The sequence below is a fragment of the Blautia segnis genome (genome assembly GCF_014287535.1).
Classification (GTDB): Bacteria; Bacillota; Clostridia; order Lachnospirales; family Lachnospiraceae; genus Blautia_A; species Blautia_A acetigignens.
In genome coordinates, this window is the sequence record NZ_JACOOT010000020.1 from 1 (window position 1) to 57,671 (window position 57,671).

Consider the following 57,671-nt stretch of genomic DNA (forward strand, 5'->3'; position numbering starts at 1 on the left):
TCACATCCTGATGTTACAGCATCTGGATGCATGGGATCTGCCATCTGAATCTCCCCTGAGAAAGTTGATTTTGGATGTAGCATAATCCTATTGACTATCATACCACGCTTAGAGCCATAGTGAAAGCTATGTTTATTTCTCATGCCGTTTTTTTGTTCCAGAAACAATATCTACTTTTCAAAGTTCACTGCCAGAGTTTCGCTGGCATGATCAATCAGAATTCCGAGAGATCATTATATTGTACCAAAAAACAATCGCAATTTCTATTCATTTACTATAAATTACATTCTTTCCCAAAACGGAAACAAGAGTGGGTATTGTTTTTGAATAAAAAAATCGCATTACCTACAACGAACTTTGCAGAAAATACAGCAAGGCGAATTGTTTAATTATATGACGGAGCGAGGGCTCAAAGGTTTTCAGAGTGGCAAATACGGAAGTACCGCATTGCATTTGACTTCCCTACAATATCAAATTAAGCAAGACTGCCCAGACCTTTTTATTGGTGTTGATCTTGCTATAATTCATAAACGAAGTATAGCATGAAAAAGTGGTTTTTTGTATTGGATTTCCATCATATAAAAAACTGCTAAATTGTATCTAAAAGATCACAATCTAACAGTTTTCCATTATATGGTACAATTTACAAAAATACCAATTTATTATGATTAATACGTTGGAAGAAGGCCTCCATTGCCTGTCATGCAGACAATGGAACAAGCCTTAGGGAAATAAAATACTTTTATTTACAAGAATAAAGTATATACTTTTCTTTTAAATAAGTACATGGATAAAATTACATAAAACATGCACAAAATACAATAGTTAGTCAAATGAATACCAGAGATTGATACAATTAATTTTCCAAAAATACCTTATTCAAATATTTTTTTTGCCTTCTCCAGATTCATTTTTCCATTCACTTTCAAATAAATTTTTGTAATTTTAAGCGGCTCACCTATCTCACTGCAAAGCTCCTGCGCCTGTGATAAAGGAATATATATATCTTCATTTTCCGTTACGGCAGTTACTTTACATGGAAGATAAACAGTTTGCTGTTCATTTTCTTCGTGTCCAGTTAAGGATACCGGATAATCTGCCGCGCCAGAAAGCTCTTTTGTATTTTCAGAAAGTGCATAAGAAATGGTTAGATTTTCTCCCATTTGCAGGAATTTTTCCTGTTGTTTTTTTGAAATGGAATGATTATTTGAGTCTTTCATGTTTTGCAATGATTTACTTCCAAGCAACAACACCGGTGTATTTCCTAAATCATTCTGCTCTGGATTTTCTCCAAACGCATTCAGATCGATTCCTAAAAAGGTGGCTGTTTCCGTATAATCTTCAATCTTGATGGTTACTGGAATTTCCACAACAGGCCATATCTCTTTTATCCCTTCTATTTTTTTTGCCTTTTTCAAAAAATCATCATCATAAGTAAGATCTCCAAGGGAAACCAGTGCTGAGTATTGTTTTTTCCCGTCCTGTATTCCTAAAAAAAGCTTTATAGAGAAAAATAATGCCAATATCAGAAGAAAACCTACAAAACAGGTAAAACTGTCTATTCTATTCTTTTTCAATGGGCATCCACCTTTCTGGTTTCTTCCAGAAGTATGTTTTTCTTATGAAGCTTGCCCAAAAGAAGTAGAATCACAGAAACAAGCAGTACTGCAATAACTACAATAACGGAATACCACCAGCTGTTTGTTTCTTCCTGGTCATCCTCTATTTTTAAAGACTGGATTTTAGCTTCTTTAATCTCAGACTCAAACTCTGTACTTTCCTCATAGGAATTGCCGGCTGCATCCTCATAAGTAAGAATCAGTTTTCCGGTAATCCTGCCAGGAAAAGAACCGTCATCTTCTTCTGATTTTCCTTTTACATATACACGGAGACTTCCTTGTACTGCTGTTCCAGCTTCTACTGTTCCTAAAAAAGCGGACTCTTTTGGATTCAATCCGTCTGCTTCCAGCCGGACACTTGCATTATATATCTTATCCCTTCCAAGATTCATTGCTTTCACCGGAATTTCTACCGTATCCATGGTATATAAAACGGAAGGAATATCAGAAGCTTCCAGTTTTGCACGCGCCGGCTGAGTGATCTGAAAGGACAGCGTTTCTGTACCTGCCGCTCCCGTCGCTTTTGAATCTTCGTAATCCAGAGAAAAAGAAACTGTTGCCTGACCTGGGGCACATTCCTCTGCTATAGTGACCTTTTGCTTCAGGGTAATTGCTTCTCCTGGAGTCAGTCTCTGAACATAAAAAGAGTTTCTCTCAAATTCAATTCCCTTTGTATCCGCAGAAATAGAAATCTTTAGACCAAATACATTCTGGCTACGGCTTTTATTCCGGAATGTCAGTGACATTTCTGTGACAGTGCCTGCTTTTAGATTTTGTCCGGAAAGATTGTTATCCTCTAAAAGGACCTGCGGTTTATGCAGTATTTTCTCACCAGACGAGCTGGCAGAAGAACCGCCTCCACTATACCCTCCAGCAGAATAATCCCCACTATCTATAACAGGATCTGTGATCTGTATTCCATTATCTGTATCAGTATTTCCATTTTCTATTATGACATGGATTGTCTTCTTTTCGTCCTCAGCAGAAGCGTCTTCTGATATAAATCCATCCAGGTCAGAATTTTGATTTTCCGAATCCGTTTTTTCAGGAGTCTGTTCCTCAGTTTCCGGAATCTTCTCATCTGTAGGATTGTTTTTTTCCTCTTCAAAAGGCAATGTACTGTCTGCATCACTATAAGAAGCTGACTGATCTGCTTCCAGAACAGACTCTCCCACAAAAGCAGCTTCCATATTCCCTGCATCTTCTGCAAAAACAGATGTCGGCAGAAGCATCATGAAACTTAATATTGCGAATGTGGTTTTCACAAATTTTTTTCCCATTTTCAGGCTGTCCTTTCTCTTAAAACTCCGCCATCCATCTCATATACGTGATCACATAAAATCCGGATATCCTCATCATTATGGCTTGCCAATAAAATGGTTTTTCCAGCTGCCTTTAAATCAAGCAAAAGTTCCCTGATCTCTGCCACGCCGTGTTTATCCAGACCGTTAAATGGTTCATCCAGAATCAGGAAGCGAGGATCTTCCATAATGGCCTGTGCAATTCCAAGGCGTTGCCGCATTCCAAGAGAGTACTTTCCAACCGGCTTTTTCATATCCGGATCCAGTCCTACTTTTTTTAGGATCAGGCGGATATCTGCCTTTGAAATCATTCTTTTCATATCTGCCAGTATTTCCAGGTTCTTTACACCGGTATACTGGGTAAGAAAGCCAGGCGTCTCAATGATGACACCAAGGCTTTCTGGAAAATCTACATCACGACCAATTTCTTTTCCGAAAACACGGATGGTGCCTGTGGTAACAGGAAGGAATCCGCAGATACATTTCATAAGTACTGTTTTGCCAGAGCCATTATTTCCTACAACGCCGTAAACCTGTCCCACCTTTAAGGTAAGATTTACTTCTTTTAATACCGGATCTTCCCCGAACCTTTTGGTTACGTGTTCTATTTTCACACAGGTATTTTGAAATTCAGATTTCTTCCACTTTTCCATTTAAAACACCTCCAAAAATTCCCATTAACACCAATAAAAATAATAGCAGAAATAACCACAATCCCGCTTTATCCGTTCCCCAGTTTCCATCTGCCAGAATCCATTCCACTGGGTAAAACCAGATCTGGTCTTTGAAATAGCGGTCATGAAGTATAATTCCAAAATAATAGCTGACAAAAGGAATCCCATATGCCATATAAGCTGAATTCCATAAGGTACCACAGATTCCACCAAAAGTGCTTAGAATACTTCCGATCAGTCCCATCCTAAGAGCTTTCATAAGCAGCTCCAGAAACTGTTCCTTTGGAAAGCTGCCTTTTATTTCCATAGGATAAAATATAACAAAATTAACAAGAAGTATGGTGCTTATAGCAAATATCCAGACTAAAAATCCAGATGCCATAACAGAAAAGACTTTTCCTTCCACATATAGCCTGCGGTTTGTCCTGGGAAATGCAGCTTTTAAAAATCCACTTTTATACTCCTGTAAAAAAGAATCACTCCACGGCAGTACCGCAGCTACAGGGATGGCAAAAGATACCATCTGACTTTTCAATGAACCATCCAGCAGGCTGATAAAAGTTCCACATGTTAATGCTTTTTTCAAACTTGGATAAGTCTGACCTGCTGCGATAGAAAAGCAGGCAATCAGCCATGCCGCCAGGAAACTCCTGCCAAGAAGCATACGTTTTGTTTCTACCCGCATAGATATTTCCCCTTCTGATTATGTTTTTTCTCCCAGAAATTCAAAGGGATATTTTTTCATCCTGCGAAGTGCCAGAACCATAAGAACAAATAAAATACCTGCGAAGAACATACAGGACTGCCAGATGGTCGGAAGTAATGGATCATAGCCAAAGTTATGTTTTCCATATACAGCCTGGTTCAAAGGACTGATCCAGCAGATCAGTACATTCACCTGATACATTTCATATTTTTCCTTATGCAAAATTGCGGCTACCACACTGGGTTCCAGTAAAAATCCAAATACACTATAAAGTAGTCCAAACACCATGCCTTTTGTTTTTCCTTTATAAAGATTTCCAACAAGGATCACAAAACCAAGTGTCAGGGAATAGCAGAATAACAGGAGAAAAACCTGCAGCATACAGCCATACGGAGAGATACTCTCCATGACTCTTACTGTAGAGGGGACCTGCAAGTTTTTCCCCAGTTCAGAATATCCGAGCATGGCAGCAGTCTCGCTCCACAGGTTGCCCGGATAACTGTCCTTCATACACAGTACAGATGTAAATAGCAGCATCAATACTGTATAAAGAGCAGTCACAAGAATAATATAAATAAACTGTCCCAAAAGCCATTTTTTCTTTGTTGTTCGAATTAACTGATATGGAGTAACTGGTGTCATCTTTGGCAGGTCTGAGAACAGCAGAAGCAACAGAAGAGAACTGAGCAGTACTGCTGTTCCATCCCCAAAGGTCCAAAGAAATGGCTCTACGGCCTGTACCGGTGTATCATAGTTTTCCATAACAACCATGATTCTTCCAGTGAGAAGAAAGCTAAGTACAAATTCCAGAAGGAAGGTAAAAATGACTTTTGGATTTCGAAAATAGCCAAAGAAATTGTAATGTACAATTCCAAGTACCTGCTTCATATCAGTAGCCCAGATCCCTGTCTATAATACTGCCATCCACGGCGTTAATGGTAAGGAAGCTCCAGCTTGGATAGTCTGTGATGTCCGAGTAACTATTCCCATCATAGTCACCTTCCACTTTTCTGCTTCCAAAGAAATCCCAAACGGGAACCAGAAGACCTGTATGCGGATCTGTGGATGGTTCATAAATTCTGGCATAGCCCAGAACAATCCGGTCAATGTCATAAACTCTTGATTTTTCATATTCCATATTATCTGCATTGGTTACTACCATCATTTTTTCATATGTTTTCATAATCTCAGAAAATGGAAGAAAGTTTAAATTTTCTGTTTTTGTCTCTCCTATGGTATAAGGGTTTGAATAAGACATGCTTTCAATTCCATCTTTATCGACAAAGAAATAAAGACTTTCATAAGACCAGGTTTCCATAGTGCTGTCCATATCTTCCAAAGCACCGCCATCTGCCATTGTCTGAGTAATCGGAACACCGTTTATAGTACGTGTGTAATAAATCGCATATCCGCTTCCAAGATTACTTAAACTATTATCCTCTTCAAGATTATTGCACAATGCATAACTCCAGTCTGAAAACTGCAGATCTGTAATCCCCATTTCATCTACTTTTTCCTGTACCATTTTTTTTGCTTCATCTAATGAAACCCCAATGGACTCCTCAGTAGGTTTTTCTCCTTCACTGGAAGAAGTATACTCAGACCAGGTCGTGTCCACAGGCAGCTTTTCCCCGCCAGATTTTGCCGTTTTTCGGATTTTGACAGATAAGGTATCGGATCCGTAGGAAGATGTCTTGTAAAAATATTCCGTTCCATCCGGCATCTGTGCAACACCGGAGAATTCATTTTCCGCAGTACCATTTTCTGTCTCCTGGGAGCCTGCAACAGGTCTTCCTTCTACCAGAGTCTTCGTTTCCGGAGCAGACTCATATTCCTGCTCATACATCTCAATTTCTCCATAAATGTCATAAATATAATTTCCATCTTCATCTGTTCCATAGTTATAGGGATCCAGATTTCCGTTTGCTACATCTTCTTTTAGTTCATCCAACGTTTTTTTGATTTCATCCTTTGTCTGGGTATAATAGCTATCCGATGTATACAGCTTTGCCTCTGAGAAAAAGGCATCTGTAATACGGTCAAGAAGATCCTGTGTAACTTCTGCAGGCGTGACAGAAATTGCGGATATCTTTTCTACATCCGGTATTTCTACGGTGGCATCCGTGTTCACTACAAGTTTTGCACTGTCATCTGTAGTCTGACTTTTATAAGTTTCCGGAGCATTGAGCAGGTCTCGAATAGTTGTTCTTACCGCTGTGTTCTTATCCTTTGTATTTTCAGAAGAGTCCTCCTTCACCATATCTACGCCTTCAGCTTCTGTATAAGCATCTTCTGCCTTGCTTCCTTTTGGTTTTACAAGGGAAGATTCCGGGGTCTGGGCACATCCAGTGAGCATTCCTATACAAAGTGTTAATCCTACAATTTTATTTATGTTTTTTCTCATGTTGGATAAATTCTCCTTCCTGTTTATGTCCACAAGTATAGCATCTTTCATTACACCAAATCTTCCGCAAGTTGTAACTGTTCTGTAAATTCCAATTATTTACCATAAAACAGATATGATCGTTCCTTTTCCCAGATGACTTGTAATTTCCAGCTGAAATCCATGTATATCTGCAATTTTCTGGCATAGCGCAAGACCAAGCCCAACACTTCCCTTTACTCTGGAACGTGATTTATCGACCATATAAAAAGCTTCTGTTACTCTTTTCAGATCCTCCTCTGGAATTCCCTTCCCATAATCCTGAACGGATAAATGATTTTGGGTTGCCTCCAGTACGATTTTTGAATTCTCATCGGAAGCCTTGACTGCATTATCAATAAAATTTGTTACTGCACTCATCATAAGGTCCGGATCAAATGTTTTTCTAAGATTCTCTGGATTACAATGAATCTCAAGACAAATATTTCTCTCCTGAAGCCTGTAAATAACAAGTTTTTTTACATCTTCCAGAAATTGATTCATCTGAACTTCCACTGGAACAAATTCTGCTTCACCTGTTTCATATAATCCGGTAAGTTCCAGCATTTTCACTGAAAGCCTGGAAAGCCTTCGGCATTCATTTCTAATATAATCAAGCGCTATCTCCTGCCTCTTGGGAGATAGGCGTACCGTTAGAAGTGTATCTGCATATCCTATGATTGCGGTCATTGGGGTCTTTAATTCATGGGCCAAACTTCCAAGCAGCTGTCTCTGTGCCTGGTTTACGGAAGAAAGCTTTTCAATCTGCTCCCTTACTTTACCTGTCATAAGATTAAAGCTTTTCCCAACCTGTGCCAGTTCCGTTTTTCCCTCTGCTGGCACTTTTATCTCATAATTTCCATTTGCCACAGAAACAGCCGCTTCCTTTAGCCTTGTGAGCGGTTCCATAATTTTCCGCAAAGTCAAAAACAGGAAAAAGCCAACAAACAGAACCAGAAACAGGGTAAACCCTCCTGCCTGATAAAACAGTGTCTGACTCTGTTTTTGTACACTGGTAATATCTTTGTAGGTGACAATCTGATAGTTCATGTCTGTAGAACTGTAGCTGGAAAAATAAAAGAGCAAAAATACGTTGCCATTTGTTTTGCTGATCAGTGGTTTATCACAATAGCTGTCATTTTCGAATCCATCGTGTTTGTTTTTTGTTAGGTTTCTGATATTTTGCAGATCAAACTCATATTTTGTCCCATTATATTGTTCTTTTCCATCCTGATATAAAACGGCACTGTCGTGGAATACCTGACGAAAAGTATAAATAATCATTTTTTCCCGGATTTTATCATCAGAGTCCTGTGTTTTACTTTTAATCCGCATTAGCATGTTTTCAAACTTAGAAATATTTGTTTGAAACCTGCTATTTTCATAACTGTTGATATTCTGTATGCTCTGATTTTTCCACCTGTAAGTTGTATAGAAAAAAATTCCAGATGACAGCAGAAGCACCATGCAGATTACCTGTAAAAAAATTTTTGTAAATAGCTTCATAAATCCACCTCAAGTCGATAACCAATTCTGGGAATGGTTTTGATTTTATCCTGCCAGCTTAGTTTTTTTCTGATGCGTCCAACGTGTGCATCCACAGTTCTTGTTTCTCCGCAGAATTCCTCCTTCCACAGTTCCTGCAAGATCTGGCTTCTGGTAAGTGCTTTATTTTGGTTTTTTACGAACACCATAAGGCAGTTATATTCCATAGGTTTTAAATATATTTCTTCTCCATTTTTCGTAACTATGTGACTTACGGTATCAATTATGACATCGTCTATCTGAATCTGTTTCGGTGCCGTTCCATAACGATCTAATACTTTTTCCAAACGCACCATTACCTCCAGCATTTCAAAAGGTTTTACTATGTAATCCTCGGCTCCGTCTTTTAACCCTTTTACTTTACTTGTAACATCAGCCTTTGCCGTAAGAAATATAACCGGAATACCAAACTTTTTTAATTCCGGTAAAAGGGTATAACCATCCTTTCCCGGAAGCATAATATCCACAAGTGCGCACTGAAATTCATGGCCCTGTGCGACGCCTTCACTTGCATCATTTCCATCCAGATAACCTACTGTTTCATAACCAGCAGCTTCCAGATTCATACAAAGCAGATCATTGATTGCCATTTCATCTTCTATCACCAGTATTCTTGCTTTCATAATAATGTTCCTTTCATTTTACACAAACCCGATTATTTCTTTATTGTGCGTGATTTTTACTATTACAATTATACACTAATTTCAGTACTGCGAACGTAACCGATTTGTAAAGAAAAAGGAATCAAGAACGATCCATCTGGAAGTCGTTTTGATTCCTCAAATCCCACTACATTTTTGATTTCATTTTGTTAATTGTGTTTATATGAGTCACACCCTCCCTCTCTTAGAACTGTCTATTTCCCGACAGACAATCATGAGAAAATCTCACCACAATAAATGAAAACTGGATACTAGCTATACGTTATGTAGTGGTATACTTAAGGTGCCGAATAAGATCGGAAGGGGATTGGTGCTTACAAGCCCGTCCGACAGACTGATTTTCAGCTCCTTAGGTGTACCACTTTTTGTTTCCATCGGTTTTTGATGAGGACGCAGGACAGCCAACAATTAAGCAAGGAGCTGCATCGGCTTATGCGAAGGAGGTTTGCTTTATGGAAGTATTGTATAAGCGGTGTTGTGGGATTGACATTCATAAAAATATGATGGTAGCCTGTATTTTTACGAGTGTCAGAAAAAAAGAAATCCGTCAGTTTTCAACAATAACGGAAGATATTCTCCAATTAGTTTCGTGGCTGAAAGAAACAGATTGTGAGATGGCTGCCATGGAAAGTACGGGCTCTTATTGGAAACCTGTATATAATATATTGGAAGAAGAACAGATACCGATCATGGTTGTGAATGCGCAGCATATCAAAGGAGTTCCCGGACGTAAGACGGATGTAAAAGATGCAGAGTGGATTGCCGATCTGGTACGCCATGGATTAGTAAAAGCAAGTTACATACCAAATAGGGATCAAAGAGAACTGCGAGAAATAACCCGTTACCGCCAGGAGGTAATTGAAGAACGTGCTCGTGAATTAAATCGAATCCAGGCTGTGTTAGAAGGCTGCAATGTTAAATTGAGCAGTGTAATTACCGATATCAGCGGAAAAAGCGGTATGACAATTTTAAAGGCAATTGTATCTGGAGAAACAGATCCGGTTGTTTTAAGTGAACTTGCCGAAGGAAGAGCCAGAGATAAAATTCCAGAAATGCAGAAATCCCTACAAGGACGGATATCAGAACATCAGCAAAAAATGTTGAAACATCAACTTGGGCATATTGAAAGCCTGACCGCTTTAATTATGGATTTAGATGCAGATATTAAAAAAAACAGAATCCATAAATTGGGCAATCGAAGCTTTGGATGATATGCCTGGGATTGGAAGAAAAAGTGCAGAACAAATTTTAGCGGAAACTGGTGTGGAAATGGAGCACTTTCAAAATGAATCCCGTTTCAGCTCATGGGCGGGGCTTGTGCCTGAGTGTAAGGAAAGCGCCGGAAAAAAGATGAGTACACGAATACGGAAAGGAAATAAATATTTGAAAGCAACGTTGGTGGAATGTGCTCGTGCTGGAATACGAAACAAGCAAAGTTATCTCTACTCCCGTTATCAAAGAATTGCCGCGCGCAGAGGTGGGAAAAGGGCTTTAATTGCAGTAGCCCATACCATGTTAATCGCGATTTATCATATACTAAAAGAGAAAGTTCCTTATCATGACCTTGGAGCGGACTACTACTCCGTTATCAATCAAGAAAAGATAATCAATAGGAATATTCGTACATTAGAAAAGTTAGGGGTAAATGTAATGATTCAGCCGAAATGAATCTCTTTAACTGTATAATTAAGAGAAGGAAATAAGCCCGCCAAAAGGCGAGCTTATTTAGAATGCTTGTTTATAGGTTATCGCTGAACTACGTTTTCAGGACAGCCCCTTCCTATAAAATCATATGTTACACAAGTGTCTGTCCCATTGCCGATGCAATTTCCTTTAACTTGTCGATAGCATAGCCTGTATATTTTGAAATCTTATCGACAGGTTCCTTTTCCTTGATCATCATTTGGGCCAGGGACATTTTTTCTTTTTCAACTCCCTGTTTCATTCCTTGTTCAATTCCCTGGTCTACAAGAGCTCTACTTAGATTACACATGTCTCTCACCTCACTCTCAAATTCTTCTGTCATGGCAATATCAAAATCTTCATGTAACCGCTTCTTTTTTTCTTCTGGCGTGGCGCCCATATATTATTTTCCCTAGCGGTAATTAACATTTCAAGTAATCCCTTTGGCTTGTTGTGTCCACCTTATAGGGTACATTATAAAAATCTTCATATTGTGAAAGATTAATAAGTTCTTTGAAAAATGGGCAAGCCCAAAACAGACCTGCCCATCAACAATATTATCCTACTTATTTCATTGCACACAAATTCTCATCAATCCATTTCTGGACATCTTTTTCGCTTACCTTAACCAGACGGGCGATCTTTTGGATATTCATGCCTTCTTCTGCCATAGAAAGAGCGGTTTCTTTTTTTGCCTTTAGCTCGCCACGTTTCTCTCCGCTTTCCATTCCTTCACTATAGATTTTCTCCATTTCATGGCACATAAGCTCAACCCCTTTCTGTGTCTCTTTCAATTCATACATTCGTTTTGCAAGAATCGGACTGTGCATCTCATCTGCCTTTTTACAGTGTAGATCATGCATCAGTCTTCCCAGTTCTGTGTCATCCTGTTTCCGGGAATTTACATATATGATATGTGCTTCATCTTGAAAAGCTTCGTTCAGTTCTTTGATCTGCCGGTCAATGTGGTAAATGGGAAGTCCATATCCAAGAATATCGTCCCTGGTAATAAAAATTACATAGCTTTCCGGCAGTTTCTCAAAATCCTGTCCGGGATTTAAGGTATTCATATCCATCAGTCCACTATGGTACCGGGCTCTTTTGGGGGAAGCTCCTTCATTATCCTGCTGGATTTCCACATCAAATTGTTTGCCTGTGGAATCCCTGGCAACGCAGTCCATTACTGCGGAGCGTCCCTGCAAATTTTTATAATCTTTTTGGATTATCTGATCAATCACGTGTAAATCTTTTTTCTTCATAATGACCTGCAAAACATATTCCAGACATTCTCTTTTCTTGAACACGTTTCGCATAAATATATCACTCATGAGTGTAAAATTCTTAATAATGCCTTTGTATTTTTCGTAGCGTGACTCTAAATCACTGTTCAATAGGGTGTTTTCATCAGCCATTTACAGCAATCACCTCCTGGCATTTTCGATTGATGAATGTAAAAGTACTTTTATCTGATTCTATCTTAACATTAATGGAATTCCTTTACAAGATACTTTTTATGATGAGTGAACAGATGCAATAGAAAATACCAGCAATAGCCGTCTGGAAAGCGAACTGTAACCATAAGAAGTATTATTAGATAACTGATAGATTGCATAAAAACTTGTTTTTTACAAAAATATCAAATTTTGTCACATAAAAGAGGCATGATACGAAGTCTGAAACGGGAAAGTGATTGCAAAAGGTGGTCAAAAATGGCCTTTTGTCAAAGGCTTATTTTGTGTTATTAAATCCCTTTTAAGCTTAAATAACACAAAATAATACAAAATGATACAGATAAAAAGGTAGGAAATAACATCAAATAGAACTAAGTGATTTTAAAAGGGAGTAAGTAAAAAAATCGTGTCCTAGACATCCGGAAAACAAAACGCCACACGGACATCTATCCCGTCTAAATTTTTCATCACAGAGTTGACCTCCCCGCCGATGTAGCGGGCTGCTTTGTCAATACTGAGCAATATTTCATCACTAAGTGCTAATTTTCTCATTCTTTTCCTTTCACAATTTATCACTATTTGCCAAATACAGAACTTCTTCTGTTTAGATTTGGATAGTGACTTTTTTTCTGAATAAGTGGGAAAAATAATGCTCATTTTTGAACCTATTTTTACCCCGAAAACGGCATTTGGTCACTGCGGTACCGGCTGTGGTATATGCCGTTAATTATCCTATTATAATACAGGTCATTTCAGAAATTCAAGAGAAATCGTGTGCTTTTGTGGAAATGGTGAAAATTGTCTGCTGTCACTGCTTTTTTACAAGATTCTTTCTTTTTCAATGTTTTTTTCATTTACTTAATTCGTTCCCATATACCTATCTAAGTATTCTTCCACCGTCTCCATCCACTGTCTGCTTATTTTATTATCATTTTGTAGTCCATGTCCTGAATGTGGAAGCACATAATATTTGTAATCAACATTGTTTTCTTTCAGAGCTGCCTCAAGTCTCTTGGATGCTTCAAATGGTTGAACATGATCACATGCTCCATAGGCTACCACTGTAGGAATTGGGTTTTCGCATACCCAATCTGCTGCTGAAATTGCCTTCATTTTTGAGGCATAGCTTCCATCAGCTATCTCATTCGGAGTTATTTCTGAGCCACTCATAACACTGAATAAACCAGCCCCTGCTGTTCTTGATTCATCGTTGTCCACTCCTAATCCAAAGATACCCCAGTCCTCTACATAAAAGCTTGATGGTCCAACTGCTCCAAAGGTAAACACAACCGGCACAGGAGCCTCATCCGCATCTCTATAAGCATAAATCATTGCAAGTGTATGTCCGGCTGAGCCACCGGCTACTGTCATTTTATTTATGTTATATCCATTTCTTTTTGCTTCTTCAACAACCTGTGGAATTGCAGCTTTTATTTCATTAGATTCTTGGAGTACGCTTGCGTTATTGAATTCTGTCCGTAAAGTATAGTTAATCCCTGCGGCTACATATCCTTTCTTACATAACCATGCCAGCATTTCCTCGTCATCCGATTTATCACCGGAAGTAAATCCACCTGCATGGATATAAACCACAAGTCCATAGTTTGCTTTTGATGAATCCTTAGGTAAATATAAATCATATTTGTTCAATTCCCCTTCTCCATATGAAATACCAGTAAGCTTTGTTCCTATTTTCTCACTCCACTTCATAGAATAATCTGCCATCCAAGAAGGCTGTATTAACAGTTTTGATAGAATACCTATAATAAAAGCCCCAATAAACACTAATATTCCAATCCAAATAGGCACGGTTTTTTTCCTTCTTTCCCTTTTTTCTTTGTTTTTAATCATAAGATGTTACCTCCAAATAAAGTTCCACCGAGCAACAGGTTCATAAGTGCTCTTACCGCTACCCTTCCAAGTACAAATGCAACAATTGCAATGATTCCAATTATGATGATTCTTTTTACTTGTATTGACATTTCACGCCCTCCTGTATGAATATTGATAAAAATGTATTGACTTTTCGTCGAGACGATTGTATCATCAAATTGATGTTGAGACAAGTGTCTCGGCAAAAATGAGACACTGGATAGGAGTTTGTATCAGCATGAATAATCAAGAAAAAAACACATATGTACGTAACCAAATACTTACAACTTTACTGGAAATGATGAAAACCGAAAGCTTCAACTCAATTACAATAAGCGATCTTGTAGCAAAAGCAGATGTTGGGCGTGCATCCTTTTACCGAAATTACCGAACAAAAGAAGACGTCCTGCATGAAGAAGCAGAACGCCTAAAAAAAGAACTTAAAACCATTCGCAAGAACGATAACCCTTATGATGTTCGATTAATCTTAATCCGTACTTTGGATTTTTATAAATTACATACGGACTTTTACATAACATTATATAACTCTGGTCTTAAGCAAATGATCCAAGATTCTATTGTTGATGAATCATTGATATCAGACAATCAGCCAGCTCCTCTTGCATATACCGCATCCGCTTTTTCCTATCTTATTTATGGTTGGATAATCGAATGGATCAGACGTGGAATGAAAGAAACAAGTGATGAGTTGATTGCTATGTTTGAAAATAGTTGAACAAATTATTATTCTCAAAAAGCAAAATTGCAGTTATCCCTATTACAAGGATGAGCAACAGAACAGTTACAGTAAATCCAAATAACTTTAATACTTTAAAAAGCATCTTTTTCGTCATTAATTCGTCTTTCTTTTTTCCCCAATCCTTCCGGCTTTGATTTCTTCTTCAATGAACGGAAGCTTTTTATCCAGATCATAAAGCACTGATAATCCCAGGCAAACCAGGCAAATCACGGTCGGCATCCAAATGTAGAGCAGCTTGATGGCGTGAATTGCACTGGTTGGCTGTACAGCCAGAGATGCATCAAATTTTCCTGCATCCAATACGAATCCCAGGATGATCGTTCCCAGTGCAGATGACAGCTTATTTACAAAAGAGAACGCTGCATTTCCCATTCCGATTGCTGTCACACCGCTCTTCCAGGTTCCATAAGTAAGTGTATCCTGCAGAAAGCTTCCCGCAGGTGCCGCAATGAAACCAAATCCAATTCCCACAATTGCAGAAGCTGCAATAACAATCGTCTTTTCTAAAGTAATCTGCGGCAGAAACCATCCTACAGCACTGATTGCAAGCCCTATAGCCATGGTATTTCTTTTTCCGATTTTCGTCATAACTGGAAGAGCAAGAATAATACCCACTAATAAAACGATATATAACACAGAAGCCAATGTTCCCTGAAGACTGATATCCTCCATTACATATTGCGCAAAATATACTGTCGCGCTGGAAGCATAGCTCATTAGAAAATAGAATCCCAGGCACATAACCAGACATAGAATCCAGTATTTGTTGGTAAACAGAGATCTGATTGCTGTCCAAAACGGCACTTCTGCCTCCCGATGAACGGTTTCTTTTTTCTCTTTTTCCTGTTTAGTTAAAGTATCCTCTGTTTCCCGGCTTTCAGAATCGGAAACATTGTGGATCCGTTCCCTTGTCAGCAGAAAAGCTAGTACTGCTGCAGCTGCATAAAACACCAGATAAACCAGTATCGTCAGCGTAAATCCTCTTTGTGTGTATGTTTCTCCGCCACCAAAGAACTTACAGATTTTCATAAAGAAATTCGTAACCAGAATTGTAAAAACTGTATTGGAAATCATACTCATGACTCCTACGATTCCTCTTGACCTGGTATCCATGGTCATAAAACCAATCATGGAAGAATGTGCAATCGCATTGGCAGTAAAACAGACCGTTGAAGCAAGATTATATGTAATGAAAACATAAACATATTTCCAGGTCTCTGATAATCCCGGCGGCATCCAGAACAGAAAAAGCATACACATGGACAACGGCAGAATCATCCGCAAATACCACGGTCTTGCCTTTCCATATTTGCTTTTGTTCTTGTCAATGATACGTCCCATCAGGATATCCGATACTCCGTCAAAGCATTTGGAGATAGCCATGACCACGCCTACCTGCGTCAGACCAAGATATAATACATTAGAATAATAAATCAGCAAAAAAGCGGATACAATATATCCGGCAATATTGGTTCCTGCCCCGAAAAAATATCCAAGATAATCCGGAAATCTCAATTTTGCATCCGGAGATAAATCTCTTTTCTTTCTTATCATGATTTCTCCTTTACCACACTTTTCTTCCATATGTGCTACTATTGCACATTCAACCTTATCTTACTGATATCTTTGATTGGTTCTTCCATAAAAGCAATATCAAAATAATCAAGCGTCCTGATATCCCCATGAAAAAAACACTTCATTTCACCAATTCCAGGAAGATCTACCACATTTTTTGTCTGAGGAACCTCGTTTTTCAAAAGAAGCATCATGTGGGAAAGATACTCTTTGGGAATCGCACAGCGGTCATGGGCAGAATACATCACATCAAAATCTGCTGTTTTCAGATTTTCGAGAGAGGCGCAGAATTCTTCAAAGCTCACCTGTTCATGCAGTCCGTAAAGAAGTCTTCGTGCACAGGTATCTCCCGAAAGCAGCACTCTGCATTTTCTGTCAAGAAGCAGAATACTTCCCGGCGTATGTCCCGGGATGTGAAAAACTTCCAGCTCCCGTCCGCCAAGGTCGATCACATCGCCGGCTTCCAGCCCATGGATGATCGGACATGGTTCCACAGGTGGAAATCCCAGCATTCCTTTTTTCAGTAAAAATTCATCTTTTGTATTCATCCACACATCCTGGTACTTGTTCAGATAAAATGCATGGTCATAATGCCCATGGCTCAATACAAGCTGCACCGGTTTACCGGCAAGCTTTTCTGCATACGTCTTCAGTTCCGTTGAATTCACTGCCAGATCAAAAAGAAGTGCCTTTTCTTCTCCAATAATCAGATAAGAATTCGCAGTTGCATTTCCCGGTGCCAGAGATTTTCCATCTTCTGTAGGCCCCTGTTCCGGATCAGAAATCAGATAGATTCCCTGCGCAATCTCTACATGAAATAATCTTGCTGTGTTTTTGTTTTCTTCCATAATATTTCCTCCGCATTAAAATGAATCCATACAGTTTAAATGACTATCCGTAATCCGCTTTATTTTTCTGATTCGGTTAACTTCCAAATACAAGTTCCTCAACTTTCTCGCTGATATACGAACCTGAACCTCCAAGATCTGAACGATTTGTCATAAAAACAGCTTCCAGTTTTTCATCCGGACAAACAAAAAAATGTGTTCCGAATGCTCCACTCCACCCATAAGTTCCCTTATGTGCATAACTTCCCGAAAGCTCTGGATTCTGTCTGATTTTAACGCTCAGCCCCCAGGTAAATCCTGGTTCCGGTTCCAGATGCTGCTTCTGAGCCTCTGTATGCATCAGACACACTGTTTCAGGTTTTAAAAATTGTTTTCCCTGATACATTCCATTACTGCAAAGCATCCTCGCCATATGTTCATAATCCGTAATCGTACCATACAGTCCGCCGCATCCGGCTTCATACCGATAAGCACCATGCCGCAGAAATTCCTGCGTATCCTCTTTCGTATCCGTTACATCTACCAGTTTGTTTCCTTTCCGTTTTACCAGCCTCACCAGACGTTTTTCTTGCTCTTTATTCGGAAAAAAGGTGGTATCCTTCATTTCCAGAGGTGCAAAAACTTCTTTCCGCAGATATTCTTCAAAGCTTTTTCCAGACACCAGACTGACGATATATCCCAAAATATCAAAGCCTGCCATTGGTGAATAACCGGTATCTGTCCCCGGCTGAAAATCCAGGATATAAGAAGTGTAACGCCTGATACGTTCTTCCAGGGATTTATCCTCCGGTTTCATCTTCATAAAGGAAAGCAGCCCCACCCAGCCCTGTTCCAGACCGGAAGCATGGGAGAGCAGATCACGAATCGTAATCTCCCGCTTTGCCGGTTCAGTCTTCACTTTGTCCATGCGGAAAGTAAGAACATTCCACACCATCTTTCGTTTTTTCAGATTCTGACTTATATAACGTGGATCGCAGCAGACGGGAAGCCCGGCAAATTCAGGAATGTATTTTGAAACTTTGTCATCAAGTCTGATTTTTCCTTCTTCTATCAGTTTCATAACGGCTACACCTGTCACACATTTCGACATGGACATCAGACGGTACATGGTATCAAATTCAATTGGTCGGCTATGTTCCAGATTTTGGAATCCCCACTTGTTTTGGTATATGATCTCATCTTTTTTTCTCACAATCAATGCTCCACCGAGCATTTCCTTATTGGAAATGTAGGCATTCATTACTCTTGAAATATCCTGTGTTTCCATTTACTCTTCATCCTTTTCAACTTCAGTATTAATCAAATCCTTCTTACTATAGTCTTGTCTTTCTACAGAATATATTATTATTTTTATCCCAAATTGTAATCATTCTATTTTGTTTACATATCATATAATCTTGTTTTAATCCGACTGTATTGGTCAGATAGATCAGCACAAAACTGATTATAAGTCCATGCAAGCCTGATCAGCTTATTCTGCAAAAAAATATCGGGAAATGTTCAAAAAATGAGGAGTATGCCATACGATCCGTACAACATACTCCAAAGAATCTATGAAAATATCATCCTCTTTTTCTTTTATTCATAATTCTCGATTCTCCATTCATTATGCCAGTCGATATATACCATATCACCGTCAAATCTCAGAGGAAGCCACACATAATCTGCAATCGAGGTGTTTCGGAAAGAATACCCTTTCAGATAGGTCGCCATCTCTTTCATTGCATTATCTGAATGATGATCCGAATCAAAATGTTTGCGAAATAGCCTGCCATACACCTCATACTCAAGGTGCTGCAATCTTGGAAGCCAGCGGTCTGCGCATGCAATATAAAGGTCTTTTTTCTCTTCTACTTTAAAAATACATGAAATCTGAGAGTGAAAAGATGTATTTGAAGAATCTCCTACATGCGGGTTTCCAAGCACTGTAAACGGGCCATGCCAGGTATCTGCTACAGCTGCTTCTGATGGATTCGGAAAATAATCCGTTGTGCCGGAAGTAATCAGATAATGCTTCCCTTTTCTGCAGAAATGTGCAGTTGCCTCACGAACATCCGGAGGACACAAATGCGGAAAATGTGTACTGTAATATCCAGTGACACCGGTATAATCATCCGTAAGATCTGCACAAATGGTTTCTGAATGAACCCTTTCAAAATAATAATAAGCTTTCCCGTCAGGTGCCACAGCCAGATCAAAATCTCCTGCACTCATACCAAGGGGACGGAGCCCCTCCTTTACCATTTCATATGGACCGAGAATATTGTCAGCTGTCATTACCGTTTCCGTCTGTACCCCATCCTTATGCATAATCTTCATCCAGCATACATATTCTCCTGTCATCCTGTTGTAAATGATGTGGGGACGGTCCAGCATTACACTGGTAGGGCAAAGGGATGATTCCGGTTTATCCGGTTCCGGTTCTATGATCAGTCCTTTATCCTCCCAATTGTACAGATCCTTAGAAGCGTAACATCTCACACCCCATGTCCAGATATCATTGTCCCCTGTGGTTTTCTCTTTATTTTCACCATACCAGTAATAGGTTCCATCAATATAGATAACAGAACCGCCATGTGCATGGATCCGTTTTCCTTCTGTATCCAGCCAGATCTGGCCCGGATGAAATGCATCATACATTGCGCAACCTCTTTTCTTCAAATGCTTCTTTCTGTCCACTCGTAGCTTCCGCTGCCCACATCATATACCTGATTGTTCCAGTATACCGTGGCTGTTGTATTTGCCGGAATAGAAACAGATAGTTTTTCCTTGTCCCAGTATACAGAGATCTCTCCTGCCTCACACTCGAAGGTTCGTCTGCACCAGGACAGATGACTGTCCATATCCGGCCGGATCACGATATGGGAATAGCCCTGGGTATCACTGTCAATTCCTGCAATATGCCGGCAGATCCAGTCATCTACACAGCCAAAGGCATAATGATTGAAGCTTACATACCTTCCTCCTCGGGCAGCATCATCTGCATCCCAGGATTCCCAGATGGTTGTTGCGCCATGATCCACCTCATACAGCCAGGAAGGCCGTTTCTCCTGCCACAGGATCTGATGGGCGGTTTCTGTTTCTCCCAGATCACACAGCACATCCAGGATAAAGGGAGTAGCCAGAAATCCGGTGCCAATGCACCTGCCGCTTTTTTCAAGCAGACTTAAGAGCTTTTTCTTATAAGCATCGTATAGATCTTCAGGAACCAGACCAAAGGCAAAAGCCAGCACATAAGCTCCCATCAGGTCATCCGGCATCAGGTTCCTGCGCATCATTCCTTCCTGAATGGAGGTTTTCATCTTTGCTGCTATGGTTCCATAGTCCTTTGCTTTGTCCTTTTTCCCGAGGACTTGACAGATTTCCGTCATCTTCTTAATTGTGGCATAACCAAAAAACGGGGTGGTATAATAAGCGGTCTCCCTGCAGATTCCAAAAGGCTCCCCTGTATGGTCCTCTCTTCCCGGTACAAGCCACTCTCCAAAATGGAATCCCGTATTCCAGAGATACCGGTCATACTGTTCCGGGATATCCAGGGTGCTCTGTTTTTCAGCAGCATGGATAATGTATTCACACCATTTCTCCATGGCCTCATAATTTTCTTTCAGTACCAGTCTGTCTCCTGTGACCTGATACATTTCATAGGGGATCCAGACAATGGCATCGCTCCATCCGGCAACACCGGATATTGTATCCTCTCCATATCTGGCAGATACATCCTTCATCAGATTTTCATACAGCTTCATATATGGAGAAACGATCATAACCACGCCATCCCCTGCCTGATCAAGCCGGACAGAGTTCAGCCAGCTTTTCAGGAAAGGCGTGAGCTTTTCGTTTTTCAAAGCCGTTTTTGCATATATCAGCAAATCCCCGGTATATCCGCCTTTTTCCCTTGACGGGCAATCGGTGGGAACAGACATCATATTACTGTATTGTGACCACCGGACATTCTGATACAGGCGATTCAGCCGTGCATCTGAACATGCAAAGGTTCCGGCATTCTCCTTTGCCGTACTTAAAAGAACGGCTGTGAAATCCTCTTTACGGACATCTTCTATGCCTGTAACACGGATATAACGGAATCCATGGAAAGTAAACAATGCTTCATGCACAAAGGATTCTCCTGCTGAAATCACAATGTCCTTCTGAGGAGCAAACATCGTGTCGATATAATTTCCCTTTTCATCAAGGATCTCAAAATAATCCAGGGAAACTGTCTGTCCTTTTGGAACATCGATCCTGATCCTTGCCCTTCCGGCCAGAACCTGCCCAAAATCCACGATGGTCTCTCCCGCAGGGGAGGTAAATACTTCCACCGCAGGAATCTCCCTTATTGGAAGGATCGGCTCCATAGGCTGTACATGCAGAAAATCATAACCGTAGTCTTTTATCATAACCGGCTTTTTTTCACCGGAAGCAAGGGTAAGATCCTGCTTTTCTCCCTGATAAAGATCTGAGTAGACAATGAAATCCGTCCTGCAGGTTTCACTTCCATCCGATAAGATCATTTCAGATGTCCCATCCTCATAAGTCAGCTCCATCTGAATGACGACAGACGGTTCTTTGTGTCTGTCTTGCATCACAGGCCCTGCCTGGCTGCTGAAATACCAGCCATCCCCCACATACATCTGAAGTACATTCCTGCCTTCTGTAAGAAGCTCCTTTACATCATAAACCTGATAATATAAGCATTTTCCATATGGAGTAAACTCCGGTGCAAATTCCCTCTGATCCGGCCGCTTTTTGTTCACGGTAAGTCTGTACACACCATGAGCAGATGCATAGATTCTGGCACTTTTTACCCGTTTTTCAAGCAGGAACTCCTTTTCAAAAAGAACCGGCGGATAACTGTTTCCGAAATTTTGTCCACATGCATTCTTTCTCTCAAATGAGCACTCGATCCATTTTGCCTTCCAGTCCGCCTGATGAAGAAAGGCTGTCTCGAACACCGCCTTGGCAGATGCACTTTGCCCATGGGAATCCCATACCGTCACGGTCCACTGATATCTTGCTTCAGAAAAGAGAGGGGATCCTTTATACTCAATAAAGGACTGTTCCCGTGAGTATACTTCACCGGTATCCCACAAGAAATCTTCTCCGCTTTTCACAATAATCCTGTACTTTTCCTGCATGACATTTGGTCTGCTGCTGGATATCTTCCATGAAAAACAAGGAGTTTTATCGATCACAGGCTGCTCCATATGCAGGGTTTTCAGATCATATAGCTTCATCCATTTTCTCCTTCGTCAGTTCATCCCAGAATGCCACGGCACGGTCCGTCCATCCTTCTGCCTCTGTCTCAGTTCCCAGGCCAAATCCATGGCCTCCGGTCTTCGGATGCTCATACCTGCTGGAAACGCCCAGTTCCTCCAGCCTATCCGCAAACTCTCCCGTATTCCATATCGGAACGACATCGTCGTCTTCCGCCTGGATCATAAAAACAGGCGGATAATCCTGATCTGCCATTTCGTCTATATTATAGGGTCTGCATATCTCCTCAGAATAGCCGGTTCCAAAATATCCTGCAAGCATGATCTGCTGAAGCTGTGCCGGAAGCGGATGGATGGTTCTCCATACGGAGATCAATGGATAGTCCAGCATGAGGATTTCTGCAGCCGGATATCCGTATTTCGCATATCCCAGTCCCTTTAACCCCCAGCAGGCAGCCAGATGTCCCCCTGCTGAAAAGCCTCCTACGGCATAATGTCTTGCGTCAATATCAAACTGATCTTCATGGTCTTTCAGAAACCTGTATGCAGCCGACAGATCTTCCATGGGTTTTGGAAACAGTGGCTCTTTCCCGGCCACACGATAGTTCAGGCAGAACACTGGCATTCCCATTTCACTTAATCTTGCTGCCACCGGAAAGGCTTCCCCCAGGGAACACACAGCTCCATAGCCACCTCCGGCAGCAAGGATCACAAACCTTTTCTGTCTATTTCTTTCGCCTCTTGGCGGAAAATAGATCAATTTCACATGTTCCTTTTCCGGACACTTGGCAATCTCCGCCTCACCATAAACGTCAAACAGGAGCTCTTTCCCATCCCCCCCGTTCTCAATGATACAGTTCAGGCCATATGCCATATCCTTTGCACTCCATGTGGGTGTCTTATCCTGAATATCACGAAGGGTGCGGCTCTCATCCGACAGATGTTCCGTTCCGTCCTCTGCCGTATTATAGATCAGATAATGTGCGATTTTCTTTAATACTCTATCATTTTTTATTTCTTTTACCGTTGTATCAACTGTGATCATTATCTCAGTCCTTTCTCACGCAGTTCTTTCTGAATCTCTGCTATTCCATTTTTCTCAAGGTCAACTTTTGAGAAGCAGAATGCTGCCAGGAGATACAGAACTGCCGGGTATACACTTGCCAGCAGACGGATCATAAGAATGGCACTGTCCGGCTGTGTCACTGCAACATCTGCCTGGCTGCTGATATAACCGCTCGTTGCCATCATAACACCGGAAAGGCCCGCTGCAAGACCAATGCCGATTTTTCCTCCCATGGTTGCAGCTGAGGAGATCGTACCGTCCATGGGTTTTCCGGTTTTGTAAAGTGCATAATCACAGATTTCCCCTGTCATTGGAATCAGGGCTACCGTAAATGGGATCACCGCCACACTTCCGATAGTTTTTCCAACCATAAATATGGCAAGATTGGTGTTCGCAAATAAGATGATCAGATGGCTGATTGCTGCAGTGACCATCCCAAATACCACGCAGTTTCGTTTGCCAAGGCGGTTGATCATCGGCACTGCAAACGGGAGCAGGAATACCATCAGCATGCCCGGAAGGTTGATGATCGTCGCAACCCCCACATCCTGAAATACATATTTTGCGTAATAATTTGCAACAGGAGCTGCGGAAAGATTATAAAGGATGGTTCCAATGGCAAGATAGATAAAGTATTTGTTTTTGATCAGTGCCTTAATGGATTCTTTCACTGTCTGGTTTTCCTTTAGCTGATCTTTGGAATTCTCTGTTACCGTCTCTCTTGTGCACAGAACACCGATCACACAGGCCAGCACTGCCATTACTGCAAAAACAAGCGTTGCCGTTGTATAAGCTTCCTGGCTTTCATTCATCGCAGAAAGGATTTTCGGCACCACCAATCCGATCATAAGTACCGGGATGAGGGATCCATAAGCAGAAAATACCCCAAGGACACCTCTTTGTCTGGAATCTGATGTCAATAAATTGTTCATTGTTCCACAGGCCACCGAAACCATGGTGCCAAAGAATGGGTTTGCAAGGAAATAGCATCCGGCGCAAAACGCAACCTTGCCGGTATAAGACAGGTTTCCCGGGCAGTTAAAGAGCAGCATGATGGAAACGGCAATGCCGATCCCTCCTGCCAGTACCCACGGCCTTGCTTTGCCAAGCCTTGTGTGTGTGCGGTCAATGATCATTCCCATGATAATGTCCGTGACCCCATCTGTGATTTTTGTGATCATCAGGATCATTGCCACAGCCCCCATGGAGATTCCCACTGCATCTGTGTAATAGAGATTAATATAATTCGGCACATATCCGGTTGCCACGGCACTTACCATGGCACAAAACAGAATCCCGATCTTCTGGTTGGCTCCAAGCCTGTTCTCTGCTGCTGTATTCTTTTGCTTCTTCTGTTTAAACATGTTATCCTCCTTACGCCCGGATGGCTCTGATTTCACCGATCGCCCGGTCGAAGCTTTCTGTTGGATTGCGGAACAATGCCGCACGGGTTTTCGAATCATTCAGGCATTTATTCATTGCTTCCTGATCCTCACGGTTTGTTCCATAATAGATCTCCGGCACATATTTTTTCAGTATCTCAACGGCTCTTTCATCTGCAAACAATCTTTCATATGGTGTGTCGGCAGAATATAACGCCCGATAGTCCTTATCTGTCCGGATATGGAAGTCATAGCTTCCTGCTTCCAGAATCTTTGATTCCTGTTCCGGCAGGATCACCTCTGCCTCACATCCAAATGGAATCTCGATGTAGAAAGAAAGGCTTCCATCGTCTTCAATACGCCAGTTAGAAACATATTTTCCGCTTACGCTGTCATAGCTACATTCCATATGTCCCAGACGTATTTCCGGACAGGGCGCGATCCTTGCCTTTTTAAAGCCCGGTGCCGTAGGAACGATTCCTGCCGCATAACGGTAAAGAAATTCCACAACGCTTCCATAAGAATAATGGTTCAGGCTGTTCATTTGTGTTCCGCTTATGGTTCCGTCAGGAAGCACGCTGTTCCAGCGCTCCCAGATCGTAGTCGCCCCCAGGTTTACTGCGTACAGCCATCCCGGAAATCCTTCATATAAAAGCAGGTCATAGGCCTTATCGACCATACCGTTTTCTGCAAGCACACAGTTCATCATGGTGGAGCCCACAAATCCCCCCTTCAGCCTGTTCAGGTCCTGCTTCATCCTGTTTTTCAGTCCGTCGATAACTTTTTGTTTATCTTTATAAATACCGAATTTCAGTGCCACAAGATATCCGGTCTGGGTATCCACTGCCAGTCGTCCGGAAGATGTAAAGTATTCACTCAAAATCGCTTCTTTGATATCCTCTGCCCTGTCCGCATATTCAGATACTTCCGCAAGCCCAAGTGCCTCGGCAGCATCTGCCACATATCTTGTGGATGCCCAGTAATACATGGAACACACATAGCCGTTATCCGTCCTGCCAAAGGTACTCTGCTCTGTGGCTCCGTCCAGTGCCAGCCAGTCACCAAACTGGAATCCGAAATCATACAGATTTTTCTTTCCCCTGCTGCAGTCCTGCCGGTAAACGTAATCCACCCAGTCCTTCATTAAAGGATAATTGACTGCCAGTTCTTCCTTACTTCCATAATAATCATACAGCATTTTGGGCATAAATGCCGCCACATCACTCCAGATACCGGCTGTCAGGCCCGGAAAGGCATTTGGCAGGTAAATTGCCGCACCGCCATGATTCCTTTTCTGGTCAGAGCGTAAATCCCGAAGGAATTTATGGTAAAACGCCCTTGTATCCATGTGATAGCCTGCCGTTGTGCAGAATACCTGTGCATCTCCTGTCCAGCCCAGACGTTCATCCCGCTGGGGGCAGTCTGTGGGCATGTCCACAAAATTAGATTTTAATCCCCACAGAGAGTTGGAAAAGAGCTGATTGATCTTAGGATTTCCCGTTTTTATGAATCCGATCTGATCCATCTCAGAATAAATTGCCCTTCCTTCAAAGCAGGAGGCATCCACCTGTTCAAACCCACTGACTTTCACATAACGGAAACCGAAGAATGTAAAACGTGGCCTGATTTCTCTTGGTACGCCATCCGATACATAAGTAAATCTGGATTCTGCGTGACGGTAATTCTCATGATAGAAGTTTCCTTCCTGCAGGATTTCCCCAAATTCCAGGGTCATGGTAATTCCCTGGGGAATCGGCTGCGTACATACCACATGCCCGGCGAAGTTCTGTCCGAAATCCAGCACGGTTTCCCCTGCCGGAGTATGGATCACTTCCTTTACAGGCAAATGCTCCATATCATGCAGAGCCGATGAGTATCTTGCACACAGCTTTCCCGGTGCCTTTATCAGAACCGATTCTTTCCAGGATTCTGCCTGCCAGTTTCCATAGTCCTGGGTTTCTCCATTATAGATATCCGATAATGTGGTAAAGCTTTTGCGATACTGCCAGCTTTCATCTGTACAGATTGTTTCCGTGGTACCATCTGCATACCAGATATGCAGCTCTGCGATCAATGCAAGGGGACGTTCATAATGTGTCGGCTCTCCCAGCCCAAAATGTCCGCGGTACCATCCGTCGCCCAGAAGAACCATCCATTCATTTTCCGTATCCAGCAGCTCTGTCACATCATAGGTACAATACTGGTAATGCTCCTCATAATCATTGATAAATGGCGCCAGCAGATCATTTCCAACCTTTTTTCCTCCCAGATAAGTTTCAAAAATACCAAGACCACAGATATATAACCTGGCAGATTTTACCTCTTTTGTGATAGAAAAGTCTCTTCTGAATTCCGGATGTGTATCTTCTCTCCGGACTCCAATCCACTTTGCCGTCCACGGCTCTTCCAGCTTTGCTGTCTCAAAGTACAGGACTTCACTTTTACTCTCTTCCCCCGCGTCACTATGTACCGTAATCTGATAATAATAGCGGGTATACGGTCTCATGGAAAACTCCAGCACCGTACCCAAAGAATCCAGGCCGCCTTCCTTTTCCCAGATAACCTCAGACATTTTTTCATCCTTGGCCACCTGAATTTTTGCCTGAGTCTGTTTCTTTCCTTTATTGTTTCTGACTTTCCATGAGCAAAGCAAATGTTCAAAATCAAAGCCCATGGGATGATCCAATCCATTTATTTTTACTGCATAAATTTCCATTTTATCCTTCCTTCTTTGTCTTTTGTGTTTGTCTTCGTTTTTGATGGTTTCATTTTATCTCCGGTTTCTATAAATGAAATCCACTTATATTGGTCAAACATCATATAATCTTGTTTTTTTCTTTTGTTTGCTATATAATAGAAATATCAAACTCGAAATGAACGATATATCATCCTGAACCAACAAGATTTATGGAGAAAAGCTATGTTTGAAAAAATACTATTTACCAACATTGTTGCCAAGAACCGTCTTTTATCGAAAAACCTGACAAAAAAAGATTATGAAAATCCCGTTTATAACAAAGAGAATCTCATGAACTCCAAATTTGTAATCAGCGGCAGTGCAGATTCTTTTCAAATACCGCCGATCACAGATTTTGCTGTTCAGAATCTTTTTCATGTGGAAAGTTTCATGATCTTTCATTATGGCTTTGATTCCTTTACAGAGCGGCAGAATTTCCATTCTTTTCTTATCATGTATACTTACTCCGGTCAGGGAATCCTTACCTATCAAGGGAAAAACTATACTCTGAAAGAAGGCGATGGTGCATTTATCAATTGCATGGACTATCATCTTTATAAAGCAGACAGAATGCAGTGGGATACGGCTGTTCTCCACCTGAACGGACCTCTTCTTGCGGCATTTCATGCACAATATATGCAGAATGGTTCTCCCGTTTTTCATGAAGAAACCAATGGCTCCTTTCAGAAACTTCTGGAGCATCTTCTGAAGCTCTACAGCATTCCTCACCTTTACCGTGACTGGCAGGCATCCACATGCATTGACAATATGCTGAATCATCTCCTTCTATTAACGGCCCCGGAGGAAAAAGGAAAAATCAACACACCGGAATACATCCGCTATCTGATAAAATATATGGAAAATAATTATACACAGAAGCTGACCCTTGACTATCTCGCAGAATTTGCCTGCATGAATAAATATTACCTGTCCAAAGAATTCAAAAAATATACCGGATTCTCTCCTAATGATTATCTCATCTCCCTTCGGATCAACAGGGCAAAACAGCTTCTGGAAGGCAGCTCTCTGCCGGCATCTAAGATTGCCCATGAAGTAGGTATCCACGATATCAACAATTTTACCAATCTGTTTAAAAAGAAAACAGGCATGACCCCCATTCAGTATCGGACTACCGCACAGGAAATATCTATTCATCATTATCAGAGCGGAACAGACAACATGGTATGATGTTTTGACAAGATTATATGATTCATATGGATTCTTGATAAACTATAATCTTCTCAGATTCTATTATGATTTCTATTTACGGAGGATAAATTATGCTTGAAAAAGAGAAGATTCGCTTTTTTGATACAGAAAGACTGACAGAAACGAAAGATTTTTCAGCACACTGTAAAACTTCTTATCTGCAGTCTGCCCTAAAAGACCGTTTTCCTGATATGAAGTTTCAGGTAACCTCTGCCTCCATCAACCGAACCGGCATGTATGTTTCCAAAGAAGCTGCATGGATAAAGCTTATTGGTGGTGACAACCGGATCCGTAATTTACCCCCTTATTGTGAGGTCACCATTGATGTCAGCACAGGCAGGCATACCCAGACGATCATTATCTGGTCACCCTTTGCGTGGAATGACCGGTTTGCTGGAACTGCAGGAGGCGGTACATGTACAGGAGGAAGAGAACAGATCAATACACCAAATAATACACAGAGAGGCTGGACCATGGGTTATGCACTGATAAACGGTTTTACCTGTGCCACCACGGATTCTGGTAATCAGGGAAGTTGCAGCAAGTGGGGAAGGGACAGAGAATGTCTGGAAAACTGGAGTTACAGGGGAACCCATAATATGACAATCTTTGGAAAAGCAGTCGCTGAAATCCTGCACGGCCGACCAGTCAGATATTCCTATATGAACGGCGGTTCCGGTGGGGGCAGACAATCCCTTGCAGAAGCACAGTTTTATCCGAATGATTACGATGGTATCTGGGCAAGCTGCCCTGCCATCAACTGGACACAATTTCTTGCTTCCGGTCTTTGGGCTGTCACTGTCATGAATGAATATGATCACATTCTTGGTTTCCACAAAATCAACGCTTTCCGAGATGCTGTGCATAACAGTGTCGGAGGGAAAGAAAACTATTTCCGAGTGGAAGAGAGAATTGATTTTGACCCATATACCATCCTGGGTCAGAAGACAAAAGGAGGGAAAATCACAGAAAAGGATTGTCTTGTCATGCAGGAAATCTGGAAAGGACCTCATACCACTGGAAATGATTTTCTCTGGTACAGCTTCCTTCCCGGAGGAACCTTCTGGAATAAAATCATCCCGATTGGCTCCTTTTACTATCCATTGATTGGAAAAAGACCGAAATGCTTCTCATTGGTTGAACAATATGTTCATCTTGCTTTTGAAGATCCCAAGAAGGATCTTCTCCATCTGAAAATCAGGGATTTCGAAAAAGTCTTTGATACCTGTATCAGGAAACTTGGCTGGCTTTCCTGTGATCATGCAGATCTGCGTCCCTTTGCAAACGCAGGCGGAAAACTTATCATTGACCATGGACTTGACGACCCGCTCATCCCGGTAGAGGGAACCATTGATTATTACCATCATATGAGAGAAATCCATGGGGGGCAGAATTTCATCGATCGATTCTGCCGCCTTTACATAAATCCCGGAGATGGACATGGCAACTGTCACACCAACGGTCCCGGAATGACAGAAAGCACCGGAATACAGGCATTGATGAACTGGGTAGAACATAATAAAGCACCGGAGAATCTTCCTGCTGTTCTCGTAAATCAAAAAACCGGAAAAACGATTAGAAAAGGTATCGTAAAACCCTGGCGGGTTTGAGTGTAATTGAGTAGGAGGACTTTCACCTCGAACTTCTCACGGAACCGTACGTGAAAGTCTCCCTTCATACGGCTCTTATCATTTAACAATACGAATACATTTTGCTCCAATGAGCCGAAGCAGGAAGAACTTCCGAAAAGAAGTTGTTTTTGCAATATAGGATAATGCTCCATGAAGGATGTTTTTCGGAATGCTGTTTCCAAAAAGCTGTTTTCTGTCCCTTCCGCATATCTTGGAGGCAGCGGCATCCTTTATGACGCAATCTTATGCTGCAATCATATTTTTCAGTTTCCTGGCAGTGACGCCCATTGGATGCTGCTGTAGAATTGATAGGTCATGATCACCCCGGAAGAATCAGGGGATAATTTTTGATCTCCTTCAAAGAAATCTCCTGGCTTTCAAGGGGGGTAAGGGTGGTTTTGCTTACCAGAATCTCCTGAAAAGGCGAGCTGGATCTGCTTTAAAGAAAAAGTCCGTAAAGCCATCAACATGACTTTACGGGTCCGAAAAAACGAATGGTTCTGACTTCAATACACTATAAAATGATGTCTTCCAATTCTTACTAGGAAACATTCTCAAGCTGAATGGAGCGTTAGCCCAATAATATTTCCCTATTTATTTCATTGCACACAAATTCTCATCAATCCATTTCTGGACATCTTTTTTACTTACCTTAACCAGACGAGCTCTTTTGGGGAGGTGCCTTCGTTGGCTGCTGGATTTCTACGTCAAAAGGTGTATAAAACAGTTATGTCTCATACACCTTTGTTATAAAATCTTATGTTACACAAGTGTCTGTCCCATTGCCGCTGCAATTTCCTTTAACTTGTCGATAGCATAGCCTGTATATTTTGAAATCTTATCGACAGGTTCCTTTTCCTCGATCATCATCTGGGCCAGGGACATTTTTTCTTTTTCAACTCCCTGTTTCATTCCTTGCTCAATTCCTTGTTCAATTCCCTGGTCTACAAGAGCTCTACTTAGATTACACATGTCTCTCACCTCACTTTCAAATTCTTCTGTCATGGCAATATCAAAATCTTCATGTAACCGCTTCTTTTTTTCTTCTGGAGTGGCAGACGTTGAAAACAGGATATTTAGCAGGTCAAGAATCTCCAGTTCGCTTTCTTTATCTGCATCTCCCAGATTTACGATCACCACTTCCATCAGATCATAGCTTTGAGGATCTGTATAGGACTTCCCCAGTATCGTATCCTCAATTGTGTGATATTTGAAAATACCATTTTTGCGTTTTTTAGCCGGATCCGGACAGATCCAGATAGAATATGCTTTCTGGATCTTTTCGTAATGTTCATCTGTAAATATGGTTCCATACTGCTCTGATATCATTCTTGCACAATAATAAAATCCTCTGGTTACAAGTGGATATCCTGGAGTATCATTCAACTGGATTTCCAGATTGATAATAAGCTGTATAGGTTCAATGTTTCCAGGAAGATAGGCTTTAAAACGGATGTCATAATATACAGTTTGATCCTTGACAGCGTTTGCCTCTGAATTCAAACATTCGATTCTTTTGTCTCCGTTTAGTTTCTCATCACGATCCAGCTGATCCTGGTGAACAGCACGTTTAGAAATTTCTGCGTCATCTTTCAGACAGTTATTACAAATAAAGTTCACGCTGTATTGAGAAAATTCTTTTGTACAGGATTTTAAGATCCATGCTATGATTGCTTTGTAAGTCAATATTTTTTTCGCACATTCATCATATTTCGCACGGTCTGATATAAGGTCAATGGTCACATTAACAGTGTTTTTATTATAAACAGAAACGCTTAGAAGTTCAAGTATATAATTTTTATTCGGGAAAATTCAGAAAATCATGGGATTTTTCGCATTGAAATGATCATTATATAGAAAATCCGGCTAGAATAACAGGAAAAAGTATAAAATATCAGGTAGTATCAAGGAATGCTATAAAATGTTATTTAGTGTTATTTAGTGTTATTTAGTGTTATTTATTATATCTTGTTAGGATTGACGGAAATTATAAAATTCCTGTTTGGTCACTTTTTTGCTGTAAATATTTATTCCTATATTATGAAGCAAAAAATGAACGCCATCCCTTTTAAACACGCATGATGAAATGCGGTAGTTTTCAAGAGATGGCGTTCATTTTGCTTTCATATATTGGCTGGCTGATTATTTCATCAATTCTATTAGGTCACTTCTGTCAATTGGAATTTTGGGAATCCCGCGTGGCTGGGGAGGTCCGGAATTTTCAGCCCAAGGGTTTGGGCAAATCGTTTCATGCTGCTGGCTGATAACTTTATTCTTCGAAGTTCTTTCCAAGGAAAGGTAGGAAACGGACATTTTGCGCAGATCCTGGCGTAAGGCTGGTTGATAAAATTATTTTGTCTCTGGGAACCGTTCCGTCCCCAGATCAGGTATCCGGAAGGATTAAAATCCGGGGCTGTTTTCTGACAGGCTTCCAAGCGTTCCTTCTGGAGCCGGATCTCGTCCATCACAAAATCGGCCAGGTATACCATTTTCGTGTTTTCTTCCGGGATGGTGATGGTATCCGTTCGATTGGGAAGATCATCTTTTACGGGAAGCTGCAGGCAGATGGTCTGGTTGTAAAAATGAATATCCCGGAACGTGACCGTAAGGATTTCTGAAATCCTCAGGCCGGCAGTGGATGCCAGAAGCATGGGAAGATAGAGAACCGGTGCTTCCAGTTTGCAGATCTGCAGCATTTGGAGAAGCTGCTGTGGAGAATAGGTACCGGAAGGAACTTCGTAATAATTATGCAGATCCTCTTCTGCTTTTTTTCTTTCTTTCATTATGCGGACTGCATCCGCACTGTTATCCTGCGTTGTACAGTAATGGTTCCGTGCATCCCGGAAAAAACAGGTTACAGCATCACATACCCTGTAAAATTCGGAAGATGGAACTTTTGCAAGGATATTCATCAGGTCGCTGGCAGTCACGTTGTCCATGAAATGTTTTCCGAGGACCGGAAGAATATAAGCTACAATAGACCGGTTGTACGCATTGATTAAGGGTTTCCAGGGTTTTTACTTTCCAACGGCTGCTGATGCAGAAGTTACCATTATCCTTTTTATCCGGATGGGTGCGAAAGAAACACATATTTTTTTCCTGCCGGAGGACAAGTTCCTCACAGACAAAATCCGGGATCTGAAAAGACCGGTACCGTTCTCCTTCCAACTTCTTACAGCTGTATTTGGGATCTGCTGATTCAGAAGGAAGGCGTCCATCTTTTGTATATTGTTTATGGATGTTTAAGGTTTGGGTGCTGGAATCGAAGTTGTTATAAGTAAGTCCAAGGATCTCACCAGGACGCAGTCCGCAGAACAGTGCCAGGAGAAATTCCAGGCGGTGTGCATATGGATCTTCATGTATGGCATTCAGGAATAATTTCAGCTGTTCTTTGGTATAAATACGAAGGCTGGATTTCGGTTCTTTGTGTTCTGTGATGTCAGCTGCCGGGTATATTTCAAGGAATCCCTGGTTCCAGGCAGAATAAAGAATCCTGTATAATAATTTATAAACGGCATATTCTGCACTTGCACAATAGTTCCTGCAGGATTCAATCAGGTTTTCAATATATTCTGCATCTGCATATGGAAGAAGCGGATCGGCAGTGACCCGGGGCAGAATAATATGGTAGATGATCCAGTGGTATTTTACTTTTGTGCTTCCACTGGTACTCACTGGGACGTAGAGCTTTTCGGAACAAATCTCCAATCCATTTAGAATCTTTAGTATCATCTTTATGTGCTGTCATTACTGCAACGTCTCCTTTTGTACTTTATCCGTGATTTTACTTTAAATTTGAACAGTCTATCTCAAAAGAAATGCCCTCAGCGATGTCAGTCTCCACTTCTACCCTGCCATCCTTTCTTGTAAGAATCACCTGAATCATTCCACTTACAGATTCATATCTGCATTTCATATAATTCATGCTCTCCGGCAGATACGGCTTAATAAGAACTTTTTTGAAGCCTGGCTCAAGTGGTTTAATGCCGGCCAGCCCATTATAATACCACTCAATAATATGTCCCATCATATCGTGACAATGACTGCGGGGATTTTCTTCCCAGTATTCACCCAGGGTTGTCAGACCTTCTTTTACAAATGCATAATAAGAAGGATGCTCAGGCTTCATGATGAAGGAACAAATCAGATCATTCATTCCATATCTGCTGGCAGTCTGGATAATGTACGGAAGCCCGACTTCCCCGGAAGCAAATGCCCGTTTCTCAAGAAATGTCTGACGAAATGCTTCTGCAACATCGCTGACTTTATCCTCCGGCACCATTCCCCAGTAAAGCGGAAGCGCTTCACAGGCCTGTGTGATCACCAGCTTTTCTGTATGTTCAAAGCTTCGATAGCACCATTTCCCTTTTTCATCCTGTACAAGCAGTCTCTGATTGTAATTTTCTTTTATCTCTTCTGCAAACTGACGGAGCTGTACTTCATCTTCTTTTTCCCCAAGGATTTCTGCAAACTCTGCAAGTGTTATTGCATCCGCATAAAGAAACGCTGTTTCCACATTTTCCCTGGCAAGCTGGTTGTCCGGATTTCCCCAGTCCCCCAGTCCATAATTCAGAAAACCTTCTGCATTCTGCTTCGTCTTAAGATGTTCCAGATATTTTTTCCCCATCTCATAATTATCTGCGATAACCTGTTTATCTCCATAAAAAAGATAATGCCATTTTACACCAAGAATTCCTGAACTTCCCCATGGAATAATATCGAAGAAGCTTCCCATTCCCGGTACAGGAAGCACATTGTGGACATAACACGGTGCCTGTGATGGAATCAGACCTGCTCCTGGATAGAAACGGTTTCCTTCCAGATCCATGAAATAATCATTTTCTGTGAGCTGATCTGTTCTCATATCCATAAAGAATTTTTCCCACAATTTACGCCCGTCTTTCATATACATGATCGAAGGTGCCATCAAGTGATTCGGCTCCTGCCATGCAAACCGCTCAAGCGTAGGACAGTCTGTGTGTACACTGACCATATTTGCTTCAACCGCTTTTTCTACAAGGTCATAAATCTGTACGTATCTGCTATCATCACACTGGAATGTTCCATTTGTTTTCCATGCACTGGAAATCGCTTCACCAGTAATGTCGTTTACTTCTACAGCTTCGCTGCTTTTTTCCACTGCAAAATATCTTCCTGCAAAATAGGTAAAGCGCATACGGTATTCCTGCCATACATCATCTTCACCAACAACACAGGTGATGCAATTTCCTACTGTACCCCAGCTCTTCGCTACCTGATCTGCATTTTTGTCTTTATCAAGTTTTTCTGCCGGATAAATGCGAAGCACATCTCCTTTTTTTCCTCGATAAGATAATTTCAACATACCAGAAACATTCTGCCCAAGATCATAAATATCTCTGTTACATACAGAGTGTATATATTTTGCCGGATAACTTCGAATCACCTTTATTGCCGGTTGGAACTGCTCCACCAGCTCCCCTTTCGGAGTATCTTCTTCTGATATAACAGACGCTGCTTTCCATTCTGATGCATCAAAATCTGTCTTATCCCATCCCGTCTGTTCTAATGATGCATCATATGTTTCCGATCCATATACATTGCTCATTTTTACCGGATGTTCTTTTACCTGAAAATTTTCATCTGCATAGAGAATTTCTTCTGTTTCATCTGCATAATCCAACACCAGCTTTATTGCCAGAACAAGTTCCTTTCCAAAAGGTCTGTATGGGTTTGGATTGGGCGGCATAAATGCAGGAAAAGTAAATGTATAATGCTCGTCTTCTTTCAGAAACCAGCCATTTCCCACTTCTACCCCAAGTGCATTCTTTCCCTCATGTAATAATTTCGTTACATCAAATTTTACATATTGAATCTTTTTGTCATAATTTGTCCAACCCGGATCTAATTCATGATCAGATACTTTCTGTCCATTGATATGAAAAATAAACTGTCCGAGACCGCATACATATGCGGTTGCTTTTTGCACCTGTTTTTTTATGTTAAATTCTCTGCGTGCATAAAAAGGTGTTTGTGATTTTCCGGAAATCCAGTTTCCAAGTCTGTTCATGTTTATTTACTGCCTCCTTGTCTCATATATCTGCTTTATTATTTTTTTGCTTTTGCAAGGCCGGAACTGATTTTCTGAAAAAAACTTGTAAAATCCTGTATCAGCAATGTAAGAAGAGAGCTTCTTGCACTTCCTGTTACTTTTGTTCCGACCGTTTATATCAATTTATCATGACCCTACAAAAATAATAAGTCCGAAAGAGGACAGCAAATAGTATCTTTTACGACATTTCTATGATATATTATAAATATAAAATGGAGGTCTTCTATGAATAAAATCCCGGAATTAAACCCTATAGAAAAGAAACTGAAACAATTTTACAGGAAATCAAAGGAGCGCATGCTGGATGTGCCCTGTACTCGCGATGAAATTATGGATGTGCTTCTGTCATCCTATACCGCAATGCCGGATAAAAATATAACACAGTCTCTGAAAACGCAGATAGATGAACAGATTTTTATTCTGGAAAACATGGATGTCTCTTTTGTCCGTCACGCTCGATATACACCGGCATTTTGGCACAATCATGACTTTTTTGAAATGATCTTCGTCCAGAGCGGAGGCTGTATCAATTATATCTTCGACCGTAATATTTCCATGCAAACAGGAGATATCTGTATTATGGCACCGGATATTACCCATTCTTTAAGTGCTTTCCATGATGAAGACGTCATTATGAATATTCTTATACGAAAAAGCACTTTTGAACAGTCGTTTTTCGGACTTCTGGATGATAATACCATTCTTTCTGACTTCTTCAAAAGAACTTTCTATCAGACTTCAGAAATTCCCTATCTTCTTTTTCATACAGGAGAAGATTCCGTTCTTTCTGACCTCATTGACCGTGCATATACGGAATGTGCACAGCCAAAACGATATAGAAAACAAATGGTCAATACTTTGCTTTCTCTGTTTTTCATCAATCTATTTCGCCGTCATGAACAACATACAGAGCTTTCTGGTATCCATCCGAACTCTTCAGAGGAAAATCTGATGTATGTTCTCCGTTATATGCAGGCTAATTATAAGACAGTTTCACTGAAAGAACTTTCTTCAATTTTTAACTACAGTGAACGTCAGTTACAGCGTATTATTCAGAATGCTACCGGACATACCTTTATTGAAAATATTCAGAATCAGAAAATGAAACAGGCCGCTGATCTTTTACAAAACAGTACACTTCCTGTTTCAGAAATCAGCGAACGAACAGGTTTCCAGTCCTTGAATAACTTCAGAAAAATTTTTTTCAAATATTTCAATATGACACCATCTGAATACAGAAAAACGTGCACCACAAAGCACACGTTATCCATAAGTTTGTAGAAAAATCCTATAGCAATAAACAAATTAATAGAAAGATATTGCTTGCAACGTTCCTGCAATTTCAGATCACCGGAAAATATCCGCACCGACATGGATTCGTTACAACTCCGAAAATGATACAATGTAACGATACTCCTAGTGCCCCATGATTGGGTTAGAGAAACAGGCTACTCTGCTTTTTAGGTAAAATTTCTGCGTAGCCTGTTTCTTCTATTAATAAAAAAGAGACATCAGCAATCATGCCAATATCTCTTTATCCTGTGTAGGTAAATATTTCATTTTCTGTAAATTGGAATTTACCAATCCTACAAACTGAAAGAATTTTATTCTCCGTTCTTTTCTCCCCAAATACATAACTGATCCAAAACTTCCATAAGAGATTTGCCACGGTCACTTAAACTGTATTCAACCTTTGGCGGAATCTGAGGATATTCTTTTCTAATAATAAGTCTATCCTTCTCCAATTCTTTCAGATTGTTACTAAGGGTTTTGTCTGACACATTTTTCAAATAACGTCTCAATTCATTGAACCTTACAACTTCAAATTCCATCAGACAATACAAAATAACCATGCTGTTCTCCTGACTTACATCATTATTTAATGTATTTATTAATCCATTCTACCATATTCCTCAACAAGTGAATTGGCTGCTGCCAGCGCTCTTAAATCTACCGCCTGCTCTATAATATGGACTGAATCTACCTTATCATCTGCTCTGAAAAGAGGCAATATAATCTGATATATTGTTTTATGGCATAAAAATGTCCCGTGCGGTTGTACGCCGGGACATCTTTATTACATGAAATCTTCTACTTTCCACTCATCTTGCCATTCAAGATATGGCACATCTCTGTCAAATTTTACTGGCAGCCATACATATCCAGCTTTCGAAGTATCAATATCCATATGTAAACACGATAAATCAACTTTTGGTGCATCCGGATTGCAAATACTTTCAAATGCAGCTGAACTCTTTTCGTAAGGCAACGATTGTGCTGCATCCGTAATCCAACGATCTGCCAGTGCAATGTACAAATCTTTTTTTCCAGGATACATAAACACACTGGAAATTTGAGAATTAAAAGAAGTATTTTCCAAAGCATCATGATGTGCTTTTCCATAATTTACAAACGGCCCATGATATGTTTCCCCAGCATGAATTAATGTAGGATTAGGATAATATCCGGTCGTTCCGGAGGAAAACAAATAATGCATTCCCCTACGGAAGAAGTGTGCTGGTGCTTCTCGTGCATAAGGAGGCCATTTTTCCGGAATATGAGTTGTATAATAGCCCGTTGCAGAACAATAGTCCTCTGTCAAATCTGCACATATTACTTCAGAATGAGGACGTGAAAAGTATACATATCCTTTTCCATCAGACGGTTCAACAACTAAATCAAAATCCCCACAATACATTCCACACGGGCGCATATACTCTTTTACGATCTTATACGGACCTAAAAACTGATCTGATGTAAGTACCGTAATTGTTTGTTCAAAAAAACCCTCCCCCATAATCTTTACCCAGCAAACATATTTCTGAGTGAAACGATTATAAATAATGTGTGGACGATCCAGGTGTTTGCTTGGATGAAGCGTACTATTCACATCTTTCAGCTCCGGTTCAATAATATTTCCCAAATCCTTCCAATTGTAAAAATCTTTTGATGCATAACAACGTACTCCCCAATGCCATATATCATTATTGGAGCGTGTCTTTTCTTTATTTTCACCATACCAGTAAAAAGTATCATTTTCAAAAAAGATGGAGCCGCCATGTGCCTGAATAGGTTTTCCTTCTGTATCAAGCCATACCTGTCCATGCCGAATTGATTGGTTTTGATTCATTCTATTTCGCTCTTTTCCAGTTTTTTATTCGCCTATCTCACCGCCACCAAATGAAGCAAATGGATTGTCGCCTTCATTTCCAGCAGTTGCTTCTTTCACTAATTCAAGAAGTTTAACATCATGATAATTTTCAACTGCACTTTCATTATCAAAAATCATAGTTTCGCCATTTTCAACTGTAAACTGTGGCCACTGTAAAGCTTCAGTTGAAGGATCACCAGTCTTTGCGTATGCAAGTAATGCATCTGCACAAACATCCTGATATGCATATGCATTTTCTTCATCGCCAGCAATCAGATAAGGAATTTTATCAGCATTATGGAAAATAAATGGTACATCTCCTCCGGTATGCCAAGCGTTGGAACCACCAAAAACCGGTAATTTATAAGCAAATACTGCCTGCCAGATTTGTCCTCCATCTTGTGCTTTTTCAATAGCAAGATCGTTAGTACGATTAGCGTTAATAGTCAACACATCTGTCAGATCACGACATGGATACGCTTTCTCAAATTCTTCTGCAATAGCTTCTGCCTTATCTCCATATTGTGCAGTTAATTCATCCATAGGTTCGCCTGGATACATTTGCTCAACACTGTTTAAATCACTGCGTACAAACATCATCTGCTGTAACTGGCTTCCCATTTCTGAAAATACCGTACTAAGTACCAATGGTATATCTTTCGCGTTTTCATTGTATTTTCCGTCAACAACAGTTCCCTGGAAATATTCTCCATCATTTACTGTTCCCCAGCTGCGAATGCCGATTTCATCGCAAGCAGTACGTAAATCAGCATAATTCATTGTTTTTAATGTAGCTACCGGGTCTTCTTCATCCTGTAAGCCAAGATGCTCTATTAATTTTGCTGCATCTTCCTGTGCTTCCTCAACTGTACGGCCAGAAGTTTGTGTACCGCTCATTGCCCAAACACGCTGGAACAATCCCTGTGCAGAAGGAATTGCCATCATAGACATAACCTTTGAACCACCACCAGACTGTCCAACAATCGTTACATTTTCAGGATCTCCACCAAAATTTGCAATATTTTCATGTACCCATTCCAATGCCGCTACGTTGTCCATCATACCGAGATTTCCTGTATTTTTATATTCCTCTCCATATGCAGATAAATCAAGATAACCCAAAAGATTTAAACGGGCATTTACAGAAACAAATACTACATCTCCATATTCAACCAGATTGTGTCCATCATATGCGGCGCCTTCAATGCTGGAGCCACTGTCATATCCACCACCATGGAACCATACAACTACCGCTTTTTTTGCATCTGGTTCCAGACTCTTTGTCCAGACGTTCAAGTTCTGACAGTCTTCGCTCTCAAACTGATCTGCCCAGGCATATTCCGAAAAATCTGTAATATTTCCTCCGTTCTGATATGCAATATATTGTGGTGAAACAGGACCGTATGTTGCACAATTCAGTGTTCCTTCCCACGGTGTGACTTCCTGTGGTTCTTCATAACGTTCAGCTTCTGCATATGGAACTCCCAGGAACGTATATACATCATTATATTTATAGCCACGAATCTCTCCTGCATTCGTGTCTGCAAACTCAAAAGTAGTATAACCTTCTTTTTCTGCCATAACAACAGTTGAACCAGTAGTCAGTGTGAGTACTGCAGCGGATACTACCGCCAAAGTTTTTTTAATTTTTCTCATAAATATAAATATCCTCCTTTTTATAGAAAATTTATATTAACACAGCGATCATATATTAAAAGTAGGCCTCCATTTAACTATATATCGCAGTATTATCACTTACCAAGCTTACTCTGAACCCATTTAATAAATACAGCTCCCTTTGCATCTGCTATATTAATGAACAGTAAGAAAACACCAATCATCATAGTTGTTACCGCTGATCCCAATTCAGCTTTTAATACTGCTTTCATTGCAAATTCCATCAGACTCATTGTGATAACGCCTAATAAAATTCCCATTGTATCTCCACAAAAGCGAGCCAAAATTAAACCTACAAAAACAGGAAGTAAATTTGTAAACATACCTCCTATAGAAGACAATGAAGAAAACGATGCACTTATAATCCCCGTTGACGCATATATCATAGTCGCTAATCCTAAAATGATTCCGCTATAAATATAAGAGACCAGTATATTTTTTTGTTCATTGATACCAATGTTTACTCCTGCCTGCTGGTTATTTGCCAAAATCTGCGCCTGACGCCCTGTAACAGACCAATAGGTAAATATTGCATAAATAAAAATTGACATAACCAACGGAATTAGTACCAAAGGAAATAGTGTCAAACTTTTTAAAGTAGAATTTGCTGTCAGATTTACACCTCTTCCTTCAAATACAACAGCTGTAATCGACTCATACAAAAGTGCCATTCCCAAGGTTACTATGATAATGGGAAGGCGACCATAAATATAGACAATCGCAACCCCAATATTTAGCAGAACACATAAAAAAATACATAAAAGTGAGAAAATGATCAGATTATTTCCAAACATCTGAGATACATTGCCGGCAATAATTGCACTTAACAGCATTACCGATCCTGCCGAAAAATCCAGACGTCCAGACTTAAATTGAATTCCAATACCATAAGCACATGTTGCTGAAGCTGCAATAGTACTGATCAAACTCCGCCACATTGCTACTGATCCATAATACATTTTTCCATTTTGGAAACAAAAAATCATCATAACAACATACATAAGTACAGGAAGCACAAGCGCACCGCATATATTTTTTAAAATCGACTGAATTTTTTCTTTGAACATAATTCCCTCCCTTGTTAGCGTGGCAGCACACCACCGCGCTTGCGACAAGTAATTAATACAACAATCATGAAAATAAGTGCTTTTACCATAAATGTAAAATTAACCGGCACACCAATTAATGGCAGCCCTACATTTAAAAGGGAAAATGTCATTGCTCCGACAAGTGCACTTGAAACTCTTGATTTCATTCCTCCGGATAAAGGCATTCCTCCAAGGATCAAGGCTATCATTACATTTAATTCATATCCTGTACCTGTTGAATCTGATGCAGAAGCTGTATATCCCATTTGAAACAGCGAAGCAACTACTGTACAGACACCCATGACTATATATGCCATAACCTTATATTTGATTATATTCGCTCCACCTTGACTGGCTGATATAGCATTTGCACCGATAGCTTTTGTGTATTTTCCTACCATTGTTTTATTAAACACAAATGCCACCAAAAGACTTTCTATTATTAAAGTTCCCACCATGACCCATGGATTTTTGAAAATGCTATAATCATAATTATAAAGGCTAATACTTCTGCACCCTAAATTGGAGTAAATTATTGTACTCAAACCAGACAATACAAACATAAATACAACAGACGGTATGATTGCATAAATATGTAATAGCTCACCTGTTATTGCATTAACAATAGCAATGAATATTGCGATCAAGAAAGAAAGCAGTACTCCCCAAAGCAAGCTACCTGTTTGCTGCTGAATCACAACCATCAATGTGGCATATAGCCCAACCTGTTTTCCAGTACTAATGTCAATATTTCCAAGTGCATATACAAATACCGCACCTACTGAAAGAAGTGCTGTGACAATTACGTCAGAAATAAGTGTTGATAATTTTTCCGGATTCCAGATGCTTTGTCCATGCAACGATGTAAATATTGAAAAAAATATAATACAGAAAACCAATCCACCAAACATTATTATATTTTGTTTTACATCTGAACTTATTTTTTTTCCGGCTCTCTGATGTGCCATATCCACATCCTCCTTACACCATATAATTAATCATATCAGCCGGTTTCAACCCGGAAGACCTCTTAAATTGTCCAGATATTTCGAAATCTTTCATTATCAGAAGACGATCTGACATTCCGATCAGTTCAGTAAGTTCCTCTGAAATCATCAGAATTGCATTTCCTGCCTTTTTCATTTCCATAATCTGCTGATACATAAATTGTTTCACACCTACGTCTACTCCTCGTGTTGGACAATCCATAATAATGATATTTGCACCTTTGGCTGTCCATTTTGCAAAAGAGACCTTTTGCTTGTTTCCTCCCGATAAAGTATTTACCCATTGATTTCCATCTGCACATTTAATATGAAAACGTTCAATCTCTTTATCTGACAACATATGTTCTGACTTCTTTGATATATAAATACCCTTTTGCAAATCCGGCAACGAAGGAAGAACAATATTATCTTGTATAGAACCATTTAATATCAAAGCCTCTGTATCACGATTCTTAGAAATATATCCAATTCCATATTTAATTGCATCTTTACACGACTTTACTATCTTTCCATCACAAAGCACTTTTCCTTCAATTAGTTTTTCCAATCCATATCCAGCTCTTCCAATTTCATGCATTCCGCATCCTGATAAACCACCAATTCCTACAATTTCTCCAGCATGAACTTCCAGATTAAAATCTTTAATCCTTCCAAATGTTACATGCTGAAAACTAAGCCTGGATACTTCACTACAAACGCTATCATAATCACTGCGATAATAGTCTCCTGTCATTTCACGCCCGATCATCAAATAACGAATCTTATTGGCAATATCTGACTTCTGCATATCTTCTTTGGTCAGTTCCCCCATAATCTCGCCATCACGCAATACAGTCAAAGACGTACAGTGTTCCAATATTTCATCAATGTCATGCGAAATAAGTACAACTGTTTTATGAGCCTCTGCAAGTTGATGTATCAATTTATATAATACATTTCGTCCATTATGAGAAAGTGCTGTAGTTGTTTCATCAACAACCAGAATTTCTATATTTTCATTAATGCAGCGAACCAGCTCAATTAGCTTTCTATCTTCAAAATTGTATCTGTCAATCTGATCCGCTGCATGAATATACCCAATTTCATACTTATCAAGCAATGCCTGTGCTGCCCGAATCATTTTTTTTATTCGAACAATACCATGTGATGTAAACTCTTTTTCACGTCCAGCAAAAATATTTTGAGCTACGGTAATACCTGGAATCGTATTTGCTTCCTGCAAGATCATCGATATTCCCTGAAGATTAGCATCAATCATACTTGTTGGATTCCATGTTTTACCTTTATAGACCATTTCTCCGCTTGTTGCACTTTGCATTCCTGCTGCAATAGACATTATTGTAGATTTGCCAGATCCGTTTTCACCGATTAATCCTCTGATTTCACCACGTTTAAGGGTAATATCCGCTCCCTTCAGAGCAACAGTAACATCAAATTCCTTCTTTATGTTGATAGCCTGAAAGATAATTTCATTTTCTTTCACGTTTTACATCCTTTCCTAAATATTGGAAGGATTTCCTAATCCTTCCAATATTTTTCTAATATTTAAAATCTGTCCACAGTCATACTGTCAGAGTTCATTAAATCCATTAAATCGTTATAAGTTGCATTTTCATTAAATCGAAGTAAAACATTCTTCATCTGATCTACTGTCACACCACAATTTGCAAAATCCGCAACACCAAGCAAACTTTTTGTGGATACATTCTCAATATCTTCAACGCTGTCTATGATATACAGCGGACTATCCACTTCTTCGTATTTATCCTGATCTGTATATTTTAAACCATTCAATGCGTTGTCAATCATAGCCAGACAATATGTAATGCTTTCCGGAGAAGCTGTATAAATCATCTGTACTGTGCCTTCTCCGCCAATATCAGCCTGAAAATTTTCATCGTCCAGATACCCTACAGCAAATAGTTTCGTTGAATCACTGATCAATCCCATATCACGCGCATTTATCATAGCACTGTACACAAATCCAGGATCACAGAATGCTGCTATACAATCCAAATCAGAATGATCCTCTTCCATAAAGTAAGATTCATCCAATGGTGAAAATTCTAATACATGAGCATCCCCAACTACTTCGATTTTCTCATCTTCCCCTACAGTCTCATTATAAGAATCGATCGTACTACGGAATGCAGCATCCTTTTCAGCCATTTCCGGATATGCATACACAGGGAATATCATGGTACCGACTTTATGATATCCATTTTCAATCACCTTCTCAGCAAACATTTCTCCAATTTTTCCTGCATCAACATAATCCCCTGCAACTGTACCAAGAAAATGATCATTATCTCTGACTGCTACAGACGCTCCATCATTTGTATATACAGAATCCATTGCTGTAGTATATCCAGCTACATATAAATCAGGATACTCGTCCATAATATTCTGAACTCCACCATCCTGCATCATGATTACTGCTTTAACATCATCTGTCATGGCATTCTTTACTGCTGACAGATTACCAGCAGGATCATTAAATGAATCTCCATATGCAACCTTGATATCATATCCTAATTCACTTCCCATTCCATTTAAAATGGTCGTTAATGCATCATAGGTTGGACCTGAAGACACATTTGACAAAAGCATAATGGATCCGTTTTCAGATGCTGCCATACAGGTAGTCGTTGGACAAAGCATCAGCATTGCTGATGTAGCAGCAATCATTCTTTTTTTTAAATTTCTCATATAAAGCTCCTTCTTTCTTTATTTATTTGTTAATATAACTATAGCAGTTTCAAGGCAATCTTTTTTGTTATAATCCCCTATAAAGCACGATTTATTTTGTTGTTTTTTCGTCAAATAGCCATATTTTTTTATTCTATTTTTTTATCGTTCAATTTGTCCAATACATATTTGAATTATCTTTTTATATAGATTATAATTAAATCATCATTTACTATGTGAGGAGACATAAGAGCAATGATCGAATATGTAACAATGGGACAGGTTGAATCCATTATCGAAAATTATTACAAAGAGCACCATAGTGTACTAAGTTTTTATGCAACACTGGTTTATCTTAAGCAGCATGGAGAAACATCTCTTCAAGTTTCTTCTATTCCAGATTTTTCAAAATGGAATCTAAATGATCTGCCCGGACTTCTGGATTTGTTTGCAAGGATACCTATTCCAGTAATGGTTAACGAGGACAATGACGTAGTTGAAAATATACAGCGGAATTATTATGGAAAGACCACAAATATTTTCAAACAGCCACACTATATGCAAACATTAGACCATCCGGAGCATGAACGGCAACCCAGCAATAGTGTACGGATAATATATGTATTGAAGGGCTCCTGCCATACAACTATAGGAAAATGGTCAGATACTCTTGAAGCAGAAAGTGTTATTTTACTTTCTTCTGATATGAATATTTATCTGGAAACAGAACGTGATGACATCGTTCTCAACGTCTTTCTGGATAAATCAAATTTTACCAAGTCATTCTTTTCTACAATGCGGACAGATGATATAATGATAGAGTTTTTTGAACACGCAATTTATGAAGCAAAAGATGGTATTATGCAATTTAAAATACTGCATCCAGAGCATGTTCACAGTATTTTTCAGCATTTAATGATAGAAATGTGCAACAGAGACAATCATTCCGAATCAATTATACGCAACTATGTTCAGATTCTTTGTACAGAACTCAATCGAGCTTCTATGATTTATTCTGCCAGTATTGCAGAAAAAAAATCAGATGCCAGCAATCGTTTGGTTCAGGTGTTTCCTGCAATTTTACAGTATCTTCGTATCCACTATAATACTATTTCTCTGGATTCTTTAGCTGAACATTTTCATTACGACTCTGCATACTTAAGCAAAATGATTAAAAAAATGACAGGAAGTAATTTCACTTCTATCCTGACACAAATCAGACTGGATACGGCAGAAAATCTGCTCCTGACTACAAACAAAAAGCCAAGTGCTATTGCTTTTGAAATTGGATACGACAGTTATGATCATTTTGTTCGTTTATTTAAAAAAAGAACTGGATTTACACCAAATGAATTTAGAAAAAACAAAATAATTTAATAAAAACCGAGTACCGTATTCACAAAAAAGCACTCATATTGATATGATACCTCTAAAGTAGATAAGGTAAATAACCAAAATCTGCTTTGGAGGTATTTTTATGGGAAGAAAACCCAAGTGTAGGGTTGAAGAAAAAATTTCTGCTGTTGAGGATTATCTGAATGGAATACGTTCTGTCTCTGAAATTATGATAGATTTATCTATAAAAAGTACACGAACTATAAGAAACTGGATACTGGCATATCAAAATGGGGGCATAGAAGCCCTCTGCTCTGTTACAGCTAACCATTCCTATTCCAGTGAATTTAAAATTGAAATGGTTCGAAAGTATATCAACGGGGAAGGATCGGTTACCGATTTATGCGCCAGATATGGAATTCCTGCACATGCAACACTACAAAACTGGATTTCGTTGTATAATGCCAATAGAGAACTTAGGGACTATGATCCCAAGAGGGAGGTCTATATGGCAGAAGCACGAAGAAAGACAACTTTAGCTGAACGTAAGGAAATCGTTGAATACTGTATTACCCATAACCGGGATTATAAAGGAACAGCGTATCTATATGATGTTTCTTATAGCCAGGTGTATTCATGGGTCAGAAAATATGATATTACGGGAGAAGATGGTCTATCCGATAAACGTGGACGCCACAAAACGGATGATGAAGTTGATGAACTGGAGCGGCTGCGCCGGGAGAACATGCGACTAAAACGCCAGCTTGAAGAAAAAGATATGATGGTGGAACTGTTAAAAAAAGTGAAGGAATTCGAAGGGATGTGAGGCTTGGAAAACTACGGTTTGAATCAAAATATCAGGCAATAAAATATTTTTACGAAAAAAAGCAATGGAGTATCAACTGGATGTGCAAACAATTGGGCATATCACACGCTGCTTACTATAAATGGCTGCACCGGACAATTCCAGAGCAGGAATCCGAAAACACAAAACTGGCAGAACTGATGAAGGAGTATGACGAGCGATTCGGACATATCTTGGGATACAAGCGGATGACAAGCTGGATCAACCATTTCAATCACACCAGCTACAGCAAAAACAGAGTTCACAGAATCATGAAGAAGATGGGAATTCATTCTATTATCCGTAAAAAGAAGAAATACCAGTCGTCCAGACCGGAGACAACAGCGGAAAATAAGCTGAAGAGGGAATTCAATGCAACGAAACCTAATGAGAAATGGGCTACGGATGTTACGGAATTCAAGGTTCCTGAGACTGGCAGGAAACTATATCTCAGTGTCATCATTGATCTATATGATCGATTTCCAGTTGCGTATGTCATAAGCGGAAGAAATGACAATAAGCTCGTGTTTGACACATACGATAAGGCTCTCAAAGATAATCCGGATGCCAGGCCGATTTTTCATTCTGACAGAGGTTTTCAGTACACGAGTAAAATATTTCAGAAAAGGCTTCGTGAACAAGGCATGGAACAGTCTATGTCCCGTGTTGGACACTGCATTGATAATGGTCCTACTGAAGGATTGTGGGGGATTATCAAATCAGAGATGTATTATGTATAAGATAACCGACGAGGTATCTTTACGTTCGGCAATCGACAAATATATAAAGTTTTATGCCGAAGAAAGACTGCAGGAAAGATTCCATTGCAAAACGCCACTGGAAGTACGAAGCGAAGCATTATCGGCGGAAGCCCCGACACAATATCCTAACACACAGGGGGGCTCTTGCTTACAGCATAAATCAGGAAGAGTATCTTCGTGTGTTTTTATCCGATGGACATATCCCAATGGATAATAACTATGCAGAACAGGCAATCCGGCCCTTCACAATTGGTAGAAAAAACTTCGTAATGATTGAATCTTCCAACGGTGCAAAGGCTAGTGCAATCCTCTACAGTCTGGTTGAAACGGCAAAAGCGAACATGATAAATACTTTTGAATATTTCAATCTGCTGCTCCCTGAGATTCCTGAGCATATGGATGACAAAGATCTCAGTTTTATTGATGATCTTCTTCCATGGTCACCCAGAGTACAAAAGGAATGTCCCAGCCGATACAAAAAGTCTTAATTTTTCAATGTTCATATCTATTCTGTAAAGATCTGTTCAATCCCCGCTAAAATGCGGGGATTTTTGATACCTAGTACTCATGTTTGAGGATTTACTTCAAAGGCATCTGTTGCATCATCATTGCATATAGCGAATTGCGCCCATGTTAAATTAGGATAATTTTCTTCAATATTATTTACCATGTACAAATTGTTCCCTTTCTTATAATCAAAAAACATAAAATAATTTGTATTCTACAAAAGGACAGGTCAAAAACAGACCTGCCCATCTATAATAATATTTCATTATTTTACTACACAAAAATCATAATAATGATATTATTTTTCTCCGTAAAATCCAGTGTCAGATAATTCCATCTATTTTAGGTACATTTCTTTATAATGTTCTTTTATAAAGGCTCTTATTTTGCGTACTTCACGCTCTGTAAGAGTTCCCTGCTTTTCCACCGTGGTATCACCGTTACTTTTTACAAAAAATTTAGCTGAATCGGCTTCGGTCAATTTTCTATCACTTGCATGTACATGCATTGCTTCGATCACACAGCTTGCGGTATAATACAGGTAATAACCGCACACTTTAAATTCATAATATTTGGGCACGGCTATTCCTCCATAAATTGTTTGTTATTTAAATAATAATCTAATACAATTTGATTTTCGATATCGTCCATGTTCGTTTCAACAATTTTATCATTATAAATTACGGCTGCATGATTTAACTGATTCAGATTAAGAACACGAATATATTTGTTTTCCTGCGTAAAAGCATAACCATTAATAATCATGTCTGCTTTATCGGCTACATTTTTTATATCAAGCTGCATAGTCAATGCGAACCTCCTTGATCGGATTTAAAAATTCATCTACATCATAATATAAATTTTGCAAGATTGGTATCAGATCGATATACTCTTCCATTTCATTAAGGTTTTTATATTTTGCAGTTACGACCAGGTATCCATGATCCCATTCTTTAATACTTGTATATTTTTCTAATTTCGAAGAAGTTACAAAGCGAATCACTTGATTTCTAAAGATGAAAATCGTATACTGATGATCGCTTTTTAAAACGGCACAATCTTCTTTTTTTTGTACATTCATCCGTCAGACACCTCCGATTTTTTATGAACATATTATAGCATTGTTCATTACTGTTGTCATTCAGTTTCTTAGTAGTAGGCGGAAAATCTGTACTGAAGGAAAGTAATTTTTTTATAGTTTGAGATAATATGAACAATTTCTAGGAAAGCAAAATGCACTTCTGTTCTGCTTTGAAATCTCTATCTGAGAGTGTAGACTGCCCTTTGAGATTTTGGACAGATTCGACATGACCTGAGTGCAGACTGTTATTTTGACATTAAAATTGGAATTTCCCAGATTTTATGCGGATTGCGGAGACATGAAGCGGCTATTTTTTCATTCAGAAAAGCCGCTGTTTTAGTGTACGATAATGCTACAATGAAGGGGGTATTGAAATAAAAAGTTTAGTCAAAAGTTGTTTTAAAATATGGTCAAAAATGGTCTTTGATCAGCGTATCATTTCGTAACGTTTGGTACCAAATAACACGAAAAGGCACTAAAATTTCGTACCAGACAACACGAAATATTGTTATATACTAACAGAAAGTAAAAAGTGGAAATAGTATGCCACAGACATCCGGGAAGCAAAATGCGACCCGGGTGGTCACCTCTTTTTTATCCTTCATTATGGAGTTGACTTCACCGCCAATGTATCTTGCAGCCTTATCAACTTTAAGTAAAATTTCATCACTTAGTGCTAATTTTCTCATAGTTTTCCTTTCGTATTTTGTATATATCTTACAATAAAGGCGGCAGGGTTTGCAAAACATAGATTGCTGCCATAGAATATCTGCCTGATTTAGAGCTTATTGATAATCTGTAAAAACAAGCCCTATTTTTTAGCTCATTATGGGGCTAAAAAGTGGGTTTGGTCACTTTTTTAGTGAAAAACAGCTTCACTATTTAGAAAATGCAAAGCTATTTTCCATATAATGCCCGTTAACAGTATTTTTTATTATATAACAGGAGGTAAGGGAAGCGCAAGCTTTGTTTGCAAAATCGGCTTGAATATAGAATCATGTTGGAAATATTTTAGAAAAAGAGGCTTTTTTAGCTTGCGATAGGATCAGAAGCCAGCCGTGGTCACTCAATATGGAAGAAATTCAAGTGTTTTTAGCTTGGGCATACAATTATAAACCAGTTTGGTCACAAAAATAGAGAAAGCCCTATTGAAAAACAGATATTTTTTTGCCTGACATGGAAAGAAAAACAGTTTTGGTCACTCAATTTGTGCGTTGTATCTGCCTGCATCGGAGATGGATGATCTTCATTGGTAATAAAATACGGCATAGCCGGGTAAGCTGACTATGCCGTATTTTCAAAAGTATGTTGTTCCTGTAAGATCCATAAGATCGTGCTTATCAATGGGAATCTCGCAGGCACCAGAGTTCATGGGAGTCTCATACCCTAAAGAATCTTCTAATTCGTCTATCTCTTTGTCTGTTAAACGTATCTTTAGAAAGCTCCTCCATGGAAATGCAGGAAAGGAGCATTTGGACAGGATACGTTCATAAGGTTTCTTGATAAAATTCTCCTGCTGTTGTCTCCCATTCTGGCTCCAGATCAGATACCGGAATGGATTAAATTCCGGATCCTGCTCCTGTAGTGCTTTTAGACGATTTTCCTGATTTTTGATTTCGTTCATTATAATATCTGGTAGGTATACTGTTTTGGTATTTTCCCTGGACAATACGATATTGGAACGGGGACCGTTGTAGTCTTTGTGAGTCCTCGGCAGATCAAGGCAATGATTATCAAGGTCGATATCATCAAAATGAATCCGAACAATCTCTGCAATCTGCAGGCCGGCAGTGGCGGACAGGAGCATGGGAAGATAAAGCGTTGGGGCATTCCATTTGGAAATCTTCAGTAGCTGCAAAAGCTGCTGGAAAGAATAAGCTTCGGAAGTATCGTAAGAAACACTATCGTCCCAAATTCTCAGCCCACTGGATCTTATGGCATTGGCAGCAGCCGTACCATTGTCCTGTCCTGCACAGTATAATTCCATGGCATTCCGAAAGAAACTGGATACTGCATCATACAACATAGAATATTTTTCCATCGGAAAGTTTTGGGTATCAGGGATCTCGGTCTCTTTCAGGATCTTTATCAGTTCGTCTGTGGTTACATCATTTATGCGTTTATCGCCCAGAACGGGAATAATGTATTTTTTGATAAGGCTATGATAACTTTTGTTATAATCAAGGGCATGACGCCAGAAGGACTGGAATTCTTTTACGGTACATTTGAAGACGGAAATCCGCTTCTCTTCCGCCTGCTGTTTATAAAACGGGTACATAGCCAGTGCTTCTTCTTTTGTTTGGTGATATTTTGTCTGCACGGTCAGAACCTTTCCAGATTCAAAAGTACATTTTATGCGGTAACAATACCGTCCACGGCTTTTGATGTAAGTTGGATTTGACGGGAGGTTTGCAGACTGCATTTCGCCGTAGAAAAAAGCATTCTTGTATTTCACATTTGTTTTTGTAGCCTGAGCCATTTGCTAATTCTCCTTTCCGTGAGTTCCATCGACTAAAAAAGGACCGATCTGGACACCGCCGGTTAAATAACGTATTTTTTCGAGGGAACAGTTTTTTTGAATCAGGAACCATACGAACATATTACTAAGGTCACTCATTGTGATGGACGGGAGCCCATTCTCTCTGGTAATGGATTTTAGCTTTTTTTCCTGCTGGCGGCGGACGAGTTCTTCACCAATAAAATCAGGGACTTGAAAATCCCGGATCCTTTCCATATCCAACTGCTTATAAATGTAGCTGGAAGCATCTGGGGATGGCTGCTTGTTTTTGATATACTGGTGATGGATTTCCAGCACACGGGTACAGGGAGTGAAGTCTTTATAGGTAAGGCCAAGGATCTCTCCTGTATGCAGGCCGCAGAACAAGGCAAGAAGGAATTCCAGACGGTGAGGGCAGGAACTGCTGTATACCGCATTCAGAAAAATTTTAAGCTGTTCGCTGGTATAGAGTAATACGGTTGTTTGGGGCTTTTTATAAGCGGCAGGTGAAGGTGCGGGATTGCAGCTGACTTCTCCGTGTTTCCATATATCATCTGAAAAAAGCTGCAGCAGTTTGGCTACGGCATATTCGGTACCTTCACAATAGGCTTTGCAGGCATTGATCAGATCTTTGAGATATTTTGCATCGACGTTGTGAAGAAGCGGATCTGTTGTAATGTTGGGATCGATTATGTTGCGGATGATCCAGCGGTTCTTTATAATTGCATTTTCGCTGCAATTATATGCAAGGTATATTTTATAAAAATAATAGCTCAGGTATTCGTTGAAAGTAAAAGGGCAATGGTTGGCATTTTTCAATTCCACAAGTTCCTTTGTAGAAATACGTGCTGCTTCTTCGCAAAGTGTTTCAGCCGTACTGTGCTGCAAAATGCCGTTATGGGTAACGGAACGGATTGTTAGCGAATTAGGGTCTACTGTTCTGGTGCGATAGCTCCATAAATGTTCATGTGATAAAAATACGTCTTCTGTTCGGTTCATAAAATCCTCCTGAAAAATTATATAAGACAAAATGTTTAAGGGTGATCTGCGGCAGGCTGCCCAGGCAGGAAAATGTGTTGCCTTCATCATAAATATGTCTGAAAATGGTCGTTTTGTTCTGCAAGAAATATATGTTCCTAATTATAATATGTATGATTTTGGTAAATATGGTCTGTTTTTGTAAGAAAACATTTAAAACTTGATAAAAGGACAATCTGACTGGAATTAACTGTTCATGGGATAAAAGAAAAGGCGCACAATGCAATAGCTACATTATGCGTCTCATGAGAATAGTTTGTTTCAAAGGAAGTACCTATTTAATAAAGAACCATTTTTTATAGATAGAGTCATCCGGAAGAAAAAGTATTTTGGGGTCGTAATCATCCGGAAGAAGGTAATTGGCAGAAACATACTCTTCTATTGCTTCGGAGATATCGTATGCGCTCAGATTTTTTGTTGCTACATAGACTTTGCTGGTAAAATCCGGGCTATAATGTCCAAGACATTCAGAAATTGTTTTCATATTGATCTTATATCCTGCCAGGATGGTTGCATAACTGTTACGGAACTTTCTCCAGGGAAGCCTTGGAAAATCACACTGTTCGGTCAGCCGGTTATAGGCTTTCGCATAAAAGCTCCGGTGGTAACACTGTCCATTTTCACGGCAGCAGAGATATCCAAGATCCAGAAAAGATGGATTTTCGGTCCTGTGCTTCTCATAGCGTTGCCGCTCAAACAGGATCTCTTCCAGGACAAAATCAGCAAGTTCTACAGTCCGTCTGCTTCTTTTTGTTTTTAGTTTAAGTTCCTGCGAAAGGACAGGTCTATTCGAAGACTGTTCGTTGGGATATATGCTTCTTCCTAGCTGCCGTTCCACGGAAATTTTTTTATTAAGGAAATCAATGTTCTCATACCGCAGGGCGATAATTTCTGATATCCGTAATCCGGCGGTGGCAGCCAGGAGCATGGGAAGATACAGCTGAGGCTCCTTTTCCCGGCAGAGGCACAAAAGATGGGAAATCTGTTCAATCGAGTAAACTGGTGAGCTGCGCTTCCTGGTCATGGTAGAGATATTTTTTCGCCTTAATTCAGCAGAAAGTCCATCGTATATATTGTACGGAAGGTAATTGTGGCTTTGGGCATAACGTAATGAACCGGTGATCATACCGATGGCAGTCCGCTGCAGATCTTTAGAGGAAATTTTATGCAAGACTTTTACCAGATCTTCCCTTTTTAGTTTATTTAGCCATTTAGCACCAATAACAGGATTGATATAGTTCATTATGAGATTGCGGTACATGATAAAAGTATTGTAAGTAATATGTTTATCATGGATCATATGGTAATACAGCCAGTAATCATAAAATTCTCTGACGGAATAAGAAAATGAAACAAAGGTTCCTTTGGAAATCTGCATAAGTGTCTCATCCCTTTTCTGCCGGGTAAGTATCTTGTCGGGATAGCCGCTGCGTTGTACTATTTTTGTATTACCTGACTCAAAAATAAGGAAAAGACGGAAACTATAGTTTTTTCTGGATTTCAAATATACCACATCCCCCATAGATCTTCCAGAAACAACATTGCCATAAAAAAATGTCTTGTTTACATCAGGTATTGGATAGGTCTTTTTTCTGCTCATCAGTATGCTCCTTTGTATCCTGGTATTCTGGTTCTTAAAAACGGATCTAAGGAATCACCAATAACTGTGCCAATCTTTGGCTCTTCATTGGGGAACATACTGCAGAAGTCTAGTGTGGTACTCAGTTTCGTATGGCCGAGAATAGCGGATATCGCTTCCATGGAAAAATCCTGATTTACAAGGAACTGTGCAAACATATAACGGAGATCACCCATTCGGACGACTGGAAGGCTGGGCGCGATGGATACACGTTTTAAAGCAGAATTAAAGGTTTCAATGGATTTGATTCTTGCGGTTGACCCAAGACAGATAAATTGTTTAAAATCAGATGGTTGATTTGCGAGAATCAGTTTATTTTCTTTCTTACGCTTGGAAAGTTCATGGAAAATAAAAGAAGGGATCTTTAAGATACGGTTCTGCCTGGTACCAGATAATTTCCTGATACCGCTCAATGTGGAAGATAGAAGACTTATAGGACGCATCTGCCATTGCTGCCACCATGCGGTTTGCCCAGTAGAAGTTATCTGTGGAAACCTCTCCCGTTGTGTTGGAAAGATACTCCGGTGTTGTCGTCACATCGGTGTAGAACGGAACCAGCACATTGAACGCATTTGACGCAAACGCAATCCACTGCAGAATGCCGTTGTCTCCTTTGTGATCCGGGCGCATCTGGATGACAGAAAGGAAATCGGTCCGGTTGACACCGATGGAGCGGTATGCTCCCTTCCATGATTTATCGCCGTATGCGGCATACGGGTCGTACGGTGTTCCCTGATAGTGGGAGGACAGTACATATTTCACATCCTCTACGGTGATTTTCTTCTCCGGAACCATCATCCACGGAATATCATCGGATACCGGTGTGTAATCGGCATCCGGTCCGTCCCATTTTTTCGTGTGCGGGTTCAGATAGCGCTCCATGAACCAGGCACGCGGTGTATTGTAAACGTGATCGGAATCGTCGTGGCTTCCGAAGGCATCGCGCGGATTAAAATTTCCGTCCATAGAAAGATCCAGATGATATGTTTCAATAAATTCTTTCAAATCCGCTGAGCACATATATTCCTTCTGCTCGCCGAGTGCATCCTCCAGATCAAAATGGTCGATGCCAAGCTGGTTCGGCATGGCTACATAATGGTCATCCGGCACTTTCACTGCCATCCAGTGATGGCCGCCGATCGTCTCCAGCCACCAGATCTCATCGTGGTCCTGAAATGCAATGCCGTTCATCTCGTATGTACCATACTGCTCCAGCAGACTGCCCAGTCTTTTGACACCTTCCCTGGCACTTTTAATATAAGGAAGAACAATATAAACAAGGTCCTCCTCGCCGATTCCGCCCGGAACCTCTTCTTTTCCGTCTTCCGCCGGCTGATAAACAACAAGCGGATCAGCCCCCAGCACACGCGGATTCGATGTGATTGTCTCGGTCGCAGTCATACCGACCTGCGCTGCATTTACGCCGCTTGCTGCCCAGACACCCTCGCCTTTTTCTGCATTTGGCACTGCAGTGTACCGCATCGGATTGTCCGGAAGCTCGATGGTCAGATGAGAAATCTCGGTTTTATATGTTCTCGCCTGCTCCTCCGGGTGAATCACCACAAATTTTTTCGATGTATAATGACCCGCACCGGAATCGTCATTTCGCGCGATCATGGTGGAACCGTCATACGATGCTTTCTTTCCAACTAAAATGGTTGTACAAGGTATAGCTATAGCCCTCCTTTTGCTGTCTTATGCTTCCGATTATGACACTATAAGCTGCGATTTGCAAGCACCATGTTATCTGTCGTTTTCTTCCTTTTTTACAAAATAAACCGTATCAATTCCTTCTCCCCGGTCATCCTTCAGCCGCCTGACAAGACCATATCCCAGTTTGTCCAAAATATGCTCCTGTGCCCCGTTTGTAGACCAGGTACGGAGAGTAATCCGGCTTCCCGGAAATTTTGC

49 protein-coding genes and 1 pseudogene (1 of these 50 running past the window's edge) are annotated in these 57,671 nt (G+C 40.1%); 10 read left to right on the forward strand and 40 right to left on the reverse strand.

Annotated features, from left to right (window positions below; translation table 11 throughout):
* Positions 1-875: 875 nt before the first annotated feature.
* From H8S54_RS08900 to H8S54_RS08935, 8 genes are all read right to left on the reverse strand, one after another.
* Positions 876-1,577: a hypothetical protein gene (locus H8S54_RS08900; protein WP_243176736.1), complete on the reverse strand. Its 702-nt coding sequence runs from the start codon at positions 1,575-1,577 to the stop codon at positions 876-878.
* Complete coding sequence (locus H8S54_RS08905; RefSeq protein WP_186901323.1) at positions 1,574-2,899, reverse strand: COG1361 family protein; 1,326 nt, start codon at positions 2,897-2,899, stop codon at positions 1,574-1,576. The genes H8S54_RS08900 and H8S54_RS08905 overlap by 4 nt, the downstream gene beginning before the upstream one ends.
* A gap of 2 nt (positions 2,900-2,901) precedes the next feature.
* Positions 2,902-3,573, reverse strand: a complete 672-nt coding sequence (locus H8S54_RS08910) for an ATP-binding cassette domain-containing protein (RefSeq protein ID WP_186901324.1) — start codon at positions 3,571-3,573, stop codon at positions 2,902-2,904.
* Positions 3,551-4,279 carry an ABC transporter permease gene (locus tag H8S54_RS08915; RefSeq protein ID WP_243176738.1) on the reverse strand — a complete coding sequence of 243 codons (729 nt, stop codon included), beginning with the start codon at positions 4,277-4,279 and terminating at the stop codon, positions 3,551-3,553. The genes H8S54_RS08910 and H8S54_RS08915 overlap by 23 nt, the downstream gene beginning before the upstream one ends.
* A gap of 18 nt (positions 4,280-4,297) precedes the next feature.
* Positions 4,298-5,188 (reverse strand): hypothetical protein, encoded by an 891-nt coding sequence (locus H8S54_RS08920; RefSeq protein ID WP_173735712.1) that lies wholly within the window; start codon positions 5,186-5,188, stop codon positions 4,298-4,300.
* 1 nt (position 5,189) lies between these two features.
* Positions 5,190-6,704 (reverse strand): DUF6034 family protein, encoded by a 1,515-nt coding sequence (locus H8S54_RS08925; protein ID WP_186901325.1) that lies wholly within the window; start codon positions 6,702-6,704, stop codon positions 5,190-5,192.
* 99 nt (positions 6,705-6,803) lie between these two features.
* Positions 6,804-8,006 (reverse strand): sensor histidine kinase, encoded by a 1,203-nt coding sequence (locus H8S54_RS08930; protein WP_243176739.1) that lies wholly within the window; start codon positions 8,004-8,006, stop codon positions 6,804-6,806.
* 218 nt (positions 8,007-8,224) lie between these two features.
* Complete coding sequence (locus H8S54_RS08935; protein WP_186901327.1) at positions 8,225-8,890, reverse strand: response regulator transcription factor; 666 nt, start codon at positions 8,888-8,890, stop codon at positions 8,225-8,227.
* Between the two features lie 491 nt (positions 8,891-9,381).
* Between H8S54_RS08935 and H8S54_RS18200 the strand changes: the two genes are divergently transcribed.
* Both H8S54_RS18200 and H8S54_RS18205 read left to right on the forward strand, forming a co-directional pair.
* Complete coding sequence (locus tag H8S54_RS18200; RefSeq protein WP_243176740.1) at positions 9,382-10,140, forward strand: IS110 family RNA-guided transposase; 759 nt, start codon at positions 9,382-9,384, stop codon at positions 10,138-10,140.
* On the forward strand, positions 10,085-10,597 hold the full coding sequence (locus tag H8S54_RS18205; RefSeq protein ID WP_243000360.1) for a transposase: 513 nt from the start codon (positions 10,085-10,087) through the stop codon (positions 10,595-10,597). Before H8S54_RS18200 ends, H8S54_RS18205 begins: the two co-directional genes overlap by 56 nt.
* A gap of 127 nt (positions 10,598-10,724) precedes the next feature.
* On the opposite strand, the gene H8S54_RS08945 is transcribed toward H8S54_RS18205, so the two are convergent.
* The 5 genes from H8S54_RS08945 to H8S54_RS18455 all read right to left on the reverse strand — a co-directional run bounded on the left by H8S54_RS08945 (position 10,725) and on the right by H8S54_RS18455 (position 14,045).
* Positions 10,725-11,012, reverse strand: a complete 288-nt coding sequence (locus tag H8S54_RS08945) for a hypothetical protein (protein WP_117854452.1) — start codon at positions 11,010-11,012, stop codon at positions 10,725-10,727.
* 166 nt (positions 11,013-11,178) lie between these two features.
* On the reverse strand, positions 11,179-12,024 hold the full coding sequence (locus H8S54_RS08950; protein ID WP_243176742.1) for an Rpn family recombination-promoting nuclease/putative transposase: 846 nt from the start codon (positions 12,022-12,024) through the stop codon (positions 11,179-11,181).
* Between the two features lie 450 nt (positions 12,025-12,474).
* The gene (locus H8S54_RS08955; RefSeq protein ID WP_186901352.1) at positions 12,475-12,615 is read right to left on the reverse strand and encodes a hypothetical protein; all 141 of its coding nucleotides are present in this window, start codon (positions 12,613-12,615) and stop codon (positions 12,475-12,477) included.
* A 306-nt stretch (positions 12,616-12,921) separates the two neighbouring features.
* Complete coding sequence (locus tag H8S54_RS08960) at positions 12,922-13,914, reverse strand: alpha/beta hydrolase (RefSeq protein WP_173717428.1); 993 nt, start codon at positions 13,912-13,914, stop codon at positions 12,922-12,924.
* Positions 13,911-14,045, reverse strand: a complete 135-nt coding sequence (locus H8S54_RS18455; protein ID WP_279288575.1) for a hypothetical protein — start codon at positions 14,043-14,045, stop codon at positions 13,911-13,913. Before H8S54_RS18455 ends, H8S54_RS08960 begins: the two co-directional genes overlap by 4 nt.
* 128 nt (positions 14,046-14,173) lie before the next feature.
* Between H8S54_RS18455 and H8S54_RS08965 the strand changes: the two genes are divergently transcribed.
* Positions 14,174-14,671: a TetR/AcrR family transcriptional regulator gene (locus H8S54_RS08965; protein WP_173768397.1), complete on the forward strand. Its 498-nt coding sequence runs from the start codon at positions 14,174-14,176 to the stop codon at positions 14,669-14,671.
* 117 nt (positions 14,672-14,788) lie between these two features.
* Here H8S54_RS08965 and H8S54_RS08970 read toward each other — a convergent pair whose 3' ends face one another.
* The 8 genes from H8S54_RS08970 to H8S54_RS09005 all read right to left on the reverse strand — a co-directional run bounded on the left by H8S54_RS08970 (position 14,789) and on the right by H8S54_RS09005 (position 27,495).
* On the reverse strand, positions 14,789-16,249 hold the full coding sequence (locus H8S54_RS08970) for an MFS transporter (RefSeq protein WP_186901328.1): 1,461 nt from the start codon (positions 16,247-16,249) through the stop codon (positions 14,789-14,791).
* A 38-nt stretch (positions 16,250-16,287) separates the two neighbouring features.
* Positions 16,288-17,118 (reverse strand): MBL fold metallo-hydrolase, encoded by an 831-nt coding sequence (locus tag H8S54_RS08975; RefSeq protein WP_186901329.1) that lies wholly within the window; start codon positions 17,116-17,118, stop codon positions 16,288-16,290.
* Between the two features lie 76 nt (positions 17,119-17,194).
* Positions 17,195-18,385, reverse strand: a complete 1,191-nt coding sequence (locus H8S54_RS08980; protein ID WP_117855092.1) for a serine hydrolase domain-containing protein — start codon at positions 18,383-18,385, stop codon at positions 17,195-17,197.
* 311 nt (positions 18,386-18,696) lie between these two features.
* Positions 18,697-19,758: a family 43 glycosylhydrolase gene (locus H8S54_RS08985; RefSeq protein WP_117855090.1), complete on the reverse strand. Its 1,062-nt coding sequence runs from the start codon at positions 19,756-19,758 to the stop codon at positions 18,697-18,699.
* 17 nt (positions 19,759-19,775) lie between these two features.
* Positions 19,776-22,352: a family 78 glycoside hydrolase catalytic domain gene (locus tag H8S54_RS08990; RefSeq protein WP_173768401.1), complete on the reverse strand. Its 2,577-nt coding sequence runs from the start codon at positions 22,350-22,352 to the stop codon at positions 19,776-19,778.
* The gene (locus H8S54_RS08995) at positions 22,339-23,376 is read right to left on the reverse strand and encodes an alpha/beta hydrolase (RefSeq protein WP_173768403.1); all 1,038 of its coding nucleotides are present in this window, start codon (positions 23,374-23,376) and stop codon (positions 22,339-22,341) included. Before H8S54_RS08995 ends, H8S54_RS08990 begins: the two co-directional genes overlap by 14 nt.
* Positions 23,376-24,761 carry an MFS transporter gene (locus tag H8S54_RS09000; protein ID WP_173768405.1) on the reverse strand — a complete coding sequence of 462 codons (1,386 nt, stop codon included), beginning with the start codon at positions 24,759-24,761 and terminating at the stop codon, positions 23,376-23,378. The genes H8S54_RS08995 and H8S54_RS09000 overlap by 1 nt, the downstream gene beginning before the upstream one ends.
* A gap of 10 nt (positions 24,762-24,771) precedes the next feature.
* Complete coding sequence (locus H8S54_RS09005) at positions 24,772-27,495, reverse strand: alpha-L-rhamnosidase (protein ID WP_186901330.1); 2,724 nt, start codon at positions 27,493-27,495, stop codon at positions 24,772-24,774.
* A gap of 204 nt (positions 27,496-27,699) precedes the next feature.
* Here H8S54_RS09005 and H8S54_RS09010 point away from each other — a divergent pair, with 204 nt between their 5' ends.
* A complete protein-coding gene (locus tag H8S54_RS09010; protein WP_186901331.1) occupies positions 27,700-28,704 on the forward strand; it encodes a helix-turn-helix domain-containing protein in 1,005 nt (334 codons plus the stop codon).
* Between the two features lie 92 nt (positions 28,705-28,796).
* Positions 28,797-30,335: a tannase/feruloyl esterase family alpha/beta hydrolase gene (locus H8S54_RS09015; RefSeq protein WP_186901332.1), complete on the forward strand. Its 1,539-nt coding sequence runs from the start codon at positions 28,797-28,799 to the stop codon at positions 30,333-30,335.
* 783 nt (positions 30,336-31,118) lie between these two features.
* Here H8S54_RS09015 and H8S54_RS09020 read toward each other — a convergent pair.
* The 4 genes from H8S54_RS09020 to H8S54_RS09035 all read right to left on the reverse strand — a co-directional run bounded on the left by H8S54_RS09020 (position 31,119) and on the right by H8S54_RS09035 (position 36,405).
* Positions 31,119-31,976 carry an Rpn family recombination-promoting nuclease/putative transposase gene (locus H8S54_RS09020; RefSeq protein ID WP_243000438.1) on the reverse strand — a complete coding sequence of 286 codons (858 nt, stop codon included), beginning with the start codon at positions 31,974-31,976 and terminating at the stop codon, positions 31,119-31,121.
* Positions 31,977-32,515: 539 nt separating this feature from the next.
* A complete protein-coding gene (locus H8S54_RS09025) occupies positions 32,516-33,139 on the reverse strand; it encodes a site-specific integrase (protein WP_186901333.1) in 624 nt (207 codons plus the stop codon).
* 79 nt (positions 33,140-33,218) lie between these two features.
* Positions 33,219-34,031, reverse strand: coding sequence for a site-specific integrase (locus H8S54_RS09030; protein ID WP_186901334.1), 813 nt, complete (start codon positions 34,029-34,031; stop codon positions 33,219-33,221).
* A gap of 109 nt (positions 34,032-34,140) precedes the next feature.
* Entirely contained in the window at positions 34,141-36,405 is a 2,265-nt protein-coding gene (locus H8S54_RS09035) for a family 78 glycoside hydrolase catalytic domain (protein ID WP_021925897.1), read from the reverse strand.
* Positions 36,406-36,672: 267 nt separating this feature from the next.
* Here H8S54_RS09035 and H8S54_RS09040 point away from each other — a divergent pair, with 267 nt between their 5' ends.
* Positions 36,673-37,728 (forward strand): AraC family transcriptional regulator, encoded by a 1,056-nt coding sequence (locus H8S54_RS09040; protein ID WP_186901335.1) that lies wholly within the window; start codon positions 36,673-36,675, stop codon positions 37,726-37,728.
* 323 nt (positions 37,729-38,051) lie between these two features.
* On the opposite strand, the pseudogene H8S54_RS09045 reads toward H8S54_RS09040, so the two are convergent.
* From H8S54_RS09045 to H8S54_RS09075, 7 genes and pseudogenes are all read right to left on the reverse strand, one after another.
* A pseudogene (locus H8S54_RS09045) lies at positions 38,052-38,306 on the reverse strand (winged helix-turn-helix transcriptional regulator); the annotation flags it as partial.
* A 218-nt stretch (positions 38,307-38,524) separates the two neighbouring features.
* Entirely contained in the window at positions 38,525-39,577 is a 1,053-nt protein-coding gene (locus H8S54_RS09050) for a family 43 glycosylhydrolase (protein WP_117855063.1), read from the reverse strand.
* Positions 39,578-39,601: 24 nt separating this feature from the next.
* Complete coding sequence (locus tag H8S54_RS09055) at positions 39,602-41,254, reverse strand: carboxylesterase/lipase family protein (RefSeq protein ID WP_021924997.1); 1,653 nt, start codon at positions 41,252-41,254, stop codon at positions 39,602-39,604.
* Positions 41,255-41,349: 95 nt separating this feature from the next.
* On the reverse strand, positions 41,350-42,342 hold the full coding sequence (locus H8S54_RS09060; protein ID WP_021924998.1) for an ABC transporter permease subunit: 993 nt from the start codon (positions 42,340-42,342) through the stop codon (positions 41,350-41,352).
* Between the two features lie 14 nt (positions 42,343-42,356).
* Positions 42,357-43,331: an ABC transporter permease gene (locus H8S54_RS09065; RefSeq protein ID WP_021924999.1), complete on the reverse strand. Its 975-nt coding sequence runs from the start codon at positions 43,329-43,331 to the stop codon at positions 42,357-42,359.
* Positions 43,332-43,344: 13 nt separating this feature from the next.
* A complete protein-coding gene (locus H8S54_RS09070; protein ID WP_117855060.1) occupies positions 43,345-44,853 on the reverse strand; it encodes a sugar ABC transporter ATP-binding protein in 1,509 nt (502 codons plus the stop codon).
* 62 nt (positions 44,854-44,915) lie between these two features.
* Positions 44,916-46,079, reverse strand: a complete 1,164-nt coding sequence (locus H8S54_RS09075; RefSeq protein ID WP_117855057.1) for a type 1 periplasmic-binding domain-containing protein — start codon at positions 46,077-46,079, stop codon at positions 44,916-44,918.
* A gap of 234 nt (positions 46,080-46,313) precedes the next feature.
* On the opposite strand from H8S54_RS09075, the gene H8S54_RS09080 reads away from it, so the two are divergent.
* The 4 genes from H8S54_RS09080 (at position 46,314) to H8S54_RS09095 (ending at position 49,486) form a co-directional block, all read left to right on the forward strand.
* Positions 46,314-47,435: a helix-turn-helix domain-containing protein gene (locus tag H8S54_RS09080; protein ID WP_117855054.1), complete on the forward strand. Its 1,122-nt coding sequence runs from the start codon at positions 46,314-46,316 to the stop codon at positions 47,433-47,435.
* Positions 47,436-47,535: 100 nt separating this feature from the next.
* Positions 47,536-48,219, forward strand: a complete 684-nt coding sequence (locus H8S54_RS09085) for a helix-turn-helix domain-containing protein (RefSeq protein ID WP_186901336.1) — start codon at positions 47,536-47,538, stop codon at positions 48,217-48,219.
* On the forward strand, positions 48,216-48,977 hold the full coding sequence (locus tag H8S54_RS09090; protein ID WP_186901337.1) for an IS3 family transposase: 762 nt from the start codon (positions 48,216-48,218) through the stop codon (positions 48,975-48,977). Before H8S54_RS09085 ends, H8S54_RS09090 begins: the two co-directional genes overlap by 4 nt.
* 53 nt (positions 48,978-49,030) lie before the next feature.
* A complete protein-coding gene (locus H8S54_RS09095; protein WP_186901338.1) occupies positions 49,031-49,486 on the forward strand; it encodes an IS66 family transposase in 456 nt (151 codons plus the stop codon).
* A gap of 356 nt (positions 49,487-49,842) precedes the next feature.
* Here H8S54_RS09095 and H8S54_RS09100 read toward each other — a convergent pair whose 3' ends face one another.
* From H8S54_RS09100 to H8S54_RS09135, 8 genes are all read right to left on the reverse strand, one after another.
* Positions 49,843-50,085, reverse strand: a complete 243-nt coding sequence (locus H8S54_RS09100; protein WP_186901339.1) for a DUF4160 domain-containing protein — start codon at positions 50,083-50,085, stop codon at positions 49,843-49,845.
* A gap of 2 nt (positions 50,086-50,087) precedes the next feature.
* Positions 50,088-50,309 (reverse strand): DUF7723 family protein, encoded by a 222-nt coding sequence (locus tag H8S54_RS09105; RefSeq protein ID WP_117855043.1) that lies wholly within the window; start codon positions 50,307-50,309, stop codon positions 50,088-50,090.
* The gene (locus H8S54_RS09110) at positions 50,299-50,586 is read right to left on the reverse strand and encodes a DUF7724 family protein (protein ID WP_117855041.1); all 288 of its coding nucleotides are present in this window, start codon (positions 50,584-50,586) and stop codon (positions 50,299-50,301) included. The genes H8S54_RS09105 and H8S54_RS09110 overlap by 11 nt, the downstream gene beginning before the upstream one ends.
* A gap of 1,297 nt (positions 50,587-51,883) precedes the next feature.
* Positions 51,884-53,065 (reverse strand): site-specific integrase, encoded by a 1,182-nt coding sequence (locus H8S54_RS09115; protein ID WP_186901340.1) that lies wholly within the window; start codon positions 53,063-53,065, stop codon positions 51,884-51,886.
* 3 nt (positions 53,066-53,068) lie between these two features.
* Entirely contained in the window at positions 53,069-54,082 is a 1,014-nt protein-coding gene (locus tag H8S54_RS09120) for a site-specific integrase (protein WP_186901341.1), read from the reverse strand.
* Between the two features lie 313 nt (positions 54,083-54,395).
* A complete protein-coding gene (locus H8S54_RS09125) occupies positions 54,396-55,499 on the reverse strand; it encodes a site-specific integrase (protein WP_186901342.1) in 1,104 nt (367 codons plus the stop codon).
* Positions 55,500-56,099: 600 nt separating this feature from the next.
* Entirely contained in the window at positions 56,100-57,431 is a 1,332-nt protein-coding gene (locus tag H8S54_RS09130) for a C69 family dipeptidase (RefSeq protein WP_117855030.1), read from the reverse strand.
* A 72-nt stretch (positions 57,432-57,503) separates the two neighbouring features.
* Positions 57,504-57,671, reverse strand: partial view of a M20/M25/M40 family metallo-hydrolase gene (locus H8S54_RS09135; protein ID WP_178105394.1) — the 3' portion only. It continues 1,530 nt past the right edge of the window; 168 of the gene's 1,698 nt are visible here — the last part of the coding sequence; its start codon lies off the right edge, out of view — the gene reads right to left on this strand; the stop codon is at positions 57,504-57,506.

Coding starts and splice junctions, on each gene's coding strand:
- H8S54_RS08905 (WP_186901323.1), bottom strand. CDS start 2,899: ATGGGAAAAAAATTTGTGAAAACCACATTCGCAATATTAAGTTTCATG.
- H8S54_RS08910 (WP_186901324.1), bottom strand. CDS start 3,573: ATGGAAAAGTGGAAGAAATCTGAATTTCAAAATACCTGTGTGAAAATA.
- H8S54_RS08915 (WP_243176738.1), bottom strand. CDS start 4,279: ATGCGGGTAGAAACAAAACGTATGCTTCTTGGCAGGAGTTTCCTGGCG.
- H8S54_RS08920 (WP_173735712.1), bottom strand. CDS start 5,188: ATGAAGCAGGTACTTGGAATTGTACATTACAATTTCTTTGGCTATTTT.
- H8S54_RS08925 (WP_186901325.1), bottom strand. CDS start 6,704: ATGAGAAAAAACATAAATAAAATTGTAGGATTAACACTTTGTATAGGA.
- H8S54_RS08930 (WP_243176739.1), bottom strand. CDS start 8,006: ATGATTATTTATACTTTTCGTCAGGTATTCCACGACAGTGCCGTTTTA.
- H8S54_RS08935 (WP_186901327.1), bottom strand. CDS start 8,890: ATGAAAGCAAGAATACTGGTGATAGAAGATGAAATGGCAATCAATGAT.
- H8S54_RS18200 (WP_243176740.1), top strand. CDS start 9,382: ATGGAAGTATTGTATAAGCGGTGTTGTGGGATTGACATTCATAAAAAT.
- H8S54_RS18205 (WP_243000360.1), top strand. CDS start 10,085: ATGCAGATATTAAAAAAAACAGAATCCATAAATTGGGCAATCGAAGCT.
- H8S54_RS08945 (WP_117854452.1), bottom strand. CDS start 11,012: ATGGGCGCCACGCCAGAAGAAAAAAAGAAGCGGTTACATGAAGATTTT.
- H8S54_RS08950 (WP_243176742.1), bottom strand. CDS start 12,024: ATGGCTGATGAAAACACCCTATTGAACAGTGATTTAGAGTCACGCTAC.
- H8S54_RS08955 (WP_186901352.1), bottom strand. CDS start 12,615: ATGAGAAAATTAGCACTTAGTGATGAAATATTGCTCAGTATTGACAAA.
- H8S54_RS08960 (WP_173717428.1), bottom strand. CDS start 13,914: ATGATTAAAAACAAAGAAAAAAGGGAAAGAAGGAAAAAAACCGTGCCT.
- H8S54_RS18455 (WP_279288575.1), bottom strand. CDS start 14,045: ATGTCAATACAAGTAAAAAGAATCATCATAATTGGAATCATTGCAATT.
- H8S54_RS08965 (WP_173768397.1), top strand. CDS start 14,174: ATGAATAATCAAGAAAAAAACACATATGTACGTAACCAAATACTTACA.
- H8S54_RS08970 (WP_186901328.1), bottom strand. CDS start 16,249: ATGATAAGAAAGAAAAGAGATTTATCTCCGGATGCAAAATTGAGATTT.
- H8S54_RS08975 (WP_186901329.1), bottom strand. CDS start 17,118: ATGGAAGAAAACAAAAACACAGCAAGATTATTTCATGTAGAGATTGCG.
- H8S54_RS08980 (WP_117855092.1), bottom strand. CDS start 18,385: ATGGAAACACAGGATATTTCAAGAGTAATGAATGCCTACATTTCCAAT.
- H8S54_RS08985 (WP_117855090.1), bottom strand. CDS start 19,758: ATGTATGATGCATTTCATCCGGGCCAGATCTGGCTGGATACAGAAGGA.
- H8S54_RS08990 (WP_173768401.1), bottom strand. CDS start 22,352: ATGAAGCTATATGATCTGAAAACCCTGCATATGGAGCAGCCTGTGATC.
- H8S54_RS08995 (WP_173768403.1), bottom strand. CDS start 23,376: ATGATCACAGTTGATACAACGGTAAAAGAAATAAAAAATGATAGAGTA.
- H8S54_RS09000 (WP_173768405.1), bottom strand. CDS start 24,761: ATGTTTAAACAGAAGAAGCAAAAGAATACAGCAGCAGAGAACAGGCTT.
- H8S54_RS09005 (WP_186901330.1), bottom strand. CDS start 27,495: ATGGAAATTTATGCAGTAAAAATAAATGGATTGGATCATCCCATGGGC.
- H8S54_RS09010 (WP_186901331.1), top strand. CDS start 27,700: ATGTTTGAAAAAATACTATTTACCAACATTGTTGCCAAGAACCGTCTT.
- H8S54_RS09015 (WP_186901332.1), top strand. CDS start 28,797: ATGCTTGAAAAAGAGAAGATTCGCTTTTTTGATACAGAAAGACTGACA.
- H8S54_RS09025 (WP_186901333.1), bottom strand. CDS start 33,139: ATGAAAGAAAGAAAAAAAGCAGAAGAGGATCTGCATAATTATTACGAA.
- H8S54_RS09035 (WP_021925897.1), bottom strand. CDS start 36,405: ATGAACAGACTTGGAAACTGGATTTCCGGAAAATCACAAACACCTTTT.
- H8S54_RS09040 (WP_186901335.1), top strand. CDS start 36,673: ATGAATAAAATCCCGGAATTAAACCCTATAGAAAAGAAACTGAAACAA.
- H8S54_RS09050 (WP_117855063.1), bottom strand. CDS start 39,577: ATGAATCAAAACCAATCAATTCGGCATGGACAGGTATGGCTTGATACA.
- H8S54_RS09055 (WP_021924997.1), bottom strand. CDS start 41,254: ATGAGAAAAATTAAAAAAACTTTGGCGGTAGTATCCGCTGCAGTACTC.
- H8S54_RS09060 (WP_021924998.1), bottom strand. CDS start 42,342: ATGTTCAAAGAAAAAATTCAGTCGATTTTAAAAAATATATGCGGTGCG.
- H8S54_RS09065 (WP_021924999.1), bottom strand. CDS start 43,331: ATGGCACATCAGAGAGCCGGAAAAAAAATAAGTTCAGATGTAAAACAA.
- H8S54_RS09075 (WP_117855057.1), bottom strand. CDS start 46,079: ATGAGAAATTTAAAAAAAAGAATGATTGCTGCTACATCAGCAATGCTG.
- H8S54_RS09080 (WP_117855054.1), top strand. CDS start 46,314: ATGATCGAATATGTAACAATGGGACAGGTTGAATCCATTATCGAAAAT.
- H8S54_RS09085 (WP_186901336.1), top strand. CDS start 47,536: ATGGGAAGAAAACCCAAGTGTAGGGTTGAAGAAAAAATTTCTGCTGTT.
- H8S54_RS09095 (WP_186901338.1), top strand. CDS start 49,031: ATGCCGAAGAAAGACTGCAGGAAAGATTCCATTGCAAAACGCCACTGG.
- H8S54_RS09105 (WP_117855043.1), bottom strand. CDS start 50,309: ATGCAGCTTGATATAAAAAATGTAGCCGATAAAGCAGACATGATTATT.
- H8S54_RS09110 (WP_117855041.1), bottom strand. CDS start 50,586: ATGAATGTACAAAAAAAAGAAGATTGTGCCGTTTTAAAAAGCGATCAT.
- H8S54_RS09115 (WP_186901340.1), bottom strand. CDS start 53,065: ATGGCTCAGGCTACAAAAACAAATGTGAAATACAAGAATGCTTTTTTC.
- H8S54_RS09120 (WP_186901341.1), bottom strand. CDS start 54,082: ATGAACCGAACAGAAGACGTATTTTTATCACATGAACATTTATGGAGC.
- H8S54_RS09125 (WP_186901342.1), bottom strand. CDS start 55,499: ATGCAGATTTCCAAAGGAACCTTTGTTTCATTTTCTTATTCCGTCAGA.